Genomic DNA, 57216 nt, shown 5'->3' with positions numbered 1-57216 from the left:
CCACCAACTGCGTGGCGCCGATGGCCAAGATCATGGACGAGAGCTTCGGCATCGAGCGCGGTCTGATGACCACGGTGCACGCCTACACCAACGACCAGCGCATCCTGGACTTCCCGCACAAGGATCTGCGCCGCGCGCGGGCCGCCGCGGAGAACATCATTCCGACCACCACCGGTGCCGCGAAGGCCACCGCGCTGGTCCTCCCGCACCTCAAGGGCCGGCTGGACGGCATCTCCATGCGGGTGCCGGTCCCCACCGGTTCGGTCATCGACCTGGTGCTCGACCTCAAGCGCGAGACCACCAAGGACGAGGTCAACGCCGCCTTCAAGAAGGCCGCCGACGGCCAGCTGCAGGGCATCGTCGACTACACCGAGGACCAGATCGTCTCCTCGGACATCGTCAACCAGCCGCCGTCCTGCACCTTCGACGCCTCGCTCACCATGGTCGACGGCAACCAGGCCAAGATCATCGGTTGGTACGACAACGAGTGGGGCTACTCCAACCGGCTGGTCGACCTCACCAGCTACGTCGGCTCCCAGCTCTGAACCCGGGCGGACCGAGGTGACGGACAGGGCTCGTGCGCTGTGCACGAGCCCTGTCCCATGCCTCGTGCGCAGTGCACTCCCGGGGCCGGTGCCCCGGGCCCACGACAGGAGCCATCCATGAAGACGATCGACGAACTCGTCGGCGAGGGCGTGTCCGGCAAGCGGGTCTTCGTCCGCGCCGACCTCAATGTCCCGCTCGACGGCGACACCATCACCGACGACGGCCGGATCCGGGCCGCCGTCCCCACGATCCGGAAGCTCACCGAGAGCGGTGCGCGCGTGGTCGTGGCCTCCCACCTGGGACGCCCCAAGGGCGCCCCGGATCCGCAGTTCTCGCTGGCGCCGGTCGCCGCGCGGCTCGGTGAACTCCTCGGCACCCGGGTCGCCTTCGCGACCGACACGGTGGGGGACAGCGCGAAGGCCACCGTCGGCGGGACCGCCGACGGCGGGGTCACGCTGCTGGAGAACCTCCGCTTCAACCCCGGCGAGACGAGCAAGGACGACACCGAGCGGGGTGCCTTCGCCGACGAGCTGTCCGCGCTCGCGGACGCGTACGTGGGAGACGGCTTCGGCGCCGTGCACCGCAAGCACGCCTCCGTCTACGACCTGCCGGCCCGCCTCCCGCACGCCGCCGGGTATCTGATCGCCACCGAGGTGGGGGTGCTGCGGAAGCTCACCCAGGACGTGGAGCGGCCCTACGCCGTGGTCCTGGGCGGTGCCAAGGTCTCCGACAAGCTCGGCGTCATCGACCATCTGCTGGGCAAGGCCGACCGGCTGCTGATCGGCGGCGGAATGGCCTACACCTTCCTGAAGGCCCAGGGCCACGAGGTCGGCAGGTCGCTGCTTCAGGAGGACCAGATCCCGGCGGTCAAGGGCTATCTGGAGCGTGCCGAGGAGCTGGGCGTGGAGTTCGTGCTGCCGGTGGACGTGCTGGCGGCCGCGGAGTTCCCCGACCTGAAGACCAAGGCGCCGGCCGACCCGGAAGTGGTCGCGGCGGACGCCATCCCGGCCGGGCTGGAGGGGCTGGACATCGGCCCGGAGAGCCGTAAGCTCTACGCCGCGAAGCTCGCCGACGCAGCCACCGTCTTCTGGAACGGTCCGATGGGTGTCTTCGAGCACCCGGACTTCGCCGAGGGCACCAAGGCCGTCGCGCAGGGCCTGCTCGACTCCCCGGCCTTCACCGTCGTCGGCGGCGGTGACAGTGCCGCCGCGGTGCGTCAGCTCGGCTTCGACGAGAATGCGTTCGGACACATCTCGACCGGCGGCGGCGCCAGCCTCGAGTACCTCGAGGGCAAGACGCTTCCCGGCCTGGCCGCACTGGAGGACTGACGCCGTGGGCGTCGCACGCGCGGCTGCCGGGCCGCGGGCAACTACGAGACTGGCACCGCGCCGCGCGAGCGGAGAAGCGAACATGGAAGGAAGGGCATGACGACACCGCCCACCCGCACCCCGCTGATGGCGGGCAACTGGAAGATGAACCTCAACCACCTCGAGGCCATCGCCCATGTGCAGAAGCTCGCCTTCGCGCTGACGGACAAGGACTACGAGGCCGTGGACGTCGCGGTCCTGCCGCCCTTCACCGACCTGAGGTCGGTGCAGACGCTGGTCGACGGCGACAAGCTGCGCATCCGGTACGGTGCGCAGGACCTGTCCGCGCACGACTCCGGGGCCTACACGGGTGAGATCTCCGGCCCGATGCTGGCGAAGCTGAACTGCACTTTCGTCACCATCGGCCACTCGGAGCGCCGCCAGTACCACGGTGAGGACGAGCCGCTGGTCAACGCCAAGGTGAAGGCCGCGCTCAAGCACGGGCTGACCCCGATCGTCTGCGTCGGCGAGGAGCTGGCCGTCCGCGAGGCGGGCGACCACGTCGCCCACACCCTCGGCCAGCTCGACGGCGCCCTCCAGGACGTCCCGGCCGAGGCCGCGGCCGGACTGGTCATCGCCTACGAACCGGTCTGGGCCATCGGCACCGGCAAGGTCTGCGGCGAGGAGGACGCCCAGGAGGTCTGCGGCGCGATCCGCGGCCGGCTCGCGGAGCTGTACGACGACGACGGGGCGACGGCCCAGCGGGTGCGCATCCAGTACGGCGGCTCCGTCAAGGCCGGCAACGTCGCCAAGATCATGGCGCAGCCCGACATCGACGGCGCGCTGGTCGGCGGGGCCTCGCTGGACACGGACGAGTTCGTCAAGATCGTCCGCTTCCGCGACCAGTGATCCGTCCGCGGGCGACCCGCGGCGTGTGACGCCGGGCCGTCGCCCGTCGTAGTCTTGCGGGGACCGGACCTGCGCTCCGGTCCCCGCAAGCGTTCGTAACGTCAAGTGTCCAGCCACGATCCGAGAGAGTTGGTCCAGCCGTGGTCATGGGGTTCTCAATCGCCCTCATCGTCTTCAGCGCCCTGCTGTTGCTGCTGGTGCTGATGCACAAGGGCAAGGGAGGCGGCCTCTCCGACATGTTCGGTGGCGGTATGCAGTCCTCCGTCGGCGGCTCGTCGGTCGCCGAGCGCAACCTCGACCGGATCACGGTCGTCGTCGGCCTGGTGTGGTTCGCCCTCATCGTCGTGCTCGGCCTGCTGATGAAGTTCAACAACTGAGCCGCCGCACGCCGCGGCACCGCCCCGGCCCCCGGCCCGCGATTCCCAGATGCCGCCTGCACAACGGCTGACAGGGTGTCGTACCCCCTGCCTATCATGAGGGCCCGCGTCCGGTACCGACGCAGTAACTCCGGTCCCCGGGCGCGCGTTGGGCCCTACGTACACTAGGGCGCCCGCAGCGGAGCGCGCAGTGCCGACGCTCCGTGGCACCGTGAGGCAGGGAGTTACGACCGTGGCAAGTGGCAACGCGATCCGGGGCAGCCGGGTCGGAGCGGGCCCCATGGGAGAGGCCGAGCGGGGCGATTCCGCGCCCCGCCTTCGCATCCCCTTCTGGTGCTCCAACGGGCACGAGACCCAGCCGAGCTTCGCCAGCGACGCGCAGATCCCGGAGACCTGGGACTGCCCCCGCTGCGGCTTCCCCGCCGGGAAGGACCCGGACAACCCCCCGGACCCGCCGCGCACCGAGCCGTACAAGACCCACCTCGCCTATGTCCGGGAGCGGCGCAGCGACGCGGACGGCGAGGCCATCCTGGCCGAGGCGCTCGCCAAGCTCAGGGGCGAGGTCTGACGGACCCGCCCCGGTGACTCGGGGAGGGGCGCGGGTCCTGTGACACCGCGGAGGCCGCCGCCGGCCGGGCGCCGGACGGCCGGGCCGACGCCGCCATGACACCGAACGACGGACGGCTCGGCAACGCACCGAGGGGCGGTGCGTTGCCGAGCCGTCCATCGTCTAGGTTGGGGGCGGCGGGGTTCGTGGCGAGAGGAGCGGAATGGGCCGGTTTCGCTCGTCCCCGGAGCGCGCCGCGGGTACGGCTCCCCACACCGGAGTGCGGCGGCCGTCCCTCCCGCCGGGTGCCGCGGCGCGCGCCCCGCTCGCGGGAGGCGAACCCGCCCCCGGCCCCGGACACTTCGTGGCCGCCGCCACCTGCCGCCGTCCCCGGCGCGCCCGCTGCCGGGGCCCGCACGCCGACTGCGGCGGCCGCCGTCCGCACGCCGACGCGGAGCGCGGGGCCGCCCGGCCCGGCGAGTCCCGGCGGCCGCGCCGCCGCCGGCCGGAGCCCGGCGCGGGGTGCCCGCGGAGGCCGGGCGGCCGCCACCTCGGACAACCGAACATGCCGGCTCCCGGCGCATCGCGGGCTGCGTGGCGGCACGGGTCACTCCGCCGGTGAACCGGTTCCCCGCCGCGCCGCTCCGGCCGGAGCCCGATCCTTCCCCGCTCCTGACGGGCGGGACGACCCAGAGGAGATGCGATGAACGCTGAAGGCCGCACCCGACCCGATCAGCTGCCCGAGTGGCAGGAGCTGTCCCGGCACCGCGACGCGTTCCGGGGCACACACCTGCGGCAGCTCTTCGAGGACGATCCGGAGCGTGCCGAGCGGTACGCCGTACGTGTCGGCGACCTGTCCATCGACTACTCCAAGCACCTGGTCACCGACGAGACGCTGCGGCTGCTGCGGCAGCTCGCCGAGGCCGCGGGCGTGACGCGGCTGCGGGACGCGATGTTCGAGGGCGAGAAGATCAACGTCACCGAGGACCGCGCCGTGCTGCACACGGCGCTGCGCACCCCGGAGTCGGCCACCGTCCGGGTGGACGGCGAGAACGTGATGGGCAAGGTGCACCAAGTCCTCATCAAGATGGGCACCTTCGCCAACAAGATTCGCGAGGGCCACTGGCGCGGCCACACCGGCGAGCGGATCGAGAACGTCGTCAACATCGGCATCGGCGGCTCCGACCTCGGCCCCAAGATGGCCTACGAGGCGCTGCGCCCCTACACCCGCCGCGACATGACCTTCCGCTTCGTCTCCAACGTGGACGGCGCGGACCTGCACGAGGCCGTCCGGGACCTGGACCCGGCCCGGACGCTCTTCGTCGTCGCCTCCAAGACCTTCACCACCGTGGAGACCATCACCAACGCCGAGGCGGCCCGGGAGTGGCTGCTGGCCGGTCTCGGAGGCGACCGCTCCGCCGTCGCACAGCACTTCGTGGCCGTCTCCACGAACGCCGAGAAGGTCGCCGAGTTCGGCATCAACACCGACAACATGTTCGAGTTCTGGGACTGGGTCGGCGGCCGCTACTCCTACGACTCGGCCATCGGCCTCTCCCTCATGGCGGCAATCGGGCCGGAGTGCTTCGGCGACATGCTGGCGGGCTTCCACCTCATGGACGAGCACTTCCGCTCGGCGCCCCTGGAGGCCAACGCGCCGGTGCTGCTCGGCCTGCTGGGCATCTGGTACGGCAACTTCCACGACGCCCAGTCGCACGCCGTACTGCCCTACAGCCACTACCTCTCCCAGTTCACCGCCTATCTCCAGCAGTTGGACATGGAGTCCAACGGCAAGTCGACCACCCGCGGTGGCCGGCCCGTCGACTGGCAGACCGGACCCGTGGTGTGGGGCACGCCCGGCACCAACGGCCAGCACGCCTATTACCAGCTCCTGCACCAGGGCACCAAGATGATCCCCGCCGACCTGCTGGGCTTCGCCGAGCCGGTGGCCGAGCTCGGCGGCCTGCGCGGCCAGCACGATCTGCTGATGGCGAACCTCTTCGCGCAGGGCCAGGCGCTGGCCTTCGGCAAGACAGCGGACGAGGTGCGCGCCGAAGGCGTGCCCGAGCACCAGGTCCCGCACCGCACGTTCCCCGGAAACCGGCCCACGACCACCGTTCTGGCCACCGCGCTGACCCCGTCCGTGCTCGGCCAGCTGATCGCGCTCTACGAGCACAAGGTCTTCGTCCAGGGCGCGATCTGGGACATCGACTCCTTCGACCAGTGGGGCGTCGAACTCGGCAAGGCGCTCGCCAAGCGCCTCGAACCCGCCCTGACCGAAGGTGCGCAGGTGCCGGGCCTGGACGCCTCCACCTCCGCGCTGGTCGCCCGCTACCGGTCGCTGCGGGGCCGCACCCCCTGAGCCGCGCGCCAGGGAGCGGCGCCGCAGTATGACGCCGCGGTGGAAGGCCCGGACACGCCGCAGGGGCCCGCCTCCGGGAGGCGGGCCCCTGCGGCGTCGGCGCGGCTAGGCCCCCGTCGCCGGGAGGCCGGCGGCCGCCGCCTCGTCCAGCAGCCACAGCGTCCGCGAGCGCCCGGACGCCGCGGCGGCCGGCGCCTGGAGCGGCCCGGGTTCCGCGGCGAGGGCGAGGGCGACCGCGTCGGCCTTGTCGTCGCCGGCCGCGAGCAGCCACACCTCCTCCGCCGAGCGGATCGCGGGCAGCGTCAGCGACAACCGGGTGGGCGGCGGCTTGGGTGCCCCGTGCACGCCCACGACGGTGCGCTCGGTCTCCCGCAGCGCGGGGTGCTCCGGGAAGAGCGAGGCGACGTGCGTGTCGGGCCCGACGCCCAGCAGCAGGACGTCGAACACCGGGACCCGCGCGGTCGGGTCGGCGCCCGCCGCGGCCGCGAGCTCGGTCGCGTACGCCTCTGCCGCCGCTTCGGCGTCGCCCGCGTACCGGCTGTCGGAGGGCGGCATCACATGCACCCGCGCCGGGTCCAGCGGCACCGCGTCCAGCAGTGCCTCCCGGGCCTGGGTGTGGTTGCGGTCCGGATGCCCCTCGGGCAGGAAGCGCTCGTCTCCCCACCACACGTCCAGCCGGGACCAGTCCAGCCGGGCGCGTGCCTCGGGCGAGTCGGCGAGTGCGGCCAGCAGCGCGTTGCCGTTCCGGCCCCCGGTCAGCACCACCGACGCGGTCCCGTGCGCGGCCTGCGCGTCGGCCAGCCGGCCGGCCAGCCGCGCGGCCGTCGACCGGGCCAGTTCGTCCTTGCCGGTGTGCACGACCACTTCGCGGGCGCCCGTCATGACTCCGCCTTCCCCGCGGACCGGGACGGGGCCGGCTGCGCCGCGGCGCTCCCGCGCTTGGCGCCGGCCGCCTTCCGGGCGCTCTTCCCCGCGGTGGCCGCGGAGCCCGCGGCGGCCGGCTTCGCCCGGGTCTCGGCCGGTGCGGGAGCCGGCGCGGAGGGGGTGGGATGCGCCGGGTCCGGGCCGGAGATCCGGTTGACGCCGAAGTGGATGGCTTCGGCGTATGCCTCGTCCGGGTCGAGCCGGCGCAGTTCCTCGGCGAGCAGCTCGGCCGTGCTGCGCCGCTGGAGGGCGACGTGCCGGTCGGGCTGGCCGGGGACGGCGAGCTCGGCGAGTGCGCCGTTGGCGCGGTCGAGGCAGATCTGGCCCTCGCCCGTCTCCAGCTGCACGCCCGTGATGCCGGGGCCCTCGGAGATCCGGCGCTCGACCGGGATCCGCAGCCGTTCGGCGAGCCAGAGGGCGAGCAGTTCGCTGGAGGGGTTGTACTCCTCGCCCTCGACGACGGCCGACTTGATGGTGAGCTGCTTCTGGTCCACCGAGGCGGCGAGCATGCTGCGCCAGGGGGTGATGCGGGTCCAGGACAGGTCGGTGTCGCCCGGCGCGTAGGTGCTGGCGCGCAGGCTGAGCGCGCCGACCGGGTCCTCGGTCGCGGCGGCGTCGGTGATGCGCCGCTGGGCCAGCTTGCCCAGCGGGTCCTCGGACGGGTTCTCGGGCGCGTCCTCGGGCCACCACACGACGACCGGGGCGTCCGGCAGCAGCAGCGGCAGCACCACGCTGTGGGCGTGCGAGGCCAGTTCGCCGTGCAGCCGCAGAATGATCGTTTCTCCGGAGCCCGCCTCGCGCGCGTCGCCGCCGACCCGGACCTCCGCGTCGAGCCGGTGCTGCGCCCGGTCGCGCGGGGAGCGGCCGGGGCGGCGGACGACGACGAGGATCCGCGAGGGGTGCTCCTTGGAGGCGCCGCTGGCAGCCTTGAGCGCGTCGTAGTGGTTCCCCTCGTCGGTGACGATGACGAGGGTCAGCACCATGCCCATGGCGGGCGAGCCGAGGGAGCGGCGCGCCTTGACCAGTTCGGCGTTGATGCGGCTGGACGTGGTGTCCGTCAGATCGATGTTCATGGCCGCCGCCAAATCCGTCCGTCGCGTGCGAGCATCTCGTCGGCGGCCTGGGGTCCCCAGGTGCCGGCGGGATACTGCTCGGGCTTGCCGTGTTTGTCCCAGTACTCCTCGACGGGGTCGAGGATCTCCCAGGAGCGTTCGACCTCCTGGTGCCGGGGGAAGAGGTTCGCGTCGCCCAGCAGGACGTCCAGGATGAGGCGTTCGTATGCCTCCGGGCTGGACTCGGTGAAGGACTCGCCGTAGGCGAAGTCCATGGTCACGTCCCGGATCTCCATCTGGGTGCCGGGCACCTTGGAGCCGAAGCGGATGGTCACGCCCTCGTCCGGCTGGACGCGGATGACCAGCGCGTTCTGGCCCAGTTCCTGGGTGTCGGTGGCGTCGAAGGGGGAGTGCGGGGCCCGCTGGAACATCACCGCGATCTCGGTGACGCGGCGGCCCAGGCGCTTGCCGGTGCGCAGATAGAACGGCACCCCGGCCCAGCGCCGGTTGTCGATCTCCAGCTTGATCGCCGCGTAGGTGTCGGTCTTCGAGTGCGGGTCGATCCCGTCCTCGTCGAGATAGCCGGGCACTTTCTCGCCGCCCTGCCAGCCCGCCGCGTACTGGCCGCGCACGGTGTGCTTGCCCAGGTCCTTCGGCAGCCGCACCGAGTTGAGCACCTTCAGCTTCTCGGTCAGCAGCGCCTTGGCGTCGAAGGAGGTGGGCTCCTCCATGGCGGTCAGGGCGAGCAGTTGCAGCAGGTGGTTCTGGATGACGTCCCGGGCCGAACCGATGCCGTCGTAGTAGCCGGCCCGGCCCCCGATCCCGATGTCCTCGGCCATCGTGATCTGCACATGGTCGACGTAGCTGCGGTTCCACAGCGGTTCGAACAGCGTGTTGGCGAAGCGCAGGGCCAGGATGTTCTGGACCGTCTCCTTGCCGAGATAGTGGTCGATCCGGAAGACCTCGCTGGCCCGGAAGACCTCGTGGATGACGGCGTTCAGCTCCTGCGCCGACTTCAGGTCGTGGCCGAAGGGCTTCTCGATGACGGCGCGCCGCCAGGAGTCGGGGCCGGCGTCCGAGAGGCCGTGCTTCTTGAGCTGGGAGACCACGGTGGGGAAGAACTTGGGCGGTACCGAGAGGTAGAAGGCGAAGTTGCCGCCGGTGCCCCGGGACTTGTCCAGCTCGTCGATCGTGGTCCGGAGGGTCTCGAACGCCTGGTCGTCGTGGAACTCGCCGGGGACGAACCGCATGCCCTGGGCCAGCTGCTGCCAGACCTCCTCCCGGAACGGGGTGCGGGAGTGCTCCTTGACGGCGTCGTGCACGACCTGCGCGAAGTCCTCGTCCTCCCAGTCGCGCCGGGCGAAACCGACGAGGGAGAAGCCCGGTGGGAGAAGCCCGCGGTTGGCGAGGTCGTACACCGCAGGCATCAGCTTTTTCCGTGACAAATCACCCGTGACGCCGAAGATGACCAGGCCCGACGGCCCCGCGATGCGCGGGAGCCGTCGGTCCTGAGCGTCACGCAGCGGGTTGGCTGTGCCGCTCGCGCTGCTCAATTCGGTTACGCCTCCTTCGGGGCCAGGCGCTGGAGCTCGGCTTCGGTGGACTCGAGCAGGTCGTTCCAGGAGTCCGCGAACTTCTGGACGCCCTCGTCCTCCAGGACCGCCACGACATCGTCGTAGGAGATGCCGAGCTTCGCGATGCCGTCGAGCACCGCCCGGGCCTCCTCGTAGGTGCCGCGGACCGCGTCGCCGCCGATCTCGCCGTGGTCGCCCACGGCCTGCAGGGTCGCCTCCGGCATGGTGTTGACGGTGTTCGGCGCGACCAGCTCGGTGACGTACAGCGTGTCCGGCAGCTCGGGGTCCTTCACGCCGGTCGACGCCCACAGCGGACGCTGCTGGTTGGCACCGGCCTTCTCCAGCGCCTGCCAGCGGTCGGAGGCGACGACCTCCTCGTACGCCTGGTAGGCCAGTCGCGCGTTGGCGATGGCCGCCTTGCTCTTCAGCGCCGCGGCCTCGTCCGTTCCCAGCGCCGCCAGCCGCTTGTCGACCTCGGTGTCCACGCGGGAGACGAAGAAGGAGGCCACGGAGTGGATCTGGGACAGGTCGATGCCCAGCGCCTTGGCCTTCTCCAGGCCCGCCATGTAGGCGTCCATGACCGCGCGGTAGCGCTCCAGCGAGAAGATCAGCGTGACGTTGACGCTGATGCCCTTGCCGATGGTCTCGGTGATGGCCGGGAGGCCGGCCTCGGTGGCCGGGATCTTGATGAACGTGTTCGGACGGTCCACCAGCCAGGCGAGCTGCCGGGCCTCGGCGATGGTGGCCCGGGTGTTGTGCGCCAGGCGCGGGTCGACCTCGATGGAGACCCGGCCGTCCTTGCCGCCGGTCGCCTCGTGGACCGGGCGGAGGATGTCGGCGGCGTCGCGGACGTCCGCAGTGGTGATCATCCGGACGGCCTCGTCGACCGAGACGCGGCGGGCGGCCAGGTCGGAGACCTGCTGCTGGTAGCCGTCGCCCGCCGAGATCGCCTTCTGGAAGATGGTCGGGTTGGTCGTCACACCGACCACATGCTGCTCGTCCTTCAGCTCGCCGAGGTTGCCCGACGTGATGCGCTTGCGCGACAGGTCGTCCAGCCAGATCGCGACGCCTTCGTCGGAGAGGCGCTTCAGTGCGTCTGTCATGGGATTCGCATCTCCTGTGCTTGTTGGCTTCTTGTGGTGCCGGGCCGCCGGGGCACCTCCCGGGCCGGAGCCGGGGAGGTGCCCCGCACGGTCAGCGTGCGGCCGCCTGCAGCGACTCCTTCGCCGCCAGGTGCACGGCCTCGGCGGTGAGGCCGAACTCCCGGAAGAGGACCTTGCCGTCCGCCGAGGCCCCGAAGTGCTCCAGCGACACGATCCGCCCGGCCTCGCCCACGTACCGGTGCCAGGTCAGGCCCACGCCCGCCTCGACGGCGACCCGCGCCTTGATGTCCGGGGGCAGCACGCTGTCCCGGTAGGACTGCTCCTGCTCCTCGAACCACTCCAGGCACGGCATCGAGACGACCCTGGTGGGCACCCCCTGCTCCTGGAGCCGCTCGCGCGCCTCGACGGCGAGCTGCACCTCCGAGCCGGTGCCGATCAGGACCACCTGCGGGTGGCCGCCCTCGGCCTCGAAGAGCACGTACCCGCCCTTGGCCGCGGCCGGGTCGGCCTCGTAGGTCGGTACGCCCTGCCGGGTGAGGGCCAGGCCGTGCGGCGCCGGCTTGCTGGTGTGGCGGCGCATGATCTCCGCCCACACCGCGGAGGTCTCGTTGGCGTCCGCCGGACGGACGACGTTGAGACCGGGGATGGCCCGCAGTGCCGCCAGGTGCTCGACCGGCTGGTGCGTCGGGCCGTCCTCGCCCAGACCGATGGAGTCGTGCGTCCACACGTAGGTGACCGGCGCCTTCAGCAGCGCGGCCAGCCGGACGGCGGGACGCATGTAGTCGGAGAAGACCAGGAACGTACCGCCGTAGATCCGGGTGTTCCCGTGCAGCGCGATGCCGTTCATCGTCGAACCCATCGCGTGCTCGCGGATGCCCCAGTGCACCGTACGCCCGTACGGGTCGGCGCCCGGCAGCGGGCCGCCCTCCGGCAGGAAGGAGGTGTCGGCGAACGTGGTGTTGTTCGACCCCGCCAGGTCGGCGGAGCCGCCCCACAGCTCGGGGACGACCGGGCCCAGCGCCTTGAGCACGCTGCCGGACGCCTTGCGGGTGGCCACCGACTCACCGGCGGGGAAGACGGGCAGCGCCTTCTCCCAGCCCTCCGGCAGCCGGCCCTCGCGGATCCGGTCGAACTCGGCGGCCCGCTGCGGGTTGGCGGTGCGCCAGGCGGCCATCCGCTTGTCCCACTCGGCCTGCATCGCGCGCCCGCGGTCGCTGGCCTCGCGGACGTGCGCGAGGACCTCGTCGGAGATGGCGAAGTGCTGGTCCGGGTCGAAGCCCAGAACCCGCTTGGTGGCCGCGACCTCCTCCTCGCCGAGCGCGGAGCCGTGCGCCGCCGCGGTGTTCTGCGCGTCGGGGGCCGGCCAGGCGATGATGGAGCGCATCGCGATGAAGGAAGGCCGCTCGGTCTCGGCCCGCGCCGCCTCCAGCGCCGCGTGCAGCGCCCTGGGATCAAGGTCCCCGTTCTCCTGCTGCTCCACCCGCTGCACGTGCCAGCCGTAGGCCTCGTACCGCTGCAGGGTGTCCTCGGAGAAGGCGGTCGCCGTGTCGCCCTCGATGGAGATGTGGTTGTCGTCCCACATGACGATCAGATTGCCGAGCCGCTGGTGGCCGGCGAGCGAGGACGCCTCGGCCGACACGCCCTCTTCCAGGTCGCCGTCGCTGGCGATGACCCAGACCGTGTGGTCGAAGGGGGAGTCGCCCCCGGCCGCCTCCGGGTCGAAGAGCCCCCGCTCGTAGCGGGCCGCCATCGCCATGCCGACCGCGTTGGCGACGCCCTGGCCCAGCGGGCCGGTCGTCGTCTCGACGCCCGCCGTGTGCCCGTGCTCGGGGTGCCCGGGGGTGCGGCTGCCCCAGGTGCGGAACGCCTTGAGGTCGTCCAGCTCCAGGCCGTATCCGGCCAGGAAGAGCTGGATGTACTGGGTCAGGCTGGAGTGGCCCGCGGAGAGGACGAAGCGGTCCCGGCCCGTCCAGTCCGGATCGGTCGGGTCGTGGCGCATCAGCTTCTGGTAGAGCAGGTACGCGACGGGCGCCAGGCTCATGGCCGTACCGGGATGGCCGTTACCGACCTTCTGCACGGCATCCATGGCCAGGACTCGAACCGTGTCCACGGCCTGCTGGTCCAGGTCGGTCCACTCAAAGTCTGTGGTGGTCGGCTTGGTGCTCACCCTGCGTCAGGGCTCCTCTCCACATGTTCGATGGCCGGTGTCTGTGCGCTCACCGGGCGGTGTCGAGCGTACCTCTGCCGGGACGTGCGACTTTTCGACAGTTCACTCTGTGGTCGTCACGGGTGGTCCCCCTCGCCGACGGCCGGGAGCCGGGCCCGGACAGCCGGCCGTCCTCCCGGTCCGCGGCGAGCGACGCCGGAACACCACTCCCAGGCTGACGTCTGTTCCCCCGATCCGCCCGTCGGACACGACCCGGTTGCCGCGGAAGCCGGGTCCGCCGGCGGGAGGCGGGCCCCTCCCGATCCGCCCGGAGAGATGCGGCCCGGCGGGAGCCGTCCGCCCCGCGGTGCCCGCCCGGCCGCCCGCCGCCGGGCCCGCGCGGACGCGCGGGCCCGGGCTCCGGAGCGGTGCCCGGGCCCCGGGGCCAACACGGTGACCCCCCATGACCGGCGAGGTATCGCCAACGTCTAAAGTGGCGTGGTACGCGCGAGCTTGACCCGGGCCTGCACCTTTCTTCTGTGCGCCGGTGCGGGCTCGCTGATTCCTTATGACGCGATCAGGGGTGTCCGTGACGGCCGTCGAATCCCGTCCTGCGGGGGCGCTGGAGCCCAGCGGTCACCGGCCGACCGGTGCCCGCGTCAAGGCGTTCATCGAGCTGACCAAGCCGCGGATCATCGAGCTGCTCCTCATGACCACCATCCCGGTCATGTTCCTCGCGGCCCAGGGTGTCCCCGACCTCTGGCTCGTGGTGATCACCTGCCTGGGCGGCTATCTGTCGGCCGGCGGCGCCAACGCGCTCAACATGTACATCGACCGGGACATCGACGCGCTGATGCACCGCACCGAGCGGCGCCCCCTCGTCACCGGCATGGTCAGCCCGCGCGAGTGCCTGGCGTTCGGCATCAGCCTGGCGGTGGTCTCCACCCTGATGTTCGGGCTGCTGGTCAACTGGCTCTCCGCCGCGCTGTCGTTGGGTGCGCTGCTCTTCTACGTCGTCGTCTACACGATGCTCCTCAAGCGGCGCACCTCGCAGAACATCGTGTGGGGCGGTATCGCCGGCTGCCTGCCGGTCTTCATCGGCTGGTCGGCGGTGACCAACGAGCTGAGCTGGGCCGCCGTCATTCTCTTCCTGGTGATGTTCTTCTGGACCCCGCCGCACTACTGGCCGCTGTCCATGAAGGTCACAGAGGACTACAAACGGGTCGGCGTGCCGATGCTCCCGGCCGTGGCGGGCAATGTCGTGGTGGCCAACCAGATCGTCGTCTACAGCTGGGTGATGGTCGTCGTCTCCCTGCTGCTGTGGCCCCTCGGCTACGTCGGCTGGTTCTACCCGCTCGTCGCGGTGCTGGCCGGCGGACTGTGGCTCTGGGAGGCCCACGCGCTGCGGGCCCGCGCCCGGGCCGGGCTGACCGGCTCCAAGCTCAAGGAGATGCGGCTCTTCCACTGGTCGATCACCTACGTCTCGCTGGTCTTCGCAGCGGTCGCCATCGACCCCTTCCTGCGCTGAGCGCCGCGCCTCTTCCCGCACCGAGCGCCGCGCGAACCCCGGCTCCACGAACGAGCCGCCCCCCGGCTGCGCTCCGCGCACCACGACGCACACAGGACCGGTCCCTCCCGGCGACGGGAGGGACCGGTCCTCGGCGTGTCGGCCCAGGCGGGGTACCGCTGCTAGCGGCCGCCGGGTGCGCCCAGTTGGATACCGGCCATGCGCTCCCACTCATAGGGCCCGGTGCGCATGTGCTCGGCCATCTCTCCGTCGAAGCCCTCCCGCAAGGTGACGCCCTCGGCCCGCACGGCCTCCTCGGCGGCCTCCTTGGAGGGGGCCATCAGGTCGCCCCAGGTGCCGTCCGCACCGACCAGGGAGATTCGGAAGCCGACCTGTCCCACGTAGGCGATCTGCGCCTCGGCGCTCCCGCCGTGCCGCTGCGCGAACGCGCCGGTCTGCTTGGCGAGGCGGGCCGCCCGCTTGCTGCTCTCTGCTGCCATGCCCCCGATGCTACCCGCGAGTAGTCGAGGCGGCGAGAGGTACCCGGGTGCGGGTCAGCGGCTCGGGGCCGGGGCCGGTTCCGGTACGGCGGCACTCGGCGCCCTGCTCAGGGAAGCACCGTCAGGGGCGGGGGCGGCGTCCCCGGCAGCCGCCGGGAGACCGCGCTCCCGGCTGGAGAGCACCACCCGCAGCACTCCGATCCACACCAGCGTCGAGCCCAGCAGATGCAGCCCGACCAGGACCTCGGGCAGGTCCGTCGCGTACTGCACATACCCGAGGGCGCCCTGCGCCAGCAGCACCAGGATCAGGTTCCGCACCGTCCTCCGGGGCCCGGCCGGCGCGTCCATCAGGCGCAGCCCGAGGGCGAGGACGAGGGCCAGCAGCACCACGATCCAGGCGAACGCGGCGTGGGTGCGGGTGGCCAGCTCCACGGCGACCGGCATCCGGTCCACCTCGCTGCTGTCACCCGCGTGCGGCCCCGCTCCGGTGACCACGGTGCCCGCGACGACCAGGCAGGCCGTGAAGCCGAGCAGTACCCGGGTGAGCCTGCGCGCCGGCCTGCCCACCAGCGGCCGGGGCGGCGCGTCGCCCTCCCGCGCGCGCAGCCAGGTGAGGGTGGTGACGGTCAGCAGCGCGGTCGCGGCCAGGAAGTGCCCGGCGACGACGAAGGGGTTCAGCTTCACCCACACGGTGATGCCGCCCACCACCCCGTTGCCCACCACGACCCAGAACTGCGCCCAGGCGAGCCGGCTCAGGCCCCTGCGGGCGGGTTTCGCCGCCCGTACGGCGATGATGGTCCAGCCGACCGCGGCCGAGACCACCCAGGTCATCATGCGGTTGCCGAACTCGATGGCCCCGTGCACCCCCATGGCGGAGGTGGCCGTGAGGCTGTCGTCGCTGCACTTGGGCCAGGTGTCGCAGCCCAGGCCCGAGCCGGTCAGCCGCACCGCGCCGCCGGTCACCACGATGACGATGCTCATCAGCAGCGCGGCCAGCGCGGCCCTCTCCACGGTGCGGGGAGAGGGGGTCCAGCGCGCGGCGATGTACGCGACGGGGTTACGTACGAGTTCGAGCAGTTTCGGCACGAAGCCATGGTAGAGGGCCGCTTGTGCGCGCATTCACGAGGGGCGCCCGGGGGAGGTCACTCCCACTTGAAGAACCGCGCGGCGGCGCCGAGGCCCAGTACCGCCCAGACCGCCAGCACCCCCAGATCGCCCCAGGGCATCCCGGTCCCGTGCCGGAGCACCTCGCGCAGCCCGTCGGAGAGGGCGGAGATGGGCAGCAGCCGCAGCACGCCCTGCGCGGCGTCCGGGAACCTCTCCAGCGGGACCACGACCCCGCCGCCCACCAGCAGCAGGATGAACACCAGATTGGCCGCCGCCAGCGTGGCCTCCGCCCGCAGGGTGCCGGCCATCAGCAGTCCGAGTCCGGAGAAGGCCGCCGTGCCCAGCAGCAGGAGGAGCAGCACCGCGGCAGGGTTGCCGTGCGGCGACCAGCCCAGCGCCAGCGCCACCACGCTCAGCAGCAGCACCTGCAGCGCCTCGATCACCAGCACCGAGCAGGTCTTCGCGGTCATCAGCCCCCACCGCGGCAGCGGCGAGGCGCCCAGCCGCTTGAGGACGCCGTAGCGGCGCTCGAATCCGGTGGCGATGGCCTGCCCGGTGAAGGCGGTGGAGAGCACCGCCAGCGCCAGGATGCCGGGCGCCAGGAAGTCGACCCGTGAGCCGCGGCCGGTGTCGACGATGTCGACGGCGCCGAAGAGCACCAGCAGCAGCGTCGGGATGACGACGGTCAGCAGCAGCTGCTCGCCGTTGCGCAGCTGGGTACGGGTCTCCAGCCACGCCTGCGCCCGCACCATGCGCGGCAGCGGCGCGGCTCCCGGCGCGGGCGCGTACCTGCCGCCGGCGGTACCGGTCCCGTTCACGAGCGCAGCTCCTTCCCCGTCAGTTCCAGGAAGACGTCCTCCAGTGTTCTGCGCTCCACCGAGATCCGGTCGGGCAGGACGCCGTTCTGCGCGCACCAGGACGTCACGGTGGCCAGGAGCTGCGGGTCGACCGTGCCGGTGAGCCGGTAGCTGCCGGGGCTGAGCTCGGCCGCGCCGGTCTGTGGTGGCAGCGCCTTGAGCAGCGACTTCAGGTCGAGCCCCGGGCGTCCGGTGAAGCGCAGGGTGTTCTCCGCGCCGCCCCGGCACAGCTCCGCGGGGGAGCCGTGGGCGATGACCCTGCCGCCGTCGACGATGGCGACGTCGTCGGACAGCTCCTCTGCTTCGTCCATGGCGTGGGTGGTCAGCAGCACCGTCACTCCGTCGGCGCGCAGCTCGCGCACCAGGTCCCAGGTGGCGTGCCGGGCCTGCGGGTCGAGCCCGGCGGTCGGCTCGTCCAGGAAGACCAGCTCGGGGCGGCCCACCAGGGCCAGCGCCAGACCGAGCCGCTGCTGCTGGCCGCCGGAGAGCCTGCGGTAGGGAGTGCGGCCGCAGCCGCCCAGGCCGAGGCGTTCGATCAGCGCGGGCACCTCCAGCGGGCGCGCGTGCAGTGCCGCCATGTGGCGGAGCGTCTCCTCGGCTCTGGCCGTGGGGTAGATCCCGCCGCTCTGGAGCATCACCCCGATCCGGGGCCGCAGCTCGGCACCCTGTGCGATCGGGTCGAGGCCGAGCACCCGCACGGTGCCGGAGTCCGGCCGGCGGTAGCCCTCGCAGGTCTCGACGGTGGTGGTCTTACCCGCTCCGTTGGGGCCGAGGAACGCGGTGACGGTGCCCCGCGCGACGGTCAGGTCGAGCCCGTCGACGGCGGTCCTGCTGCCGTACCGCTTCACCAGCCCGGCGACCTCCACAGCCGCTGAACTTCGCATGCAGGGCAGTCTAGGGAGCGGGCCGCGGCGCTCCTGCGGCGGGCTGCGACGGACGCGGGCCCGCCGGTTAGGTCAGCCTTACGTGATGTACTCCATCGGGGCTGGTCAGAGCTGTCGCTTGCCCGGGTCGGCGGAATTAAGCAACAATGACGTTGTGAAAAAGAGGGACGAGGCTCGGGAGCACCGACCGATGGCCGCACAGGCCACCGGTGGAGCCCCCTCGGGTCCCTCGGCGCAGGATGAACAGCACGGCACGCGGAACAAGGTCGCGCGCTCCGTCCTGGATCACGGCCCCTCCACCGCGGCCGAGCTGGCGTTGCGGCTGGAGCTGACCCAGGCGGCCGTCCGCCGTCATCTGGACGCGCTCGTGGCCGAGGGCGTCGTGGAGCCCCGCGACAAGCGGGTCTACGGCTCGCGCGGCCGGGGCCGCCCCGCCAAGGTCTTCGCCCTGACCGACTGCGGACGGGACGCCTTCGACCAGGCGTACGACGAGCTCGCCGCCGACGCCCTGCGCTGGATCGCCCGGACCGCCGGGGACGGCGAGGTCGGGGAGGCCGCGGTCGCGGCCTTCGCACGCGCCCGGGTGGAGGCGCAGGCGGAGAAGTACCAGGAGGCCCTGGAGCGGGTCGCGCCCGAGCACCGGGTGCGGGCCCTGGCGCAGGCGCTGACCGCGGACGGGTACGCTGCCACCGCGCGTGACGCGCCCGCGCAGGTCGGCGAGCAGCTCTGCCAGCACCACTGCCCGGTGGCCCACACGGCCGAGCAGTTCCCCCAGCTGTGCGAGGCGGAGACGGAGGTCTTCTCCCGGCTGCTGGGCACGCACGTCCAGCGGCTGGCGACCATCGCGCACGGCGACGGTGTGTGCACGACGTTCATCCCCAGGACACATCCGCACCCCGAGACCGCCGCGGCCGCGCCCCCGGCAGCCAGGAACCCCGCACGACCACCGAAGACCAGCAACGCCACCAACGTGAACGACGCCGGGAGGAACCCCGCATGACTGCTCCTACGGAGACTGCTCACCCTGAGCTCGAGGGGCTGGGCAAGTACGAGTACGGCTGGGCCGACTCCGACGCCGCGGGCGCAACCGCGAAGCGCGGCCTCTCCCAGGATGTCGTCCGCGACATCTCGGAGAAGAAGAACGAGCCCGAGTGGATGCTCAAGCTGCGCCTCAAGGGGCACAAGCTCTTCGAGAAGAAGCCGATGCCCAACTGGGGCTCGGACCTGTCGGGCATCGACTTCGACAACATCAAGTACTTCGTGCGGTCCACCGAGAAGCAGGCGCAGTCCTGGGAGGACCTGCCCGAGGACATCAAGAACACCTACGACAAGCTCGGCATCCCGGAGGCGGAGAAGCAGCGCCTGGTCGCCGGTGTCGCGGCCCAGTACGAGTCGGAGGTCGTCTACCACCAGATCCGCGAGGACCTGGAGAAGCAAGGCGTCCTCTTCCTGGACACGGACACGGCGCTGCGCGAGCACCCCGAGCTGTTCCAGGAGCACTTCGGCACCGTCATCCCGGCCGGCGACAACAAGTTCGCCGCGCTGAACACGGCGGTGTGGTCGGGCGGCTCCTTCATCTACGTGCCGCCGGGCGTGCACGTCGACATCCCGCTCCAGGCCTACTTCCGGATCAACACCGAGAACATGGGCCAGTTCGAGCGGACGCTGATCATCGTCGACGAGGACGCCTACGTGCACTACGTCGAGGGCTGCACGGCGCCGATCTACGACTCGGACTCGCTGCACTCGGCCGTCGTCGAGATCATCGTCAAGAAGGGCGGCCGCTGCCGCTACACGACCATCCAGAACTGGTCGAACAACGTCTACAACCTGGTCACCAAGCGCGCCGTGGCCTACGAGGGCGCGACCATGGAGTGGGTGGACGGCAACCTCGGCTCCAAGGTGACGATGAAGTACCCGGCGGTCTACCTCATGGGTGAGCACGCCAAGGGCGAGACGCTGTCCGTCGCCTTCGCGGGCGAGGGCCAGCACCAGGACGCGGGCGCCAAGATGGTCCACATGGCTCCCCGCACCTCCTCGAACATCGTCTCGAAGTCGGTGGCCCGCAGCGGCGGCCGGACCTCCTACCGGGGTCTCATCGAGATCGGTGAGGGTGCCGAGGGCTCCAAGTCCAACGTGCTGTGCGACGCGCTGCTGGTGGACACCGTCTCGCGCTCCGACACCTACCCCTACGTCGACGTCCGCGAGGACGACGTGACGATGGGCCACGAGGCGACCGTCTCCAAGGTCAGCGACGACCAGCTCTTCTACTTGATGAGCCGCGGTCTGTCCGAGGACGAGGCCATGGCGATGATCGTGCGCGGCTTCGTCGAGCCGATCGCCAAGGAGCTGCCCATGGAGTACGCGCTGGAGCTGAACCGGCTGATCGAGCTGCAGATGGAAGGAGCGGTCGGCTGACGCCGTCCGCCCCCGTTCCGAGTCATCCGTGACCCCTTCTCCGACCAGGTGAGCGAGCCGAAGGGGGCGCCGGTGCCGAAAGGGAGAACGCGCGCGGGTCCCGGATGACGAGGGAGCGAGCACGATCGAACGCCGGCACCGGGTCCGAGCCCCCGGAGGCAGGCGCACACAAAGAGGCAGAAAGCGAGCAACACGACAGCCATGGCTGAGGCCCAGAACATCCCCGTCGGTTCCAACACCACGGGATCCATCGCGGTGGCCGCAGAGTCCACCACCGCCACCAGGATGAGCGCCCCGCCGTCCTTCGACGTGGCGGACTTCCCGGTGCCGCACGGCCGCGAGGAGGAGTGGCGCTTCACTCCTCTGGACCGGCTGAAGGGCCTGCACGACGGTACGGCGCAGGCGACCGGCTCGGTCAAGACCGAGGTGTCCGCGCCCGACGGGGTCACCGTCGAGAAGGTGTCGCGGGACGACGCGCGCGTCGGCCGCGCCGGCAAGCCGGTGGACCGGGTGGCGGCGCAGGCGTTCTCCGCGTTCGAGAAGGCCAGTGTCATCTCGGTGCCCAAGGACGCGGTGCTGACCGAGCCGGTGCGGGTCTCCCTGCACGGCGAGGGCGGCGTGACCTACGGCCACACCGTCTTCGACGTCGGCGCCTTCGCGGAGGCCGTCATCGTCATCGACCACACCGGTGACGCGGTGCGCTCGGCCAACGTCGAGTTCGTGCTCGGTGACGGTGCCAAGGTGACCGTCGTCTCCGTGCAGGACTGGGACGACACCGCCGTGCACTGCTCGCAGCACAACGCGCTGGTGGGCCGGGACGCGACCTTCAAATCGGTCGTGGTCACCTTCGGCGGCGATCTGGTGCGGCTCAACCCCCGGGTCAGCTACGGCGGCCCGGGAGCCGAGGCCGAGCTGTACGGTCTGTACTTCACCGACGCCGGGCAGCACCAGGAGCACCGGCTGCTCGTCGACCACGACACCCCCAACTGCCGCAGCAACGTCGCCTACAAGGGCGCGCTCCAGGGCGACGACGCGCACGCGGTGTGGATCGGTGACGTGCTCATCCAGGCGGCGGCCACCGGCACCGACACCTACGAGCTGAACCGCAACCTGGTGCTCACGGACGGTTCGCGTGTCGACTCGGTGCCCAACCTGGAGATCGAGACCGGCGAGATCGTCGGCGCCGGGCACGCCTCGGCGACCGGCCGCTTCGAGGACGAGCAGCTCTTCTATCTGATGGCGCGCGGCATCTCGGAGCGCGAGGCGCGCCGGCTGGTGGTGCGCGGCTTCTTCGCCGAGCTCGTCCAGCAGGTCGGCATTCCGGACGTGGAGGAGCGCCTCATCGCCCGGATCGAGGCGGAGCTGGAGGCGTCGGTCTCATGAGCGAGAGCTTCGTCAGGGCCGCCTCGCTGGGCGACCTGGAGGAGGACACCCCGATGCGGGTGGAGCTGGACGGCGTTCCGGTCTCCCTCGTGCGCACCGAGGGTGAGGTGTTCGCCGTCAACGACATCTGCTCGCACGCCAATGTGTCGCTCTCGGAGGGCGACGTGGAGGACTGCACCATCGAGTGCTGGCTGCACGGCTCCCGCTTCGACCTGCGCACCGGCAAGCCCTCCGGGCTGCCCGCCACCCGCCCCGTCCCCGTGTACCCCGTCAAGATCGAAGGAGACGGCCCCGATGCGGCAGTGCTCGTCTCCGTCACACAGGAGTCCTGAAGTCCCCATGGCAACGCTTGAGATCAACGACCTGCACGTCTCCGTCGAAACCGAGGGCGGCCCCAACGAGATCCTGCGCGGTGTCGACCTGACCGTGAAGCAGGGCGAGACGCACGCGATCATGGGGCCGAACGGCTCCGGCAAGTCCACGCTGGCCTACTCGCTGGCGGGACACCCGAAGTACACCGTCACCAGCGGCTCCGTGAAGCTCGACGGCGAGGACGTCCTGGAGATGTCCGTCGACGAGCGCGCCCGCGCGGGTGTCTTCCTCGCCATGCAGTACCCGGTCGAGGTCCCGGGTGTCTCCGTCTCCAACTTCCTGCGCACCTCCGCCACCGCCGTCCGCGGCGAGGCCCCCAAGCTGCGTACCTGGGTCAAGGAGGTCAAGGAGGCCATGGAGCGCCTCTCGATCGACCCGAAGTTCGCCGAGCGCAACGTCAACGAGGGCTTCTCCGGCGGTGAGAAGAAGCGGCACGAGATCCTGCAGCTGGAGCTGCTGAAGCCGAAGATCGCGATCCTGGACGAGACCGACTCCGGCCTCGACGTGGACGCGCTGCGCGTCGTGTCCGAGGGCGTCAACCGGGTCCGGGAGACCGGTGAGGTGGGCACCCTGCTGATCACGCACTACACCCGCATCCTGCGCTACATCAAGCCCGACCACGTGCATGTCTTCGCCAACGGGCGGATCGCCGAGTCCGGCGGTGCCGAGCTGGCCGACAAGCTGGAGGAAGAGGGCTACGAGGAGTACGTGAAGGGTGGTGCCACTGCGTGACACAGCTCCCGGGTCTGCTGGACACCGAGGCGATCCGTAAGGACTTCCCGATCCTGGACCGCCTGGTGCACGACGGGCAGAAGATCGTCTACCTGGACAACGCCGCCACCTCGCAGAAGCCGACGCAGGTGCTCGACGCCCTCGCCGACTACTACGAGAAGCACAACGCCAACGTCCACCGCGGCGTGCATGTGCTGGCTGAGGAGGCCACGGCGCTGTACGAGGGCGCGCGCGACAAGGTCGCCGCGTTCATCAACGCGCCCAGCCGCGACGAGGTGATCTTCACCAAGAACGCCTCGGAGTCGCTCAACCTGGTGGCCAACATGCTCGGCTGGGCCGACGAGCCCTACCGCGTCGAGCGGGACACCGAGATCGTCATCACGGAGATGGAGCACCACTCCAACATCGTTCCGTGGCAGCTGCTCTCGCAGCGCACCGGCGCGAAGCTGAAGTGGTTCGGTCTCACCGACGAGGGCCGGCTGGACATGGCCGGGGTCGAGGAGCTGATCACGGAGCGCACCAAGGTGGTCGCGCTCACGCTCGTCTCCAACATCATGGGCACCTTCAACCCCGTCGAAGAGATCGTGCGACGGGCGCAGGAGGTCGGTGCGCTGGTCGTGGTGGACGCCTCGCAGGCGGCCCCGCACATGGTGCTGGACGTGCAGGCGCTCCAGGCCGACTTCGTGGCCTTCACCGGCCACAAGATGTGCGGCCCCACCGGCATCGGGGTGCTGTGGGGGCGCCAGGAGCTGCTCAACGACCTGCCGCCGTTCCTCGGCGGCGGGGAGATGATCGAGACCGTCACGATGCACTCGTCGACGTACGCTCCGGCGCCGCACAAGTTCGAGGCGGGCACCCCGCCGATCGCGCAGGCGGTCGGGCTCGGTGCCGCCGTCGACTACCTCAGCGCGATCGGTATGGACCGGATCCATCAGCACGAGCAGGCACTGACGGAGTACGCGGTGCGCAAGCTCCAGGAGATCCCGGACCTGCGGATCATCGGCCCCGCCACGGCCGAGGACCGCGGTGCCACGATCTCCTTCACGCTGGGCGACATTCATCCGCACGATGTCGGCCAGGTGCTGGACGAACAGGGCATCGCGGTGCGGGTGGGCCATCACTGCGCCCGCCCGGTCTGCCTGCGGTACGGAATTCCTGCCACCACGCGAGCGTCGTTCTATCTGTACTCCACGCCCGCCGAGGTGGACGCCCTGGCGGACGGGCTGGAACACGTACGGAATTTCTTCGCTTAGGGGCTGTCGGTGAAGCTGGACTCGATGTACCAGGAAGTCATCCTGGACCACTACAAGCATCCGCACGGGCGCGGGCTGCGCGACGGCGATGCCGAGGTGCACCACGTCAACCCGACGTGCGGTGACGAGATCACCTTGCGTGTGCGGTACGACGGCGACACCATCGAGGATGTGTCGTACGAGGGCCAGGGCTGTTCCATCAGCCAGGCCAGCGCCTCGGTGTTGAACGAGCTGCTGGTCGGCAAGGAACTGCCCGAGGCCCGCAGGATCCAGGAGACGTTCCTGGAGCTGATGCAGTCCAAGGGTCAGCTCGAGCCGGACGACAGCATGGAGGACCTGCTGGAGGACGCCGTGGCGTTCGCCGGGGTCTCGAAGTACCCGGCGCGGGTGAAGTGCGCGCTGCTGAGCTGGATGGCGTGGAAGGACGCGACATCGAAGGCCTTCAGCGGGGCGGACGCGAGCGCGCAGGAGCCGGGGGAAGCCGACTCGGCCAAGGAGAAGACGGCATGACCGAGATGACCACCAAGCCCGCGAGCGAGGAAGAGGTCCGCGAGGCGCTCATGGACGTCGTCGACCCGGAGCTGGGTATCGACGTCGTCAACCTCGGCCTGATCTACGGGATCCACGTCGACGACGCGAACATCGCCACCATCGACATGACGCTCACCTCGGCGGCCTGCCCGCTGACCGACGTCATCGAGGACCAGGCGCAGTCCGCGACGGAGGGCATCGTCAACGAGCTCAAGATCAACTGGGTCTGGATGCCCCCGTGGGGCCCCGACAAGATCACCGACGACGGGCGTGAGCAGCTCAGGGCGCTGGGCTTCAACGTCTGAGCGCTCCGGCAGCTGTTCCGCGTACGGCCGCGCACCCTCGGGGTGCGCGGCCGTTCGCATGGCCGGAACCTTCCTGTGTACGACCGTACGCAACGTTGTGTACGCTCGTACGCATGACATATGTGACGCTGGCGGCGGCGATCCTCGCGGAGGTACTGGGGACGACCGCGATGAAGTACAGCGAGGGCTTCAGCAGACTGGTGCCCTCGCTGCTGACGGCGGCCGGCTATCTGGTGGCGATCGTGCTCCTCGCGCATACCCTCAAGAGCATGTCCGTGGGGACCGCCTACGCCATCTGGTCCGGTGCGGGGACGGCGGCGATCGCGCTGATCGGCATGGTGTTCATCGGTGAGTCCGTCACCGCCGCGAAGATCCTCGGCCTGCTGCTGGTGATATGCGGAGTCGTGGTGCTCAACCTGGGAGGCGCGCACTGATGGGACGGCGATACGACCCCGAGCGGCGCCAGCGGATCATCGACGCCGCGATCCGGCTGGTGGAGCTGAAGGGCATCTCGGCACTCAGCCACCGCTCGGTCGCGGCCGAAGCGGACGTGCCGCTCGGCTCCACCACCTACCACTTCGGGAGTCTGGACGATCTCCTCGTCGCGGCGCTCCAGCAGGTCACCTGCGGGCCGCAGTCCGAGATCGAGACCTGGGACCGGGAACTGTCCGGCCAGGAATCCCTGCTGGACGTGATGACGCGCATCCTGGAGGAATACGCCTCGGGAGCGCACGGACGCATCCGGCTGGAGTACGAGCTCTACCTCGCCGCCCTGCGCCGCCCTCCGCTCCAGCCGGTCGCGGCGGCCTGGATCGACGACTGGGTCGAGGTCGTCGGCCGGCACACCGCGGACCCGGCCACGGCCCGGGCGCTGGCGGCGCTGATCGACGGACTGCTGCTGCAGATCCTGCTCACCGACCGCCCCTTCGACCGGACGGAGGTCCGCTCGGCGCTCGCCCGGGTGCTCGGCGACCCGGGCCCGGCCGCGGACGGTGACCGCCCTTAGCCCCGACCGGCCCGTGGACCGGTTCGTCATCGACCGCCGGATCCGGATAGCGTTCGAGGTATGACCGACGCACCCACTACCCGCACCACCGGCGCCGTCGCAGCCGGCCTCGCCACCGTCGCCGACGGCACGGTCCTGGACACCTGGTTCCCCAGCCCGGAGCTCGTCGCGGAGCCCGGCCCGGCGGGCAGCGAGCGGCTGAGCGCCGAGCGCGCCGCCGAGCTGCTCGGCGACGCCGCACCGCAGGCACTCGGGGAGGACCCGCGCCGCGGCGTCGAGATCGTCGCCGTCCGCACGGTCATCTCCTCCCTGGACGACAAGCCGCTGGACGCGCACGACGTGTATCTGCGCCTGCACCTGCTCAGCCACCGCCTGGTACGCCCGCACGGCCTCAGCCTCGAAGGGCAGTTCGCGCACCTGGCCAATGTCGCCTGGACCAACCTGGGTCCGGTGCCGGTGGACAAGGTCGAGGAGGCCCGGCTCGCCGCCCGTGCCTCCGGCGCGCACCTGGCGGTGACCAGCGTGGACAAGTTCCCGCGGATGACCGACTACGTGGTCCCCAAGGGCGTCCGGATCGGCGACGCCGACCGGGTCCGGCTGGGCGCGCACCTCGCCGAGGGCACCACCGTCATGCACGAGGGCTTCTGCAACTTCAACGCCGGCACCCTGGGCACCTCGATGGTCGAGGGCCGGATCAGCGCGGGCGTCGTCCTCGGCGACGGCACCGACCTGGGCGGCGGCGCCTCGATCATGGGCACCCTCTCCGGCGGCGGCAAGCAGGTCGTCTCCATCGGCGAGCGCTGCCTGATCGGTGCCGAAGCGGGCATCGGGATCTCGCTCGGCGACGACTCGGTCGTCGAGGCCGGCCTCTACGTCACGGCTGGTACCCGTGTCACCCTCCCGGACGGGAAGATCGTCAAGGCGCTGGAGCTGTCCGGCGCCGACAACCTGCTCTTCCGCCGCAACTCGGTCACCGGAGCCGTCGAGGCCCTGCAGCGCAGCGGCTCGTGGGGCGGCCTGAACGAGGCGCTGCACAGCCACAACTGAGCGGCCCCCGCGCCGCCACGCCACCGCTGGAGCGGGGCGCGGCGGCGCGGCGTCACAACTGCGCAACCGATCGGGAGGGCGGCGGGCGCACCCGTCCCGTCCCCGGGCCCGCAGGCCGTAGGCTTGCCATATGCATGATCTTGGGGCCGGGCTGCGGTACTTGGGGCGGGGACAGCGGTGGGTGCTCACCCACGGGCGGTGGTTCGGGTTCGGGCTGCTGCCCGCGCTGATCACGTTCGTCCTCTACGCGGCGGCCCTCGTCGCGCTCGGCTTCTACGCCGGCGACCTCGCCGCCTGGGCCACGCCCTTCGCCGATGACTGGGATGCCACCGGCCGCGCCCTGACCCGCGGTGTCTTCGCGGTCATGCTGTGGTGCGCCGTGCTGATGCTGGCCGTGGTGACGTTCGCGGCGGTCACCCTGCTGATCGGCGACCCCTTCTACGAGAAGCTCTCCGAACGGGTCGAGGAGAGCGAGGGCGGACTGCCCGAGCAGGTCGTCGACCAGCCGCTGTGGCGGGAGCTGTGGACCTCGCTGTGCGACAGCGCCTACGTGCTCTTCCGGACGCTGCTGTTCACGGTCCCGCTCTTCTTCCTCGGCTTCGTCCCGGTGCTCGGGCAGAGCGTCGTCCCGGCACTCGGCTTCTGCGTCGCGGGATTCCTCCTCACCCTGGAACTCGCCTCGGTCGCGCTGCAACGCCGGGGCGTCCCGGTACGGGAGCGGCTGGCGATGCTGCGCCGCCGCAAGGCCCTCGCGCTGGGCTTCGGAGTGCCGCTGGCGCTGGCCTTCCTGGTGCCGCTGCTCGCCGTCCCGCTGATGCCGGGTGCCGTCGCGGGCGCGACCCTGCTGGTGCGGGACCTGACCGGAACCCGGCCCGGCCCCGGCGCACCCGGAGCGGCGCCGGGTGCCGGAGGGGCACCGTCCCACGGCCCGGCCGGCCGTCCGGGCCCGGTCCCCGGAGCGCCGGGCTCGCCCCACGGCACCCTTCCGGCACCGCCCCACGGCGCCCCGGGGGCACCGCCCCACGGTTCGCCCGGAGCGCCCCCGTACGGTGGACAGCCCGCTGTTCCGCCGGCGTACGGGCCCCGAGGCGGCAAGCCGCCGCGGCGGGCCTGACCGTCCCGCCGGTGAGCGGCGGGACGGGGACGCCGGGCGCGCCGCCCCCGCAGCGGGCCGGGGCGGGGCGGCTTCGCCGCGCCGGCTCAGCGGCGCGTGATCCGGACCACCGACGGATCGTGGTCGCTGATCTGGTCGGCGAACTCCGCGTTGATGTGGACGATGTCGTACTCGGGCCGCCCGGCGCCCGGGCTGGTCAGCAGATGGTCCAGGGTCTGGGAGTTGCCGTTGTAGACGTAGCCGTAGCGCTCGTCGCGGGGCAGCCGGTCGAGCGGGCTGGTCAGCGCGTGGCCCGAGCGCAGTGTGCGCAGGGCGGGGGAGAAGGGGGAGTCGTTGAAGTCGCCGCCCGCCACGACGACGGCTTTCGGGTCGACGTCCCGGAGCGTGCGCACGAAGCCGTTGACGGCCTCGGCCTGTGCGACGCGCTGCTGTTCCGAGTGCCGGGCGGGCGGCTGGATGCGGCCCTCCATCGGCTGGTCGCCACCCTTGGAGCTGAAGTGGTTGGCGACCACGAAGACCGTGCGGCCCCGGAAGCGGAACTCACCCGCCAGCGGCTTGCGGCTGTCCTCCCAGGCGGCGTCCCGCGGTGCGATCCGGCCGGGTGAGGCGGACAGCGCGGGCTCGCCCTCCCGCTCCAGGACCCGCACCGGGGTCGTGGCGTCGCCGCCGGGCCGGTCGGTGAAGGAGACCCGGGCGGGGTTGTAGAGGAAGGCCACGCGGATGTTGCCGCCGGGCTGGCCGCCGTCCGCCTTGTCCTCCGGGTCGATCTGCCGCCACGCGTAGGAGGGTCCGCCCGCCTTCCGGATGGCCTCGGTCAGCTTCGTGAGCGTCCGGTCCGCGCCGACCGTGCCGTCGTCCCGCGGTCCCGAGTCGTCCTGCACCTCCTCGACGGTGACGATGTCGGGGGAGGAGAGGTTGGTGACCAGGCCCTCGGCCAGCCGCTCGAACTTGGCGGGCTCGGAGGCGGGGGAGAGGTTCTCGACGTTGTACGTCGCCACCGCCAGTTCGTTCCGGCGCTGCCTGCGGGTCCGCTCGCGCTCCAGGCCGTTGTCCCGGTGTTCGCCCAGTGCGGTGGCGCGCAGCGTGTAGCCGCCGTACTGCTCGTAGTCCAGCGGGCCTTCGGTGGTGCCGCGCAGCGTGTCGCCGACGTCGGCCTCCGGGAAGGGGTGCGTGTCGAGGGGGAGCAGCGAGGAGACCTTCAGCCGGGCGCCGTTGCGGTCCTCGTAGGAGCCGTAGAGGGTGCCGCCGCGCGGAGTCGGGTGCTGGGCCGGGTCGGTGGTCACCCACAGGTCGTGGTAGCGGCTGGTGGGACCGGTGACCCGCACGCCGCGCACGGAGACGCGCATGCCCTCCAGCGATTCGTAGTGGTCCAGCGCGTAACGGCGCGGGCGCAGCGGCCGGTTCTCGATACTGCCTCCCCCGAATCCTCCGGATCCGGGGGGACCCCCATCCGCGTCCGGCGCGTACGCCTCCGGTACCGACTGCGCGGTGAGCCGGACGGCCCTCGGCAGCCTTCCGTGCGGGCGGTGGCCGGTGGTCCGCCAGGTGGCACCGCTCAGTTCGGTGACCGACTGGTTGCCCGCCTCCTTGCCGCCCGGGTAGTACTCCTGCACCTTCCCGGTCACCCGCAGCGCGTCGCCGGTCTCGACCCCGGGGCTGGCTCCTCCGGTGTGGACGTAGATCCCCTCGCTGGTGGCCCGGTCGCGGTCGGGGTGCGGGTCCTGCAGCCAGAAGCCGCGCGCCGCACCGAAGTCGCGGACCCCGGTGACGACACCGGGTACCCCGGTGACCTCCCGGCCCGCGAACGGGGAGAGCCGGGTACGGCCCTGGATGTCGTGGATGCGCGGAGCGTGCGCGGAGCCGACGCCGGGCGCGTCGGCGGCCCCGGCGGACGAGGGCAGTACGAGCAGCCCGCAGCAGGCGGCGGCGACGGCGGCCGGTGCGGCCCGGAGCCGCCGGAGCGGTGTCCGGGGCCGGGGCGCGGAGCGGGGCGGCAGGAAGGGCGAGCGGAACGGCACCTGGGCCTCCGGGTGTAGGGGGAGCGCGTACGGCGGTACACGGGCATTCTCTACGCGCGTAAAGCATGGCGGGCCGACGTCGGTTGTCAAGGTCGTGACAGTTCGGCCCACTCCTTCGCCGCATCCCTTCGGGCTGGAGGAACGTCGGACCGCGGTGCACGCCGGCAGGTGATCCTGGTCCCTGTGCCGGGGATGTCGATGCCGGCGGCCGGCTCAGCCGGGCCGGGGTGGCGTTCCACGGGTCCGCCGCGCGCGAGCCGGGTGACCGGTCGGGGGAGCCCGGCCGGCCGTGCTGCTCGGTCCCGGCGCGTCCGGTCGGCCGCCTCGGACGGTCGGCGACCCGGGCAGCCGACTCGCACGGTGTCGGCTGCGACGGCTCCGCGCCCCCCCGGGGGCCGGATGTGGCGGCGGTTGATTTCTCGAACGCGCCGGTGAGGGGGCAGCTGCCGCCAAGTCGGTTGCAGGATCGGCACGCTGAGCGTGAATCACCCTGGAAATGTATCGCAAACTTATATAAGCTCGTGCTTGATCGCGTGCCGGAGCCTCGTCCGGGCACACGGCCTGCAGTGCACCTCGGCGCAACGGCGCGTCAAAGACTTCTAGAGCGCTAGGTGAGGAACAACGCCCATGACTGTGCGAATCGGCATCAACGGTTTCGGACGCATCGGTCGCAACGTCTTCCGTGCGGCGGCTGCGCGGGGCTCGGAGCTGGAGGTCGTCGCTGTCAACGACCTCGGTGACGTGCCCACGATGGCCCACCTGCTCGCTTACGACTCGATCCTGGGCCGCTTCCCCGAGGAGGTCACCGCCGAGTCGGGCGCCATCCGCGTGGGGGACCGGACGGTCAAGGTGCTCGCCGAGCGCGACCCGGGCAACCTGCCCTGGGGCGACCTCGGAGTGGACATCGTGATCGAGTCCACCGGCATCTTCACCGACGCCGCGAAGGCGCGTTCACATGTTGAAGGCGGCGCGAAGAAGGTCCTCATCGCCGCGCCGGCCAAGGACGAGGACATCACGGTGGTCCTGGGGGTCAACGACGGTGACTACGACCCCGAGCGGCACACCATCATCTCCAACGCCTCCTGCACCACCAACTGCCTGGGTGTGCTGGCCAAGGTGCTGCACGACGCCGTCGGCATCGACAGCGGCATGATGACCACGGCGCACGCCTACACACAGGACCAGAACCTTCAGGACGCCCCGCACAAGGACCTGCGCCGGGCCCGGGCCGCGGCCATGAACATCGTGCCCACCTCCAGCGGCGCCGCCAAGGCCATCGGCCTCGTCCTCCCGGAACTCGCCGGCCGGATGGACGCCTTCGCGCTGCGGGTGCCCGTGCCGACCGGCTCGGTCACCGACCTCACGGTCACCACCCGCCGCGGTACCACGGTGGACGAGGTGAAGGAGGCGTACGCGGCAGCGGCCTCGGGACCGTACAAGGGTGTGCTGTCCTACGCGGACGCGCCGTTGGTCAGCAGCGACATCGTGGGCGACCCGGCCTCCTGTGTGTTCGACGCCGGACTCACCCGGGTGTCCGGCCCGCAGGTCAAGGTCGTCGGCTGGTACGACAACGAGTGGGGCTACTCGAACCGCCTCATCGACCTGGCACTGCTCGTCGGATCGTCCCTGTAGTTACCAGCCCGACCCGGCACCCGCACCACCCGCACGTCAGCAATGATCGTCCGCCGGACCGGCGGCCGACATCTCCGCGCGCCCGTCGACCGGTGCGCGGCGCACCCGACGTCACCGATGCCGTCGGCGTGCCCGGATGTCCGACGAAGCCATGCCTGACTCATGAGGACGGGGGACATGGAGGAACTGCCGACACTACCGTTCGACAATCCGTCCGTGCTCGGTGTCGCGCCCCGGATGCGCGCGCTGCAGCACGAGGGGCCGATCACCCCGGTGCGGGCGGCCGGTGAGGACGCCTGGCTGGTCACCCGCTACGACGAGGTCCGGGCGCTGCTCGCCGACCGCCGGCTCGGTCTCAGCAACCCCTACCCGGCGCGGCAGGCCAAGACCACGGCCCGGAGCACCATGATGGCGCTGATGGCCGGGGACGACTACGAGACCGAGGCCGCCGACCATCCGCAGATGCGTGAGCTGCTCGTCCCCCGGTTCTCCACCCGCCGGATGCGCATGATGAAGTCCCGGATCGAGCAGCACGTGGACGAACTGCTCGACGAACTGGCCGCCGGCCCCCGGCCCGCCGACCTGCACCGTGCGCTGTCGTTTCCGCTGCCGACCATGGTGGTCTGCGACCTGCTCGGAGTGCCGTGGGCCGACCGGGAGCGGTTCGGCCAGTGGGCAAGAGGCACCTTCGACCAGAGCGACGACGGCCGGCACTCGGCGCACACCTTCCAGCAGGTCGTCGACTACACGACGGAACTGGTGGCGCGGAAGCGCACCGAGCCGGGCGACGACATCCTGTCCGAGCTGATCGCGGCCAAGGACGGTTCGCTGTCCGACGAGTACATCGCCCAGTTGGGCAACGCCGTGCTGCTCTTCGGCTACGAGACCACCATCGTCCGTATCGACCTGGGCACGCTGCTGATGCTGCGCAATCCGGAGCAGCGCGCCCTGCTGGCCGAGAAGCCCGAACTCGCCCCGGGCGCGGTCGAGGAGATCCTGCGCCTGGCCGTGGGCGGCAAGGGGTCCAACGCGCTCGTACCCCGCTACGCGCACAGCGACATCGCCGTCGGCGACACGGTGATCCGGACCGGGGAGGCAGTGCTGCTGGCCATCGGCGCGGCCAACATCGACGGCCACGCGTACCCCGACCCCGACCTGATGGACATCACCAGGGACAGGCCCAGACCGCATCTGTCGTTCGGGCACGGCACCCGGCACTGCATCGGCCGTGTGCTGGCCCGGATCGAGCTGACCGCGGTGTTCGAGCGGCTGTTCCGCAGACTGCCCGATCTGCGGCTCGCGGTACCCGAGGAGGAACTGCGCTGGCAGGAGCACCGGATCACCGGCGGGTTCGATGAAATCCCCGTTACCTTCTGACCGGCACCGCCCGAGCGACCGCACGGCCGTCCACCGTTCCGGGTCCGGACCGCGCAGACCGGGCCGGGGCCGCTCCCGCTCCGGAGCGGCGCCTCGCCGGCCGCGCGGACAGCGGCGCTCCGGTACCACCGGGCCGCTCCGCGCGTCGGGCGCCGGCGCCCGCGTGGCCCGGCACACACCCACTCCCGCTCACGGGGCCGTCCCCGCGGCCGGGCCGGCCTCGGACCCCTGGATGTCAGCACCGGCCGTTCCGGCGGTCGCCTCTCGTCGCCTCCGCCTCATCCGGCGCCCTCGAAGACGCCGGTCTGTTCGGAAGTTCAATGCTCCTTCCCCCATCACGAGGACAAGGAACCATGACGGACACATTCAGCGACTACGTCGACTGCACACCCCTTCTCGACGACCATCAGGCCCTCGAGCGGTTCTACGACGAGCACGGCTACGTCTGTCTGCGCGGCGCGCTGGACCCTGAACTCGTGCGGACCGCCGCCGAGCAGATGCTCGAGGGGCTGATCGCACTCGGCCACGCCGCACCCGGCACCACGCTCGAGAACCTCGCCATCGACTCCTTCGAGGCGGTCGACGAGGTCGCCATGCACGACTACGTCAAGTACGACGACCTGTGGAACCACCCCTCGACCGTCAAGGTCTGGGAGAAGGTCTTCGGGGAGCCCGTCTTCGTCTTCGAGTCCACGACGATCCGCTACTACCCGTCCGCCGCGGGTTCCGAGGAGCCGAGCTTCCTGACGCCGCTGCACCAGGACGGCTTCTACATAGGCCCGAACAAGGACTTCCGCACCGCCTGGATACCGCTGCTCCCGACGAGCCGGGACACCGGCGGCGTCGCCCTCGCCGACGGCAGCCACAAGAAGGGCCCCCGCGAGCACGTCGTCACCGAGAACTTCCGCCGGTTCGGCCACCCCGTGCGCGGTGTCCCGGCGGAGGAGTTCGGCGGGGACGAGCAGTTGCTGTTCTCCTCCATGGAGCCGGGCGACGTGCTCCTGTTCCACGCCTTCATGTGCCACAAGTCCATCCCGAACGTCTCGGCGAACCCGGCCCGCATGCGGATGTCGATGGACACCCGCGTCCAGCCCGCCTCCTCGCACCGCGGGTTCAACGCGCTGACGCCTTGGCCGGAGTCCGCGAAGGACGCCTCCAAGGGAATCTTCTCCAAGATCACCGGTACTCCCACCGCCGTCGAGTGACGTCGGCCCCGCACCCTCTCCCACCGTCCCCCACGCACCCCCGGGCAGGCAGCACATGACGCATCGCGAGGGACTCTCCCCGCCGAAGGACCCCGGGGCGACGCCGGCGTCCTCCGGCGGTCCGGAACCGGCCGCCGCGGGGCTCGGCGGTGTCGCCCTCGTGGTGGTCCTCATCGGGTACGCCCTGTCCATCGTGGACGCCTCCATCGTCAATGTGGCGCTGGACCCGATCGGTGAGGATCTCCACGGCGGCCCGGCAGCGCTGGAGCTGGTGGTGTCCGGGTACGGCCTCACCTACGCCCTCGGCCTGGTGCTGGGCGGACGGCTGGGCGACGCCTTCGGGAGGCGGGAACTCTATGCGTACGGGCTGGCGGCGTTCACCGTCACCTCGGCGCTGTGCGGACTCGCGCCGACCATCGAGTTCCTCGTCACGGCCCGGCTGCTCCAAGGGGCCGCCGCCGCCATGCTCGTACCGCAGGTGCTGGCGACGATCCAGGCTGTCAGCCAGGGCCGCGAGCGCGCCCGCGCGATCGCCATGTACGGCGTGACCGCGGCCCTGGGCATGGTCGTCGGGCAGATCCTGGGCGGTCTGCTGGTCTCGCTGGACGTGGCCGGGATCGGCTGGCGGTCGGTCTTCCTGATCAATGTGCCGGTCGGGGTGGCCGCACTGCTGGCGATCCGGCGGATCCCCGCGACCAGGGCCGGGACCAGGCCCGGGTTCGACCCGCTGGGCACCCTGCTGTTCGGTGCGACCATGGTCTGCGTCCTGGCCGTGGTCGTGGCGGGGCCCGACCTGGGCTGGCCGCTGTGGCTGTGGGCGCTGCTCGTGCTCGCCGCGGCGGGGCTGTCGGCGCTGGTGCGGGTCGAGCGCGGACTGGAGGCGCGGGGCGGCTCACCGTTGCTGTCCCCGTCGGTGCTGTCCCATCCGGGCACCCGCAGGGGGTTGGTGGCCGTGGTGCCGTTCCAGGCCGGCTTCGGTGCCTTCCTCTTCGTCTACGCGCTGATCGCTCAGGGACACTTCGGGTTCCACGGGCTGGCCTCCGGCGGGGGACTGGCGCCGTTCGCCGTGGCGTTCTTCGCGGTGGCCCGGTTCACCCCGAAGATCGTGGCGGCCCTGGGCGGCCGGATCGTCGCCCTGGGAGCCCTCGTCCAGGGCGCGGGTCTGGTGCTGCTGGCACTGGTGCTGGGGCTGGGCTGGCCGCATCCCTCCCTGACGCTCGTGCTCATCGGGATCGCCCTCTTCGGCGCCGGTGCGGCGCTGATCGGTCCCACGCTGTTCCGGATGATCCTCGCCGACGTGCCTCCCGCGCAGGCGGGCATGGGCAGCGGTGTGCTGGTGACCAGCCAGCAGATGGCGACCGCGCTGGGCACGACCGTCGGCGGAACCCTCTTCGTCTCCCTGGACGGCCCGTTCTCGACAGCGACGGCGGCCGTGCTCGTCCTCGCCCTGCTGACCTGCTTCGCGGCGACCGTCTTCGTGATCAGTCTGAAGCTCCCCGACCCCCGCTGACATCCTCCTTCCCGAACGGCGCCACCGGAACGGACCTTCTCGCGAGCAACAGCGCGCTGCCCTTCGCCGCACCCGCGCGCAGAGCGGAGAGAGAGCCCAGTGGACCTGCAGACCAGGACGGCCGTGGTGACCGGCGCCGCCAGCGGCATCGGCCTCGCCCTCGGCGCCCGCTTCACGCGGGCCGGCGTCAGCGTGCTCATGACGGACATCGACGAGGCGGTGCACCGCCGGGCAGCCGAACTCGCCGCACAGGGCGCCCAGGTCACGGCGGTGACGGCCGACCTGACCGATCCGCACGCCGTCGACCGGCTCGCGGAGACGGCGTTCGACCGGCTCGGCGGCATCGACGTGCTGTGCAACAACGCGGGGGTGCTCGGCCCCGTGGGGCAGCCGCTGTGGGAGGTTCCGCTGGAGCGGATGCGGCAGGTCTTCGAGGCCAACCACTGGGCGCACGTCCTGGTGGCCCGCGCCTTCGTCCCCCGGCTCCTGGAGCGCGGCCGCCCGGCCCATCTGATCCACACGGCGTCGATGTCCGCTTTCGTCGTCGGCGCCGGCAGCGCGGCCTACGCCGCCTCCAAACACGCCGACCTCGCGGTCGCCCGCAGTCTGCGGGCCGATCTGCGGGGCACCGGGATCCTGGTCTCGGTGCTGTGCCCCGGCCGGGTCGACACCCCCATGGTGCAGGGCCTGGCGGCCCCGCGCGGGGCCGGCGGTGACACGTCGGTCAGCGCCGAGGACGTCGCCTGGCTCGTCTGGGAAGCCCTCGGCACCGACCGGTTCTACCTGTTCAGCAACTCCGACGCCGCGCAGCGGCTGCGTGCCCAGTTCGACGAGGTGTGGCGTCATGTTCCCCTTCCGTCCCCTTCCCCCGAGGAGTAGCTGTGGCCCGCGCCGACAGCGACGACCGTAGCGACGAGACACCGGCCATCGACCTGGAAGCGGTGAGGGAGAAGTACCGGCAGGAACGCGACAAGCGCAGCGCCGGTCGCACGTACCAGTTCGCGCGCGGTGACTTCAGCCGCTATGCGCGCGACCCCTACACCGAGCGCAAGGAACGCGAGCCGCTCACCGACGAGGTGGACGTCGCCGTCGTCGGCGCGGGCATCGGCGGCCTGCTGACCGGCGCGCATCTGCGCAAGGAGACCGGCCTGGAGCGCATCCGGCTGATCGACGAGGCGGGCGATGTCGGCGGTACCTGGTACTGGAACCGCTTCCCCGGGGTCCGGTGCGACGTCGAGAGCTACATCTACATGCCGATACTCGAAGAGATCGGGACGATACCCACCGAGAAGTACTCCACCGGCCCCGAGATCTTCGCGCACCTCCAGCAGATCGCCCGCAGGTACGACCTCTACCGCGACGCCCTCTTCCAGACCACCGTCACCGAGCTGCGCTGGGACGAGGCCGCCGGGAAGTGGCTGGTGAGCACCGACCGCGGGGACGTCATCCGGGCCCGGTACGTGGCCATGTCGATCGGCCTGATGCACCGCCCGAAACTCCCCGGGCTGCCGGGTCTGGAGACGTTCGCCGGACACTCCTTCCACACCAGCCGCTGGGACTTCGACTACACCGGCGGCGACAGCACCGGCGGTCTGACCGGGCTGACGGACAAGACCGTCGGCGTCATCGGCACCGGCTCGACGACGGTCCAGATCGCCCCGCACCTCGCCGAGTGGGCCGAACAGCTCGTCGTCTTCCAGCGGACCCCGGCGGCGGTCGACGTCCGCGGCAACCGGCCCACCGAGCCGGACTGGGCGGACAGCCTCGAACCGGGCTGGCAGCAGCGCCGCATGGAGAACTTCCACGCGCTGACCTCCGGCATCCCGCAGGACGAGGACCTGGTCCAGGACCGCTGGACCCAGACCACGGCCAAGCTGGCCGCCGCGATCCTGCCCACCGGCGACACCGGGGGCGACCCGAAGGAGCGGGCGCTCGCGGCCGAACAGGCCGACTTCCGCAAGATGGAGGAACTGCGGGCCCGCATCGACAGCTTCGTCAGCGACCCGGCCACCGCCGCGGCCCTCAAGCCGTACTACCGCGTGTACTGCAAGCGGCCCTGTTTCCACGACAGCTACCTGCAGACCTTCAACCGGCCCAACGTGACCCTGGTCGACACCCAGGGGCAGGGCGTGGAGCGGCTCACCGCGGCCGGAGTGGTCGCCAACGGCCGGGAGTACCCGCTCGACTGCCTGGTCTTCGCCACCGGATACGAGCACGAGTTTGCCGTCCCGTACACCGACCGCGCCGGCTACGACATCGTCGGCCGCGACGGCCTGAGGCTGTCGCAGAAGTGGGCGAACGGCGCGCACACCCTGCACGGGTTGCAGGTGAACGGCTTCCCCAACTGCTTCATCCTGTCCAAGATCCAGGCCGGCCGGCACGTCAACATCGCCTACATGCTGGGCGAGCAGTCCCGGCACCTCGCGCACATCGTCAAGTGCGTGGAGGAGCGCGGCCACCGGGTCGTGGAGGCGTCCGGGACCGGCGAGAAGGAATGGGTCGAGGAGATCCTCCGGCTCGCCAGCAACGACATCGACTTCCTGGAGAACTGCACACCCGGTCTGTACAACAACGAGGGCGATCCGGGCGGGCTGCCGCTGCTCAACTCCAGTTACGGCGGCGGCTCCGTGGAGTTCGTGAACATCCTCCGGCGCTGGCGCGAGGCGGGTGACCTCGCCGGACTCGAACTGCGCTGACCATCCCACCGTTTCACGAAAGGCGGCAACGCCCATGGACGTCACGCCGATCCCCGGCGCCGCTCTCGGCGCCGTCGTGCACGGCTCCCCTGTCACCGGCGACCTCGGCAGCTCCCGGTGCGAGGAGATCTGGGCGGCGCTCGACGAGCATCTCGTACTCGTCTTCCGCGGCCACGAAACCCCCACCTACGAGGAGTTCCTGGCCTTCGGGAGCCGCTTCGGGTACATCCCGAAGACCGGCCTGACCAGCGGTGCCCACCCCGACCACAACGAGATCCTGATCGTCTCCAACCTGATGGAGGACGGCCGCAAGATCGGTGTCGGGGACGCCGCCTGGATGGCGTGGCACACCGACTACTCCTTCCGCCCCCGCGTCTCCCAGGTCGGCTTCCTGGAGGCCCTGGAGGTGCCGCCCTCCGGCGGCGGACAGACCCTCTTCACCGACATGTACGCCCTGTACGAGTCGCTGTCGCCCGAGGAGCGCCGGCGCCTGCACTCCTACCGGGTCCGGCACGGCCTGCGCACCGGGTACGAGGAGACCATCGAGGAAGAGCTGCAGGGCGAGGTGTCCCTCGGCGAGAGCGGCAGGCGGATCCAGCCCGAGGACGGCACCTCCACCGTCCATCCGCTGATCGCCCGCAATCCGCGGACCGGCCGCCAGTCGGTCTACGTCAGCACCCTGAACACCAAGCGGATCGTCGACCTCGCCCCCGACGAGAGCCGCAAGCTGCTCGACGAACTGCTCTCCCACGCGGGCAGGCCCGAGTACACCTACGCCCACACCTGGCAGCCGGGGGACATCGTCATGTGGGACCAGCTCGGCACCATCCACGCCAAGCAGCCCTTCGACCCGGCCGAGGGGCGCCTGATGCGTCAGGTCGTCAGCATCTTCGACGATCCGGCCGATCCCTGGCATGCGGAGGCCGCCGTATGAGCACCGCGCCCACGCGTCTCAGCCACAGCCGGGCCACCATCACACCGGCACTGCGCGCCGCCGTCGACCGGCTGGACCACCGCTCACGGCACCAGGCTGCCTATCACTTCGGATGGATCACCGCCGGCGGGGCGCCCACGAACGGCGACGCCGGCAAGGCCGTCCGGCCGGCGCTCGCACTGCTGTCCGCCGAGGCGGTCGGCGCCTCCCCGCAGGTCGCCCTGCCCGGCGCCGTCGCCGTGGAGCTGGTGCACAACTTCTCCCTGGTGCACGACGACCTGATGGACGGCGACGAGGAACGCCGCCACAAGCGCACCGTGTGGAAGCTGTGGGGCTCCTCCAGCGCGATCCTGACCGGTGACGCGATGCTGACGCTCGCCCAGGAGGTGCTGCTGGACGCGGGGACTCCGACGGCCGTGCCCGCCGCCCTGCTGCTGGCCCGCACCACCCGGCACCTCATCCGGGGGCAGGTCCAGGACCTGTCCTTCGAGCGGCGCCCGTACGTCTCGGTCGAGGAGTGCCTCGACATGGCCGCCGACAAGACCGGCGCGCTGCTGTCGGCGAGCTCCGCGATCGGCGCCGTCCTGGCCGGAGCACCGACGGCGACGGTGGACGCGCTGGCCCGCTACGGCGACGAGGTGGGCCGCGCTTTCCAGCTCACCGACGACGTCCTCGGCATCTGGGGCGACCCGGCCGTCACCGGCAAATCGGTCCACTCCGATCTGCGTGCCCGCAAGAAATCCCTGCCCGTCAGCTACGCGCTCCAGCAGGGCGGCACGCTCGGCGTCGAGCTGGCCACCTGGCTGTCCGCGCCCGGCGAGCCCGGCGAGGAGGAACTGCGGCGCGCGGCCGAACTGATCGACGGGGCCGGGGGCCGGGACTGGGCCCTGGCCGAGGCCGCCCGGCGGATGAAGCTGGCCGAGGACGCGCTGCTCGGCGTCGACCTGGACGCCGGTGCACGCGAGGAACTGCTCGCGCTCGGGCGCTTCGTCGTCGACCGGGACGGGTGAGGTCCCGGCCCGGACGTCCGTATCCGTACCGCCACCCCCGACATCCCTTTCCTGTTTCCCGCACGGCATCGAGCCCGTTCCCCCACGAGAAGGATTTCCCCATGCCGCAGGACATCGACATCCGAATACCCCTGCCGGGCCGGCAGAGCCCCGATCATGCCCGGGCCGAGGCGGAGCAGTTGGCGTGGCCGCGCTCGCTCGGTCTGATCAAGTCCGACATGGCGGCCGAACGCCATCTGCGGGGCAGCTACGCCGACCTGGCCTCCCGCTTCTACCCGCACGCCACCGGTACCGATCTCGACCTGGGCGTCGATCTGATGTCGTGGTTCTTCCTGTTCGACGACCTCTTCGACGGGCCGCGCGGCGAGGACCCCGAGCAGGCCGGGCAGCTGACCGGTGCGGTGGCGGCCGCGCTGGACGGTCCGCTGCCGGAGGAGGCGCCGCCGATCGCCCACGGCTTCGCCGACATCTGGCGGCGCACCCGCGAGGGCATGACCCCGGCCTGGTGCGCGCGCAGCGCCCGGCACTGGCGCAACTACTTCGACGGGTACATCGACGAGGCGGCGAGCCGCTTCTGGAACCGGCCGTGCGACTCGGCCGCGCAGTACCTGGGCATGCGGCGGCACACGATCGGCGTGCAGCCGACGGTGGACCTCGCGGAGCGCGCGGGCCGCTTCGAGGTGCCGCACCGGGTCTTCGACAGCACGCTGCTGTCCGCGATGCTCCAGGTCGCCGTCGACGTCAACCTGATGCTCAACGACATCGCCTCGCTGGAGAAGGAGGAGGCCCGCGGTGAGCAGAACAACCTCGTCCTGATCCTGCACCGGGAGCACGGCTGGTCCAGGAGCCGCAGCATCGCCCACCTCCAGGACGAGGTGCACGCCCGGCTGGAGCAGTTCCTGCTGCTCGAGTCCTGCCTGCCGCGGCTGGGCGAGATCTACCGGCTCGACCCGGACGAGCGGGAGGCGCTGGAGCGCTACCGCACGGACGCGATACGCCCGGTGATCCGCGGCTCCTACGACTGGCACCGCTCCTCGGGCCGTTACGACGCCGAGTTCGCACTCGCCGCCGGCTCCCGGGGCTACCTGGAGGAACTCGGCAGCACCGCCCGCTAGGTCGTGTCTTCGAAGCCCCGTCTGCCCGGCGGGCGGACGACGCTCCTTCGAAGACACTCCCCACTGCCCCCGCCCCCTCGCACCGCGCACCTCCGCCCGGCCGCCGTGGACAGCCGGCCTCCGGCCCGGACGGGCGAACAACCAACGGCCACACACGGGAAGTTGAGATTCGTATGACCGAGGAGAGCACCTTTTCAGCGGGAACGGCGCCCGGGGCCTTCCCCGTGGTGGGACACGCCCTCCAGATGATGCGGCACCCCGTGAACTTCATGACGTCGCTCTCGGCACACGGCGACCTGGTCGAGATCAAGATCGGCCCCACCAGGGCCTATGTACCGACCCACCCCGAGCTGCTGCGGCATGTCCTGACCAACGACCGCATCTTCGACAAGGGCGGCGTCTTCTACGACCGCGCCCGCGACATCGCCGGCAACGGCCTGGTCACCTGCCCGTTCGCCGACCACCGCCGGCAGCGCCGGCTGATGCAGTCCGCCTTCACCCGCGGCCAGCTCAAGCGCTACTCCGAGGCCATGCACGCCGAGATCGAGGCCACTGCCTCCCGGTGGCAGGACGGCATGGTCGTCGACGCCTTCCAGGAGATGTACGGCATGGCCCTGCGCACGGTCGGCCGCACCCTGTACTCCACACCCGTCAGTCCGGAGCTGGCGGCGCAGGTGGAACGTTCCTTCGATGTCGTGCTCAACGGCCTGTTCCGGCAGATGTTCCTGCCGGCCTCGGTCCGCCGCATGCCCCTGCCGTCCAACCGGCGCTACAAGAGCAACCTGGACTTCCTGCACGCGACCACCCAGCGGCTCATCGACGACTACCGTGCGGACGGGACCGAGCGCGACGACCTGCTCGCCGCCCTGCTCGCCTCCCGCGACGACGACGGCGGCCGGCTCGCGGACCGGGAGATCCACGACCAGGTCATCACCGTGATGGCGGCCGGCACCGAGACCGTCGCCGGTACCCTCACCTGGGTCTTCTACCTGCTCTCCCAGCACCCGGAGATCGAGGCCGCGCTGTACGAGGAGATGGACACCGTCCTGGAGGGGCGTGCCCCGCAGTGGGACGACCTGCCGAAGCTCTCCCTGACCGACCGGATCATCTCCGAGACGCTGCGCCTGCACCCGCCCGCCTGGCTGTTCACCCGGCTCACCGCCGCCCCGACCGAACTCGCCGGCCGCCGGCTGCCCACCGGCTCCACCGTCGTCTTCAGCCCCGCCGCGGTCGCCCAGTACGAGGACGCCTTCGACGATCCCGCGGCGTTCGACCCCGACCGCTGGCTCCCGGACCGCGTCGCGCCCGCCTCCCGGCATGCCTACGTGCCGTTCGGCACCGGCGCCCGCAAGTGCATCGGCGACCTCTACGCACGCACCGAGGCCGCCCTGGGGCTCGCCACCATCCTCGGCCGCTGGCGGGTCACCTGCGAGCCCGGCATGGACATCCGCCCGGTTCCGCTGGCCACCGTCTACCACCCGCGCCGACTGCGCCTGCGACTGGACGCGCGTACGCCGCGCCGGGCGGCCTCCGCCGTCCCCGCACCGGCCGGGGGTGATGCGACGTGAGTGCGGGGAACGTCGTCCTGGCCCAGCCGCGCGGCTTCTGCGCGGGGGTCCGGCGCGCCATCGGCATCGTCGAGCGGGCGCTGGACATGCACGGGCCGCCGGTGTACGTGCGCAAGGAGATCGTGCACAACCACCACATCGTCGCCGAGCTGGAGACGCGCGGCGCGGTCTTCGTCGACAGCGAGGAGGAGGTCCCGCACGGCGCGGTCTGTGTCTTCTCCGCGCACGGAGTCTCCCCCGGAGTGCGCGCCGCCGCCGCGGACCGGCAGCTCGACGTCATCGACGCCACCTGCCCGCTGGTCTCCAAGGTCCACCAGGAAGCGGTGCGCTTCGCCCGGGACGGCCGCACGATCCTCCTCGTCGGACACGAGGGCCACGAGGAGATCGAGGGCGTCCTCGGCGAGGCCCCCGACCGGATCGTCGTCGTCGAGACCGTGGACGACGTGCGACGCCTGGACCTGCCCGACGACGCCCCGGTCGCCGTGCTCACCCAGACCACCCTCTCGTTCGACGAGACCGGGCGCGTCGTCGAGGCCCTGCGCGCCCGCTTCACCGACCTGATCACCCCCGGCGACGACATCTGCTACGCCAGCCAGAACCGGCAGAACGCCGTCAAGGACCTGGCCCGCGACAACGACCTGGTCCTGATCGTCGGCTCGCGCAATTCCAGCAACTCGCTGCGCATGGTGGAGGTGGCCCGCGACCACGGCGCCGCCGCCCATCTGGTGCCCGATGCACAGCACCTGCAAGCGGCCTGGCTGGAGAACGTGTCCTCGGTCGGCATCAGTGCCGGGGCCAGCGCGCCGGAGATCCTCGTCGGCGGGCTCGTCACCCGGCTCGCCGCACTCGGATTCGACCAGGTCGAACTCCAGCGGGGCCGCGCCGAGGACGTCGTCTTCACGATGCCCGGCCGGCTCGCCGACCCGGTCACCGGCCGCGTCCCGCGGACACCGCTGGCCGACGAGCGCACGCCCGGGCCCGGCGGGGGATGAGCCCGCGGCCCCCAGCCAGCAGCCGTCACCCGGTCCGCCCGGACCGGCCGACCACCTTGGGGAACTGCCATGCCTGTCGCTCTCGGACTGCCCACGGTGCCGCCGAGGCCGGCTGGACGCCGTGCCAGCCGTCAGATCCAGGTGGGGGCCGTACCCGTGGGCGGCGACGCCCCGGTCTCGGTCCAGTCCATGACCACGACCCGCACCTCCGACATCGGCGCGACCCTCCAGCAGATCGCCGAACTGACCGCGTCCGGCTGCCAGATCGTCCGCGTCGCCTGTCCCACCCAGGACGACGCCGACGCGCTGCCCACGATCGCGCGCAAGTCCCGGATCCCCGTGATCGCGGACATCCACTTCCAGCCGAAGTACGTGTTCGCCGCCATCGAGGCCGGTTGCGCGGCCGTGCGCGTCAACCCGGGCAACATCAGACAGTTCGACGACAAGGTCCGCGAGATCGCGCGTGCCGCCGAGGACCACGGCACCCCCGTCCGGATCGGGGTCAACGCGGGGTCCCTCGACCGCCGTCTGCTGCAGAAGCACGGCAAGGCCACCCCGGAGGCGCTGGTCGAGAGCGCACTGTGGGAGGCCTCGCTGTTCGAGGAGCACGGCTTCCGGGACATCAAGATCTCCGTCAAGCACAACGACCCCGTCGTCATGGTCGAGGCGTACCGGCAGCTCGCGGCGGCGTGCGACTATCCGCTGCACCTCGGCGTGACGGAGGCGGGCCCGGCCTTCCAGGGCACGGTCAAGTCGGCTGTCGCGTTCGGCGCGCTGCTGTCCCAGGGCATCGGCGACACCCTCCGGGTGTCCTTGAGCGCGCCGCCCGCCGAGGAGGTGAAGGTCGGCCTCCAGATCCTGGAGTCCCTGAACCTCAAGCAGCGCGGACTGGAGATCGTGTCCTGCCCGTCCTGCGGGCGGGCCCAGGTCGATGTCTACAAGCTGGCCGACGAGGTCACGGCCGGGCTCGCGGACATGGACATTCCGCTGCGCGTGGCCGTCATGGGGTGCGTGGTGAACGGCCCGGGAGAGGCCAGGGAAGCGGACCTCGGCGTCGCCTCCGGCAACGGCAAGGGACAGATCTTCGTCCGGGGCGAGGTCGTCAGGACCGTACCCGAATCGAAGATCGTCGAGACGCTCATCGAGGAGGCGCACCGACTCGCGGAGCTGCTGCCGCAGGACTCCTCCGAGGACGCCCCCTCCGAGGTCGCCTCCTCCACCGGGCAGGGGAGCCTGGGCGGATGATCACCGGTTCGACGGCCTGCGCCTGGCTCCGGCGCCGCCAGGTCGTGGCCCACGGCGGCGGCCGGCCCGGGCGTCCGGCCGGACACCCGGGCCGGCCGACCGGACCCGGCCCGCTTCCGGGCCCCGTCGGACGGCCGTGACCTGGCCGGAGCGGTACGTCATCGGCGACCACACGCGGTGAGCAGCGGGCCCGGCTCCGCCGGGAACCGGCCACAGCCGAACAGGCGAACCACCGGTGCCAGGTCCGTCTCCGTCCTTGTTACGTGCCTGCTGCACGATTCGGGCACCCGCGGACAGAACCCTTCTATGCTGGGTCCCCGCACCGTCCGGCAACCTGTAGCACCTGTAGGAGATGAACCCGCACATGACCGGTGACGACCGTCCCACCCTGCCGCCCGTCCGGCTGCCCTCCGATGCCGAACTGGCGCGGGACGCACTGGCCGCACCGCTCCTGGCGCGCGCTGTGGAACTCACCCGCTGGGCGCGCGCCGGCGGTCCCGCGGGTGCGGGCATTCCGGTGGGTGCCGGAGGCGAACTGCTGGCCGAGCAGCTCAAGCAGGCCGCCGCACACCTGGGCCTGTCGGGAGACGAGGAGGCTCCCGCACTCGCCGCCGACGCCTGGAACTTCGCCGTGGACACCGGACTGCTGGCGGTCGAGGAATTCGAGGAGACCGAGGAGGCCGGGGGAGCCGGAGAGGGTGCGGAGGCCGCCGACGGGCCGGGCAGCGACGATCCGGTCGGCACGGCCGCGCCGGAGCCGGAGCTGGGCGGGCTGACCGGCGCCCCGGGCGCTTCCGCGCCCGCTCCCGAGGAGATCCTCGGGCTGTGGCGCAGCGGCCTGGAGACGGTGCTCGCGGACGCCGCGACACCCAGCTTCGAGGAACTGCTGGACGGTATCGAGGGCGCCGTCAGTCCGGACGGCGAGATCGACCCGAACACCATCGACCTCGACGCGCTGGACTGGAACCCGGAGGAGGAGGCCGAGGCCCTGGACAGCGCCCTGGGCAACCTCTACCTGCTCACGGCCACCGACCCTGCCGTCGCGGCCGGGTCGATGGTGCCGCTGCCGGTGCTGGCCGCCTCGATGACCGTGCCCGAGGGCATGGACGAGCCCACCGACGACGTGCTCGAAGAGGTCTCCAGCACGATGATGCGGTTGGACGAGCAGTTCCGGATGCTGGAGCCGACCGGGCTGGTCGTCCACCAGCCGGTGGACGAGGCCCTCACCCGCGAGGACGAGGGCGAAGAGCCCTACGACGCGGCGGAGTCGGGCGCCGAGCCGGACGAGGAGGACGTCTCCCGCTACGGCATGGTGCGGCTCACCCCGCTCGGCCTGTACGGGGTGCGCGAGAGGATGCGCGAGGCCGGTCTGGACGTTCCGGCGGTCGGCGACCTCGCGCACGCCGGAGCGGACGCGCTGCTGGCCGCGCTCCCGGTCTACACGGAGGAGAACGCGCGCAGCGAGATCCAGGGGTGGTTCGCCGCCCGGAACGCCGGCGGACCCACCGGCGGCGACGGCACGCCGGCGGCCGCGCGGGAACTGCTCGCGGCGGCACGCGGCGGCGACGAGGCCGCCCCCGTCCGGCGGCTCGCCTGCCAGCAGGCGCTCTCGCTCGCCGGGCCCGGGGCCGAGCCCGCGCTGCGCGAGGTGCTGGAGGACCGGCAGTTGGGCGGGCTCGCCCGGGTCTGGCTCGCCGAGCGTGGCGCCGGGGACGTGCCGCAGCCCGACGAGGAAATGGTCTTCTGGCTGACGATCGACACCATCGCAGCCCAGGTGGCGACCGCCGGTGAACCGGATGAACTGCGCGACCTGGTACGGGATCTGGTCGACCAGCACACCGGCTTCTTCGACAAGGCGTGGCGAGTCGAGCACCCGTCGACCGGGGACGTGCTGGAGACGATGGGGCGGGTGCACCCGGACAAGCGGATCGCCAAAGACGCCCGCAAGGCCGCGTTCAAGGCCCGCTCCCGCTGACCGCCCACGGATCCCGCCCGGTCGGGATCCGCTCCCACTCACCTCCACACAGGGCGGCCGGCCGTCCGTCCCTGCCTCCGCCGCGCGGGCGTTCCGTACCGACCACTGACGTGACCAGCCGCACCCACCGCCGGGGTGCCGTACGGGACCGCCCGGCGGTGCGGGCGCGGTCCGACCGCGGACGGTGTGTGAGGTGCGGCGAGTCCGGCAACCCGCTCCCGGGATCCGCTCCCGCAGTTCCGTACGATCGAGCAGATCGGGCCTTTTCGGCTATTCGGAGCAAAGGGTGTGAGCAACGACGTGACAGAGAGCCCCAAGCGGCAGTCCGGGGGCGCAGCGGCGGCCCGGCAGGTACCGCAGGCGGTGGCCGCGCTGCCCCAACAGGTACGCGACGAACTGGTCTCCAGACTGCGCCGCGCGGGCCGCCCGTTCACCAAGGACGATGTGCAGGTCGTCCAGGAACCCATGCTCAAGCGGGCGGTCAGCGCCTCCGCACTCGGCAACTGCATGGAGTGGTTCGACTTCGGCGTCTACAGCTATCTGGCCGCCACCATCGGAAAGGTCTTCTATCCGGGCGCCTCCGACGCGGCGCAACTCCTGGCCTCGTTCGCGACGTTCGCCGCGGCCTTCGTCGTCCGCCCGCTGGGCGGCCTCTTCTTCGGGCCGCTCGGCGACAAGCTGGGCCGGCAGAAGGTGCTCGCCGCGACCATGGTCCTGATGGCCTTCGGGACCTTCCTGATCGGGTTCATCCCCGACTACGGCACGATCGGCATCGCGGCCCCGATCCTGCTGCTCCTCGCGCGGATGCTGCAGGGGTTCTCCACGGGCGGCGAGTACGGCGGCGCCACCACCTTCATCGCGGAGTTCTCGCCCGACCGCAGGCGCGGATTCCTCGGCAGCTGGCTCGACTTCGGCACGTTCATCGGCTACGCCCTCGGCTCGGTCCTGGTCACCGTGCTCAACATCGCGCTGACCGACAGCCAGATGCTCTCCTGGGGCTGGCGCATCCCGTTCCTGATCGCCGGACCGCTGGGACTGATCGGCCTGTACATGCGGCTGAAGCTGGAGGAGTCCCCCGCCTTCCAGCAGCAGTTGGACGAGCACGACCAGGCCGTCGCCGAGCGCGAGCAGAAGCACGAGTTCCGCACCATCCTGCGCCGGTACTGGGAGCCGCTGCTGGTCTGCATCGGCCTGGTGCTGCTCTACAACGTCACCAACTACATGGTGACCGGCTATCTGCCGACCTATCAGACCGAGGTGCTGGGCCGGGACGGCACCACCTCCGATGTGCTGGTGCTGGTCGGCATGGTGTGGGTGGTGGTGCTCATCACCTTCGTCGGCCGGCTCAGCGACCGGATCGGGCGGCGCCCCGTCTACCGCTGGGCCGCCGTCGGCCAGATCGTGCTGGCCGTCCCCGCCTTCCTGCTGCTGCGCTCGGACGGCTGGCTGCTGCCCGGGCTCGGTGTGCTCGTCCTGGCCACCCTGCTGGCCGGGTTCGCCGCACCGTCGGCCGCCACGCTGCCCGCGCTCTTCCCCACGAGCGTGCGCTACGCCGCGATGGGGATCGGCTTCAACTTCTCGGTGGCCGCCTTCGGCGGAACCACCCCGCTGGTCACCGAGGGCCTGGTCAGCGCGACGGGCAGCAACCTGGTGCCCGGCTGCTATCTGGTGGTCAGCGGCCTCGTCGGCCTGCTCGCCGTGCGCTTCATGCCGGAGACCGCGGGGGTGCCGCTGCACGGCTCGCAGCCGATGGTCAGCACGGAGCAGGAGGCCAAGGAACTGATCTCCGCCAGCCGCGACCTCCGGGCCCTGCAACTGCGGACGGCGGAAGGGGTTGCCGGTCCCGGATAGCCGGGACCGGGCCGGACGGTCACTCCGCGCCGGGCTCCGTCGCCCGGGCGTCGCCCGGCCGGCGGTCCCGGAAGGCCGCCGCCAGAACGGCGGCGGTGCCGAGCGCCGAGGGCAGCAGGGCGAGCAGCAGCGTCCCGGTGCGCGGCTCGCCCTCGGCCGGCGGTTCGACGGCCCACATCAGGCTGCAGGCCACGGCGACGGTCACCCCGAGGCAGCAGCCGAGGAAGAGTTGCGCCCGGGCCAGGCCCAGCGCACCCTGTGCCGTCTGCGGCCGGTTGACCAGACTCGACGTCCGCCGCCCCGGCGGCAGGTCGCGGACCGGGGTGATGCGCAGGGTGGCGAAGGCCGTCCCGGTCAGCAGCGCGAGCGCGCCCGCGTGGACGAGGACGGGGAGGAAGACGGCGCCCACCGATTTGTCCGCGTACCGGTCCACGCCGTCGCTGCCGAAGTGCTGCGGCACCTGCTGCGGAAGCCGGGGATAGACCACGATCCCCCACACCAGGAGCCCCACCACCAGCAGCACTCCGGGCACCAGCCACCCCCACGGGAACGCGGCACCGCCGCGCACGTCCCCGCTCCGGCCCGCTCGCTGTCGCGGTCCCTCTGTTCCCGGCACGCCCCGCCCTCCCGTCGTCCCTCCCCGTCAGCCCCCGCCTGCCCCGCGGAGCGCGATCTCATTCCGCCGCGCGCCCCCATACCAGGTGGTTGCCGCCCTGCCACTCGATGACCGATTCGTCGTACAGATCGACCGTGGCGATGTCCAGACCGGCGCGGGCGAGGAACTCGATCAGATCGGTCAGGCCGTGGGCGGTGCCCAGCGTCTCGCCGTGCACACTGACGCGGCGACCGCCGCCGGGCGCGGGCGGATGGACGACGACGAACGCACTCATGCCTCCAGGCTGCGCCCGCGGCCGCCGCGATGCACCTCGGAACGCGGGGCGCCGCGCCGACCGCGGTGGCGCTGCCGATCCGCCCGACGGAGCCGGAGGCTCCGTCCCGGCGCGGCCTCAGTGCCCTGCCGGCCCGGCCGCCCCACCGGCCCCCGGCCCGGGGAGCGCCTCCCGGAGGGCCAGCTCGGCCAGGGCGCGCGCAGTGCCGACCGGGTCGTCCACGAGTTCCAGGCCGCGCATGACCACGGCGCCCTCGTGCAGCACGGCCAGCCGGTCGGCCAGCCGCCCCGGCTCCCGCGCACCGGCCGCGACCGCGAGCTCGCGGAGATAGCCGTGCATCCAGTGCTTCTGCTCGGTGATCACACGGCGCCCCGGGTGCGCGGGGTCGGGCAGCTCCGCCGCGGCGTTGACGAAGCCGCAGCCACGTGGATTGTGCTGCCTCGTCCACTCCGCGAGCGCGTCGAAGGTGGCCAGCAGCTGCGCGGAGGCCCCGGTGTCCGCGGCGTGCGCCGCCACCCACGAGGTCAGCCAGGAGCGCCAGCGCCGGTCCCGCTCGCGCAGATACGCGGCGATCAGCGCGTCCTTGCCACCGAACCGGTCGTAGAGGGTCTTCTTGGTGGTGCCGGCCTCCTTGGCGATCAGATCGACGCCGACGGCCGTGATGCCGCGCTCGTAGAAGAGGGCGCTCGCCGCGTCCAGAATCCGCCGGGCGCCGGGCGTCAGCTCCTCCGGGGCCGCCGGCCGCGCCGCCGCCGATTCCGTTGTCCCCGTCCCCACTGCTCGCAGCTCCCTCCGTCGACGCCCCGCCGTGTCCTGCCTTGCCCGCACGGCGGTAAACAGGTCTGTCTATGTCACTGTACTCCGGGGAGGACGGGGTGAGCGGCCGTGCGCCGGCGTCGCATGCTGTCTCGCTCCGGGTCCCGTCGCCTCCTGCCGCAGTGCAGCGCAGCCGGCCGGACCCGGGCGGCCCTCGCCCGCCTGACTCGCGGGGCGCGGCCCGGGGGCGGGTACACCTCGGTCACTGCAAAGGAACCGCAAAGCCCGGCCGGTCGTTACCCCGGCATGACGGCAATGACTCCCGGCTCCAACCTTCCGCTGACCGCGCAGCGCGTCGCGGTGGAGGTAACCGCACCCAGCAAGCTCGACGTCTCGGCACTGCTGCTGAGCCCGGAGGGCAAGGTCCGCTCGGACGAGGACTTCGTCTTCTACAACCAGCCGACCGCTCCCGGCGTGACCCACACCGGCGGCGCCACCGACACCATCACCGTCGAGACCGGCGCGGTGCCCGCCGGGATCGACAAGGTCACCGTCCTCGCGAGTCCGGACGCCCCCGGCGCCACCTTCGCGGGTACCGAGCCCACCGCCACCGTCCGGGACGCGGCCACCGGCGCCGTGCTGGCCACTTTCACCCCACCGCAGCTCGGGGCCGAGACGGCGCTGCTGGTGGTGGAGGTCTACCGCAGGAACGGTGCCTGGAAGGTGCGCGCCGTCGGCCAGGGGTACGCCAACGGGCTGGGCGGAATCGCCTCGGACTTCGGCGTCCAGGTGGAGGAGCCCGCCGCCCCGCCCGCGGCCGCCCCCGCGGCACCCGCCGCCCCGCCGGTCGCCGCTCCCGCCCCGCCCGCGGCGGCACCCGCCCCCGCTGCCCCGGCAGCTCCTGCCGGGACGGGGAAGATCAACCTGGACAAGGGGCGGGTGAGCCTGCAGAAGAACCAGACGGTGTCGCTGGTCAAGGGAGGCAGGCCGCTGCTCACCTCGGTGCGGATGGGGCTCGGCTGGGAGCCGGTCTTCCGTGCCGGGAGGCGGGCGAAGGAGATCGACCTCGACGCCTCGGTCATCGCCTACGACGCCAACCGCAAGAAGGTCGACGCCTGTTACTTCGGCAAGCTGGCCATTCTGGGCGGTGTCATCCAGCACTCCGGCGACAACCTCACGGGCGAGGGCGACGGGGACGACGAGGTGATCACCGTCCACCTCGGCGACATCCCACCCCAGGTGACGGGGCTGGTCTTCACCGTCAACTCCTTCTCCGGTCAGAAGTTCACGGACGTCGCCAAGGCGTACTGCCGGCTGCTCGACGGCGGTGGCGGGGAGTTGGTCCGGTTCGACCTGACCCAGTCCGAGCCGCGGACGGGTGTCCTGATGGCGAAGTTCATCCGCCAGTTCTCCGGCGAGTGGGAGATGACGGCGCTGGGCGAGTACGTCGACTCGCGCACGGTACGCGGCATGGTGAAGCCCGGCGCCGCCGCGCTGTAGCACCACCGTGCCGCGCCGCGTCCGGCCGGGAGTGCGGAGTCGGGAGCGGGGCGGGCCCGTGGAGTGCGAGCTCCGGCGGCCCGCCGCGGCCCGCGCCGCAGTGAGCTCCGCCGCGGCGTGGGGCGGCCCGATCGGGCGTGGTGCGGGCGGCACGGCCGCACGGCGGGGTCCGGCCCTGCCGGCCGGCTCGCCGGGACCGGGTCAGAAGTCGAAGACGGGACCCGTCGCCTGATGCATCACGCAGGCGTTCGGGAACGTCTTCTTCCAGTTCACGGCCTGTCCCCGGTGGCTGCCGCGGGCGGTGACGGTCACCGGGTCGTACTGCATGGTGCACCGGCCGCTGCCGACGGGCAGCGCGTCGAGATCGCCGTGTGCCGCGTCCAGGGCCGCGCAGGTCTCCACGGCCCTGGGGTGGTGTCCGTGCGGCGTCGGCTCGCAGTGCAGCACGACGCCCCGGATCCAGGTGTCGCCGGAGCCGGAGATGCTCAGGAAGACGCCCTGGTCACCGCCGTCGGAGCCAGGTCCGGTGCGCGGGCTGCCGGGCGTGGAGCCGGCGGGGCCGCTCGCGGTGTCGGCGGCGGGGGCCGGCTGCGAGGTCAGCAGGGGTACCGCCAGCGCGGCCGCGGCCACGGCGGTACGGACGAGATACCGGGCGGAGGTTCGAGTACTCACGGCCTTCTAACGAGACCGGCCGCGGGGAGGATACGGGGCCGCAGCTCCCGGGCGGCGGCCACCGGGCGGGCTCCCCGCGTGCCGGTGCGGCACGCGGGGAGCCGCACTCAGGACTGCGGACGGCGGCCGTGGTTGGCCGCGTTGCCGCGGCGGGCCTTCTTCTTGCGCCGACGCTTGGACGACATGGCGTCTCCTTTCACACGAGGGATGTATACCTCCGCGTTTCTACCACCCACCCGCTTCCGGTTCCGAACCACCCGGACCCCGGGAGCCCGGAAGGCGTCTGCCGGCAGGCCGTCCGTGCCCCCTGTGCGGGAGCGGGCGCCGGCCCGCACGGTGCCGCGGCCGTCAGCGGCGGTCGCGGGAGTGGCCGAAGAGCAGCCGGTAGACGATCAGCAGCACGAGAGCCCCGGCGACGGCGGCGATCCAGAGGCTGGGATCCACCACGTTGTTGGCTATCGGACGGTCCAGGAAGGTGGCGGAGAGCCAGCCCCCGATGAACGCCCCGGCGACACCGATGAGCACGGTGCCCACGAGGCCGCCCGGATCGCGGCCGGGCAGCAGGATCTTGGCCACCGTGCCCGCGACCAGGCCGAGGACGATCCAGCTCAGCACGCCCGAGTGCGTGAGGTCGGAGAGCAGGTCCGAACCCGTGTCCTGTGCGTCGGCGAGCTGGGTGAGCGGTGTGGCGAGCATCTCAGGGGCCTCCCCGTGGCTGGTCGGTTGCTGATCCATCATGCCTGCCCCGCCCGTCGCCGCGTCCGCCCCCGGCCGGCCCCCCGTGCGGCGCGACTCAGCGCGGCCACCTCGGCGGACGGGTGCAGAACTCGCCTCCCAGATGTGCCTGATCGGGGTCCCGGGTGTCCAATTCCCCGTAGCGTGCGAGGAGTTCCTCGGCATAGAGCTCCGAGTCGTCGCGCGGCGCGTAGCCCAGGGCGCGGGCCGGGGCGAGGTCCCACCAGATCCGGGTGTTGGCGGAGGAGCCGTGGACGACCGTGTGGCCGACGTCCGGCGCGGTCAGCGCCGCGTGCAGGAGCCGGGCGCAGTCGCCGAAGCTGAGCCAGGTCGACAACTCCCGTACGGAGGTCGGTGCCGCCTGGCAGGAGCCGATCCGGATGGAGACGGTCTCGATGCCGTGCCGGTCCCGGTAGAGCTGCGCCAGGTCCTCGCCGAAGGATTTGGAGAGGCCGTAGAAGGTGTCGGGGCGGTGCGGGGTGTGCGGCGGGATCAGTGCCGCGCCGTCCGCCGGGACGGGGGTGAAGCCGACCGCGTGGTTTGAGGAGGCGAAGACGACGCGGCGCACGCCCTCGGCGCGGGCGGCTTCGTAGAGTGCGTACGTGCCCCGGATGTTGGCGGCGAGGATCTTCTCGAACGTGGACTCCAAGGAGATCCCCGCCAGGTGCACGATCGCCTCCACGCCCCGGACCGCGGTGCGCAGCGCGTCGGTGTCCGCGGCCCCCAGGTCCAGTACGTGCGCGTCGGGTGCGTCCTCGACCGGGCGCATGTCCAGCAGCCGCAGGGTCCAGCCGTAACCGGGCAGCAGCTCCCGCATCCGGGTGCCGAGGCCCCCGGCGGCGCCGGTCAGCAGCACGGTGCGGGGCGCGGACCCGGCCGCGGGACTCTCGGGCACGTGCGGTCTCCATCCGGTCGTCCGGCGGCGCTTCGGCTCCGGGCGCCGATGCGGGCGCGCCTGGGCGGCCACCAGGGGGAAGGCGACGCTACGAAGGGCCGCACCGCCCGTCAAGACGCCGCCCCGCCGCTGTTGCGGTCCGGCGCGCCCCCCCCGGGGCCGCGCGGACCGGGTCACCGCAGAGCCGCCTCCATCATCCTCCGGGCGACGGGGGCCGCCAGCCCGTTGCCGCTGACCTCGGCGCGGGCCGCGTCCGAGTCCTCCACGAGCACGGCCACCGCGACCTTCCGGCCGGAGTCCGTCTCGCCGAAGGAGGTGAACCAGGCGTAAGGCGTACCGCTGTTGTCGACCCCGTGCTGGGCCGTGCCGGTCTTGCCGCCCACCGTGACGCCGTCGATCTTCGCATTGCTGCCGGTGCCCTTCTCCACCACCGTGCCCATCGCCGATCTGAGTTGCCCGGCGGTGCGTTCGCTCATCACCCGGTGGGTGTCCGGGTCCTCGTAGGACCGGAGCGTGTGCCCGCTGCCGTCCTGCACCCGGGAGACCATGTGCGGGTCGACGAGCTCGCCGCCCTGCGCCACGGCCTGCGAGACCATCGCCATCTGCAGCGGGGTCGCGGTGACCTCGAACTGCCCGATCCCGGAGAGACCCGTCTGCGCCGCGTCCGTCCGGGCGGGGAAGTTGCTCCGCGCCGCGCGGACCGGCACATCCCGCTTCGCGTCGTCGAAGCCGAACCTCTCGGCCTGTTCCCGCAGCTTCGCGGCGCCCAGATCGGTAGCGAGCGCGGCGAAGACGTTGTTGCAGGAGTAGCGCAGCGCCGTCCGCAGGGAGGCGTCCTCGCAGGGGGCCGCGGCGTTCTCGTTCTTCAGCACCGTCGAGGTGCCCTCCAGGGTGTAGGGGTCGGGACTGTCGGTCCGCTCGTCCACCGACGAGTAGAGCCCGTTCTCCAGCGCGGCGGCGGCCACCACCAGCTTGAACGTCGAGCCCGGCGGCACGGCCTGGCGCAGCGCGCGGTTCAGGGTCGGCCGGTCGTCGGCCCGGTCGGTGCCGCTGCGGGCGGTCAGCTTCCGCCACGCCGCTGCGTCCTCCGGGGTGCTGCCGCTGACCGACGACGGGTCGAACGACGGGGTGCTGACAGCGCCCAGGATCTCGCCGCTGTCCGGGTCGATCGCCACCGCGCCGCCCTTCTTGCCGCCCAGCGCCCGGTACCCGGCCCGCTGCACGTCCGGGTCGATGGTGGTGAGCACGTTGCCCGGCCGGGCGCGCTCGCCGGTCAGCAGCTCCAGCGGGTCCTTGAGCCGGTCGTCGGTGCCGTCGAGCACGTCCCGGTAGATGCCCTCGAGCTGGGTCGTACCGCGCACCTGCGAGGCGAAACCGGTGACCGGCGCGTAGAGCGGTCCGTCGGTGTACGTCCGCCGGTAGCGCAGGTCGCCGCCGTCCCCGGCGCGCTCGGAGCCGGTGACCGGCTCGCCGCCCACATAGATGTCGCCGAACGGATGCGCGTACCGCTCGATGGCGTTCCGCCGGTTGTCCTCGTTGTCCGCGAGGGCTTGGCCGTCCACCGTCTGCAGCCAGGTCAGCCGCATCAGCAGCGCCATCACCAGCAGCAGCGTGACGGTGCCCGCACGCCTGATCGTCCTGTTCATCTCTGCACGGGAACGCACTCCGGGACGGTGCGGGTTCCGACCGAGGCGGACTTCTCAGGACATTCTCATCTCTCCGCCCGGGGTGCCTCTCCGCCCGGAGTGACCACACCGTGCTCGGAGGCCAGGACGACCGCGTGGGTGCGGTCCCGCGCCCCGAGCTTGGCCGGCACCCCGGCCACGTGCGTCTTGACGGTGGCGGCCGACCGCGAGCCGCACGGCGATCTCCGCGTTGGTCAGCCCCCGGGCCGTCAGCCCGAGCACGACGGCCTCGCGTGCGGTCAGCCGCGCGGTGAGCGCCGCCGTCCGGCCCCGGTGGGCGTGGTGGGCCGCCAGCCCGCGGGCGGCGACGGGGAAGAGCAGCGACTCGCCGCGCGCGACCAGCCGGATCCCGGCCACCAGGTCCTCGGCGGTCGTCCGTTTGAGCAGAAAGCCGTGTGCCCCGGCGCGCAGTGCGTCGTACACGTGGCTGTCGTTCTCGGAGGGTCAGGACCAGGATCCGCGGCGCCCCCCCGCCCAGGGTCCGCACCAGCTGCTCGGTGGCGCGGATCCCGTCGACCCGCGGCATTCGCACATCCATCAGCACCACGTCGGGGCCCCACCAGGACGGGTAGTGCCGCCGCCACGGCCGCCGCGAACAGGTGTGTGCTCCGCGGGCCGCCGGACCGCCCGCCGCGCACCCGCCGGTGCAGCGGGGAGCGCAGCAGTGCGCCCCAGCGGTCGCGCGCATGGCAGGCGAACAGCCTTCCCAGGGCGAGCGCCTGGACCACGAAGCCGGAGTGGACGACTGTCCGCACCCAGCTCTCCAGAGTCGCGTCGGCCCCGTCGGTGTCACTGCCGCCGGTGCCGCCGTCGTGCAGCGGGCTGCCTTCCGGGATGCCGGTTCGGCCGCCAGCCAGCCAGCCAGCTCAGCTTCAGTGTCAGACAGGGCAGGCAGGCGGACACAGCGGCGGTGGCGAGGACGGGTCTGGTGTGCGTCATGGCCGCCACGATTCCGGGTACGGCGCCGGCCGGGCATCCGTCCGGGCGGCGGGGGGGGGGCCCCCCCCCCGGGGGGGGCGCCGCCGGGGCGGGGGGGGGGGGGCGCGCGGGGGGGGGGGGCGGGGGGCGGCCGCGCCGCGGGGCGCGGGTGGGGCG

At 71.9% G+C, this 57216-nt stretch carries 52 protein-coding genes and 1 pseudogene (1 of these 53 running past the window's edge); 34 read left to right on the top strand and 19 right to left on the bottom strand.

The annotated features are described in order from the left end of the window. From gap (ACFYMO_RS07000) to pgi, 6 genes are all read left to right on the top strand, one after another. Window positions 1-545, top strand: partial view of a type I glyceraldehyde-3-phosphate dehydrogenase gene (gene gap, locus ACFYMO_RS07000; protein ID WP_388544793.1) — the 3' portion only. Its footprint begins 460 nt before the window's first position; the window shows 545 of its 1005 coding nt (coding positions 461-1005); its start codon lies beyond the left edge, outside the window; it ends in the stop codon at window positions 543-545. A 117-nt stretch (window positions 546-662) separates the two neighbouring features. Further along, a complete protein-coding gene (locus ACFYMO_RS06995) occupies window positions 663-1874 on the top strand; it encodes a phosphoglycerate kinase (protein WP_366774207.1) in 1212 nt (403 codons plus the stop codon). A gap of 96 nt (window positions 1875-1970) precedes the next feature. Continuing rightward, a complete protein-coding gene (tpiA, locus tag ACFYMO_RS06990; RefSeq protein ID WP_019358356.1) occupies window positions 1971-2762 on the top strand; it encodes a triose-phosphate isomerase in 792 nt (263 codons plus the stop codon). A 146-nt stretch (window positions 2763-2908) separates the two neighbouring features. After that, on the top strand, window positions 2909-3139 hold the full coding sequence (gene secG / locus ACFYMO_RS06985) for a preprotein translocase subunit SecG (protein WP_074998704.1): 231 nt from the start codon (window positions 2909-2911) through the stop codon (window positions 3137-3139). A gap of 232 nt (window positions 3140-3371) precedes the next feature. Further along, complete coding sequence (locus tag ACFYMO_RS06980) at window positions 3372-3707, top strand: RNA polymerase-binding protein RbpA (RefSeq protein WP_078565500.1); 336 nt, start codon at window positions 3372-3374, stop codon at window positions 3705-3707. 682 nt (window positions 3708-4389) lie between these two features. Next, window positions 4390-6045, top strand: coding sequence for a glucose-6-phosphate isomerase (pgi, locus tag ACFYMO_RS06975; protein WP_366774206.1), 1656 nt, complete (start codon window positions 4390-4392; stop codon window positions 6043-6045). Between the two features lie 105 nt (window positions 6046-6150). Here the strand turns inward: pgi and pgl are convergent, their stop codons facing one another. From pgl to tkt, 5 genes are all read right to left on the bottom strand, one after another. Further along, on the bottom strand, window positions 6151-6927 hold the full coding sequence (pgl, locus tag ACFYMO_RS06970; RefSeq protein ID WP_366774205.1) for a 6-phosphogluconolactonase: 777 nt from the start codon (window positions 6925-6927) through the stop codon (window positions 6151-6153). Next, a complete protein-coding gene (gene opcA, locus ACFYMO_RS06965) occupies window positions 6924-8042 on the bottom strand; it encodes a glucose-6-phosphate dehydrogenase assembly protein OpcA (protein ID WP_366774204.1) in 1119 nt (372 codons plus the stop codon). The genes pgl and opcA overlap by 4 nt, the downstream gene beginning before the upstream one ends. Continuing rightward, on the bottom strand, window positions 8039-9574 hold the full coding sequence (zwf, locus tag ACFYMO_RS06960) for a glucose-6-phosphate dehydrogenase (protein WP_360296879.1): 1536 nt from the start codon (window positions 9572-9574) through the stop codon (window positions 8039-8041). The genes opcA and zwf overlap by 4 nt, the downstream gene beginning before the upstream one ends. 5 nt (window positions 9575-9579) lie before the next feature. Then, entirely contained in the window at window positions 9580-10698 is a 1119-nt protein-coding gene (tal, locus tag ACFYMO_RS06955; RefSeq protein WP_366774203.1) for a transaldolase, read from the bottom strand. Between the two features lie 91 nt (window positions 10699-10789). Then, complete coding sequence (gene tkt / locus ACFYMO_RS06950; protein WP_366774202.1) at window positions 10790-12865, bottom strand: transketolase; 2076 nt, start codon at window positions 12863-12865, stop codon at window positions 10790-10792. Window positions 12866-13427: 562 nt separating this feature from the next. Here tkt and ACFYMO_RS06945 point away from each other — a divergent pair. Further along, window positions 13428-14372: a heme o synthase gene (locus ACFYMO_RS06945; protein ID WP_366774201.1), complete on the top strand. Its 945-nt coding sequence runs from the start codon at window positions 13428-13430 to the stop codon at window positions 14370-14372. Window positions 14373-14533: 161 nt separating this feature from the next. Here the strand turns inward: ACFYMO_RS06945 and ACFYMO_RS06940 are convergent, their stop codons facing one another. From ACFYMO_RS06940 to ACFYMO_RS06925, 4 genes are all read right to left on the bottom strand, one after another. Then, a complete protein-coding gene (locus ACFYMO_RS06940; protein WP_366774200.1) occupies window positions 14534-14851 on the bottom strand; it encodes a hypothetical protein in 318 nt (105 codons plus the stop codon). A gap of 54 nt (window positions 14852-14905) precedes the next feature. Beyond that, window positions 14906-15970, bottom strand: coding sequence for a COX15/CtaA family protein (locus ACFYMO_RS06935; RefSeq protein ID WP_366774199.1), 1065 nt, complete (start codon window positions 15968-15970; stop codon window positions 14906-14908). A gap of 23 nt (window positions 15971-15993) precedes the next feature. After that, window positions 15994-16710: an ABC transporter permease gene (locus ACFYMO_RS06930; protein WP_366774234.1), complete on the bottom strand. Its 717-nt coding sequence runs from the start codon at window positions 16708-16710 to the stop codon at window positions 15994-15996. 62 nt (window positions 16711-16772) lie between these two features. After that, a complete protein-coding gene (locus ACFYMO_RS06925; RefSeq protein ID WP_366774198.1) occupies window positions 16773-17699 on the bottom strand; it encodes an ABC transporter ATP-binding protein in 927 nt (308 codons plus the stop codon). A 190-nt stretch (window positions 17700-17889) separates the two neighbouring features. Between ACFYMO_RS06925 and ACFYMO_RS06920 the strand changes: the two genes are divergently transcribed. The 12 genes from ACFYMO_RS06920 (at window position 17890) to ACFYMO_RS06865 (ending at window position 27860) form a co-directional block, all read left to right on the top strand. Next, a complete protein-coding gene (locus tag ACFYMO_RS06920; protein ID WP_366774197.1) occupies window positions 17890-18699 on the top strand; it encodes an ArsR family transcriptional regulator in 810 nt (269 codons plus the stop codon). After that, window positions 18696-20117 (top strand): Fe-S cluster assembly protein SufB, encoded by a 1422-nt coding sequence (gene sufB, locus ACFYMO_RS06915; RefSeq protein ID WP_388544781.1) that lies wholly within the window; start codon window positions 18696-18698, stop codon window positions 20115-20117. The genes ACFYMO_RS06920 and sufB overlap by 4 nt, the downstream gene beginning before the upstream one ends. A 201-nt stretch (window positions 20118-20318) precedes the next feature. Continuing rightward, entirely contained in the window at window positions 20319-21500 is a 1182-nt protein-coding gene (sufD, locus tag ACFYMO_RS06910; RefSeq protein WP_366774195.1) for a Fe-S cluster assembly protein SufD, read from the top strand. Further along, a complete protein-coding gene (locus ACFYMO_RS06905) occupies window positions 21497-21832 on the top strand; it encodes a non-heme iron oxygenase ferredoxin subunit (RefSeq protein WP_366774194.1) in 336 nt (111 codons plus the stop codon). Before sufD ends, ACFYMO_RS06905 begins: the two co-directional genes overlap by 4 nt. Before the next feature lie 7 nt (window positions 21833-21839). Further along, a complete protein-coding gene (sufC, locus tag ACFYMO_RS06900; protein WP_366774193.1) occupies window positions 21840-22604 on the top strand; it encodes a Fe-S cluster assembly ATPase SufC in 765 nt (254 codons plus the stop codon). Next, the gene (locus tag ACFYMO_RS06895) at window positions 22601-23857 is read left to right on the top strand and encodes a cysteine desulfurase (RefSeq protein ID WP_366774192.1); all 1257 of its coding nucleotides are present in this window, start codon (window positions 22601-22603) and stop codon (window positions 23855-23857) included. The genes sufC and ACFYMO_RS06895 overlap by 4 nt, the downstream gene beginning before the upstream one ends. A gap of 9 nt (window positions 23858-23866) precedes the next feature. Then, window positions 23867-24367 (top strand): Fe-S cluster assembly sulfur transfer protein SufU, encoded by a 501-nt coding sequence (gene sufU / locus ACFYMO_RS06890; RefSeq protein ID WP_276474694.1) that lies wholly within the window; start codon window positions 23867-23869, stop codon window positions 24365-24367. After that, a complete protein-coding gene (locus tag ACFYMO_RS06885) occupies window positions 24364-24693 on the top strand; it encodes a metal-sulfur cluster assembly factor (protein ID WP_027759495.1) in 330 nt (109 codons plus the stop codon). The genes sufU and ACFYMO_RS06885 overlap by 4 nt, the downstream gene beginning before the upstream one ends. 113 nt (window positions 24694-24806) lie before the next feature. After that, window positions 24807-25127 carry a DMT family transporter gene (locus tag ACFYMO_RS06880; protein WP_388544776.1) on the top strand — a complete coding sequence of 107 codons (321 nt, stop codon included), beginning with the start codon at window positions 24807-24809 and terminating at the stop codon, window positions 25125-25127. Continuing rightward, complete coding sequence (locus tag ACFYMO_RS06875) at window positions 25127-25699, top strand: TetR family transcriptional regulator (protein WP_366774190.1); 573 nt, start codon at window positions 25127-25129, stop codon at window positions 25697-25699. Before ACFYMO_RS06880 ends, ACFYMO_RS06875 begins: the two co-directional genes overlap by 1 nt. Before the next feature lie 60 nt (window positions 25700-25759). Beyond that, window positions 25760-26746: a 2,3,4,5-tetrahydropyridine-2,6-dicarboxylate N-succinyltransferase gene (gene dapD, locus ACFYMO_RS06870; protein ID WP_366774189.1), complete on the top strand. Its 987-nt coding sequence runs from the start codon at window positions 25760-25762 to the stop codon at window positions 26744-26746. 130 nt (window positions 26747-26876) lie between these two features. Continuing rightward, on the top strand, window positions 26877-27860 hold the full coding sequence (locus ACFYMO_RS06865; protein ID WP_388544772.1) for an EI24 domain-containing protein: 984 nt from the start codon (window positions 26877-26879) through the stop codon (window positions 27858-27860). An 86-nt stretch (window positions 27861-27946) separates the two neighbouring features. Here the strand turns inward: ACFYMO_RS06865 and ACFYMO_RS06860 are convergent, their stop codons facing one another. Next, window positions 27947-29878, bottom strand: a complete 1932-nt coding sequence (locus ACFYMO_RS06860) for an endonuclease/exonuclease/phosphatase family protein (protein WP_388544769.1) — start codon at window positions 29876-29878, stop codon at window positions 27947-27949. 627 nt (window positions 29879-30505) lie between these two features. Between ACFYMO_RS06860 and gap (ACFYMO_RS06855) the strand changes: the two genes are divergently transcribed. The 14 genes from gap (ACFYMO_RS06855) (at window position 30506) to ACFYMO_RS06790 (ending at window position 48988) form a co-directional block, all read left to right on the top strand. Beyond that, a complete protein-coding gene (gap, locus tag ACFYMO_RS06855) occupies window positions 30506-31510 on the top strand; it encodes a type I glyceraldehyde-3-phosphate dehydrogenase (protein WP_366774662.1) in 1005 nt (334 codons plus the stop codon). 162 nt (window positions 31511-31672) lie between these two features. Next, window positions 31673-32887 carry a pentalenolactone synthase gene (gene penM / locus ACFYMO_RS06850; RefSeq protein WP_388544764.1) on the top strand — a complete coding sequence of 405 codons (1215 nt, stop codon included), beginning with the start codon at window positions 31673-31675 and terminating at the stop codon, window positions 32885-32887. 353 nt (window positions 32888-33240) lie between these two features. Further along, window positions 33241-34092, top strand: coding sequence for a 1-deoxypentalenic acid 11-beta-hydroxylase (gene ptlH, locus ACFYMO_RS06845; RefSeq protein ID WP_366774664.1), 852 nt, complete (start codon window positions 33241-33243; stop codon window positions 34090-34092). 55 nt (window positions 34093-34147) lie between these two features. Beyond that, window positions 34148-35602, top strand: coding sequence for an MFS transporter (locus tag ACFYMO_RS06840; RefSeq protein WP_388544761.1), 1455 nt, complete (start codon window positions 34148-34150; stop codon window positions 35600-35602). A gap of 99 nt (window positions 35603-35701) precedes the next feature. Continuing rightward, a complete protein-coding gene (gene ptlF / locus ACFYMO_RS06835; protein ID WP_366774666.1) occupies window positions 35702-36481 on the top strand; it encodes a 1-deoxy-11-beta-hydroxypentalenate dehydrogenase in 780 nt (259 codons plus the stop codon). 2 nt (window positions 36482-36483) lie between these two features. Then, complete coding sequence (ptlE, locus tag ACFYMO_RS06830) at window positions 36484-38298, top strand: neopentalenolactone/pentalenolactone D synthase (RefSeq protein WP_366774667.1); 1815 nt, start codon at window positions 36484-36486, stop codon at window positions 38296-38298. 34 nt (window positions 38299-38332) lie between these two features. Further along, window positions 38333-39232, top strand: a complete 900-nt coding sequence (gene ptlD / locus ACFYMO_RS06825; RefSeq protein ID WP_366774668.1) for a neopentalenolactone/pentalenolactone F synthase — start codon at window positions 38333-38335, stop codon at window positions 39230-39232. After that, window positions 39229-40242: a polyprenyl synthetase family protein gene (locus ACFYMO_RS06820; protein ID WP_366774669.1), complete on the top strand. Its 1014-nt coding sequence runs from the start codon at window positions 39229-39231 to the stop codon at window positions 40240-40242. Before ptlD ends, ACFYMO_RS06820 begins: the two co-directional genes overlap by 4 nt. Window positions 40243-40343: 101 nt before the next feature. Further along, window positions 40344-41357: a pentalenene synthase gene (ptlA, locus tag ACFYMO_RS06815; protein ID WP_366774670.1), complete on the top strand. Its 1014-nt coding sequence runs from the start codon at window positions 40344-40346 to the stop codon at window positions 41355-41357. A 173-nt stretch (window positions 41358-41530) separates the two neighbouring features. Next, window positions 41531-42925: a pentalenene oxygenase gene (gene ptlI / locus ACFYMO_RS06810; RefSeq protein WP_366774671.1), complete on the top strand. Its 1395-nt coding sequence runs from the start codon at window positions 41531-41533 to the stop codon at window positions 42923-42925. Further along, on the top strand, window positions 42922-43917 hold the full coding sequence (gene ispH / locus ACFYMO_RS06805; RefSeq protein WP_366774672.1) for a 4-hydroxy-3-methylbut-2-enyl diphosphate reductase: 996 nt from the start codon (window positions 42922-42924) through the stop codon (window positions 43915-43917). Before ptlI ends, ispH begins: the two co-directional genes overlap by 4 nt. Before the next feature lie 69 nt (window positions 43918-43986). Beyond that, window positions 43987-45162, top strand: coding sequence for a flavodoxin-dependent (E)-4-hydroxy-3-methylbut-2-enyl-diphosphate synthase (gene ispG / locus ACFYMO_RS06800; RefSeq protein ID WP_366774673.1), 1176 nt, complete (start codon window positions 43987-43989; stop codon window positions 45160-45162). A 364-nt stretch (window positions 45163-45526) separates the two neighbouring features. Continuing rightward, window positions 45527-47137, top strand: a complete 1611-nt coding sequence (locus ACFYMO_RS06795) for a hypothetical protein (RefSeq protein ID WP_366774675.1) — start codon at window positions 45527-45529, stop codon at window positions 47135-47137. Window positions 47138-47425: 288 nt separating this feature from the next. Continuing rightward, window positions 47426-48988, top strand: coding sequence for an MFS transporter (locus ACFYMO_RS06790; protein WP_366774676.1), 1563 nt, complete (start codon window positions 47426-47428; stop codon window positions 48986-48988). A gap of 19 nt (window positions 48989-49007) precedes the next feature. Here ACFYMO_RS06790 and ACFYMO_RS06785 read toward each other — a convergent pair whose 3' ends face one another. The 3 genes from ACFYMO_RS06785 to ACFYMO_RS06775 all read right to left on the bottom strand — a co-directional run bounded on the left by ACFYMO_RS06785 (window position 49008) and on the right by ACFYMO_RS06775 (window position 50655). Next, complete coding sequence (locus ACFYMO_RS06785; protein ID WP_366774677.1) at window positions 49008-49556, bottom strand: DUF1648 domain-containing protein; 549 nt, start codon at window positions 49554-49556, stop codon at window positions 49008-49010. 106 nt (window positions 49557-49662) lie between these two features. Next, window positions 49663-49878, bottom strand: coding sequence for a hypothetical protein (locus tag ACFYMO_RS06780; protein ID WP_366774678.1), 216 nt, complete (start codon window positions 49876-49878; stop codon window positions 49663-49665). A gap of 117 nt (window positions 49879-49995) precedes the next feature. Then, window positions 49996-50655, bottom strand: coding sequence for a TetR/AcrR family transcriptional regulator (locus ACFYMO_RS06775; protein ID WP_388544752.1), 660 nt, complete (start codon window positions 50653-50655; stop codon window positions 49996-49998). A 294-nt stretch (window positions 50656-50949) separates the two neighbouring features. On the opposite strand from ACFYMO_RS06775, the gene ACFYMO_RS06770 reads away from it, so the two are divergent. Next, window positions 50950-52134 (top strand): TerD family protein, encoded by a 1185-nt coding sequence (locus ACFYMO_RS06770; RefSeq protein WP_366774686.1) that lies wholly within the window; start codon window positions 50950-50952, stop codon window positions 52132-52134. 201 nt (window positions 52135-52335) lie between these two features. On the opposite strand, the gene ACFYMO_RS06765 is transcribed toward ACFYMO_RS06770, so the two are convergent. The 6 genes and pseudogenes from ACFYMO_RS06765 to ACFYMO_RS06740 all read right to left on the bottom strand — a co-directional run bounded on the left by ACFYMO_RS06765 (window position 52336) and on the right by ACFYMO_RS06740 (window position 56809). Beyond that, a complete protein-coding gene (locus ACFYMO_RS06765; RefSeq protein ID WP_366774680.1) occupies window positions 52336-52806 on the bottom strand; it encodes an SSI family serine proteinase inhibitor in 471 nt (156 codons plus the stop codon). 107 nt (window positions 52807-52913) lie between these two features. Continuing rightward, window positions 52914-53006, bottom strand: coding sequence for a 50S ribosomal protein L37 (locus tag ACFYMO_RS06760; RefSeq protein WP_388544748.1), 93 nt, complete (start codon window positions 53004-53006; stop codon window positions 52914-52916). A 148-nt stretch (window positions 53007-53154) separates the two neighbouring features. Continuing rightward, window positions 53155-53502, bottom strand: coding sequence for a GlsB/YeaQ/YmgE family stress response membrane protein (locus tag ACFYMO_RS06755; protein ID WP_366774682.1), 348 nt, complete (start codon window positions 53500-53502; stop codon window positions 53155-53157). A 97-nt stretch (window positions 53503-53599) separates the two neighbouring features. Continuing rightward, on the bottom strand, window positions 53600-54436 hold the full coding sequence (locus ACFYMO_RS06750) for an NAD-dependent epimerase/dehydratase family protein (RefSeq protein ID WP_388544746.1): 837 nt from the start codon (window positions 54434-54436) through the stop codon (window positions 53600-53602). A gap of 173 nt (window positions 54437-54609) precedes the next feature. Next, entirely contained in the window at window positions 54610-56082 is a 1473-nt protein-coding gene (locus ACFYMO_RS06745; RefSeq protein WP_366774684.1) for a penicillin-binding transpeptidase domain-containing protein, read from the bottom strand. A gap of 65 nt (window positions 56083-56147) precedes the next feature. Next, window positions 56148-56809 (bottom strand): annotated as a pseudogene (locus tag ACFYMO_RS06740) (response regulator). Window positions 56810-57216 lie beyond the last annotated feature (407 nt).

The organism is Streptomyces sp. NPDC007025 (assembly GCF_042869455.1).
Lineage (GTDB): Bacteria > Actinomycetota > Actinomycetes > Streptomycetales > Streptomycetaceae > Streptomyces.
The sequence above is the reverse complement of the archived record's forward strand: the minus strand, read 5'-3'. Positions and strand labels throughout refer to the sequence as shown.

Coding starts and splice junctions, on each gene's coding strand:
- penM (WP_388544764.1), top strand. CDS start 31,673: ATGAGGACGGGGGACATGGAGGAACTGCCGACACTACCGTTCGACAAT.
- ACFYMO_RS06935 (WP_366774199.1), bottom strand. CDS start 15,970: ATGCGCGCACAAGCGGCCCTCTACCATGGCTTCGTGCCGAAACTGCTC.
- ACFYMO_RS06865 (WP_388544772.1), top strand. CDS start 26,877: ATGCATGATCTTGGGGCCGGGCTGCGGTACTTGGGGCGGGGACAGCGG.
- sufC (WP_366774193.1), top strand. CDS start 21,840: ATGGCAACGCTTGAGATCAACGACCTGCACGTCTCCGTCGAAACCGAG.
- pgl (WP_366774205.1), bottom strand. CDS start 6,927: ATGACGGGCGCCCGCGAAGTGGTCGTGCACACCGGCAAGGACGAACTG.
- ACFYMO_RS06840 (WP_388544761.1), top strand. CDS start 34,148: ATGACGCATCGCGAGGGACTCTCCCCGCCGAAGGACCCCGGGGCGACG.
- gap (WP_366774662.1), top strand. CDS start 30,506: ATGACTGTGCGAATCGGCATCAACGGTTTCGGACGCATCGGTCGCAAC.
- sufD (WP_366774195.1), top strand. CDS start 20,319: ATGGCTGAGGCCCAGAACATCCCCGTCGGTTCCAACACCACGGGATCC.
- ACFYMO_RS06940 (WP_366774200.1), bottom strand. CDS start 14,851: ATGGCAGCAGAGAGCAGCAAGCGGGCGGCCCGCCTCGCCAAGCAGACC.
- ACFYMO_RS06795 (WP_366774675.1), top strand. CDS start 45,527: ATGACCGGTGACGACCGTCCCACCCTGCCGCCCGTCCGGCTGCCCTCC.
- ACFYMO_RS06820 (WP_366774669.1), top strand. CDS start 39,229: ATGAGCACCGCGCCCACGCGTCTCAGCCACAGCCGGGCCACCATCACA.
- sufB (WP_388544781.1), top strand. CDS start 18,696: ATGACTGCTCCTACGGAGACTGCTCACCCTGAGCTCGAGGGGCTGGGC.
- ACFYMO_RS06995 (WP_366774207.1), top strand. CDS start 663: ATGAAGACGATCGACGAACTCGTCGGCGAGGGCGTGTCCGGCAAGCGG.
- ACFYMO_RS06770 (WP_366774686.1), top strand. CDS start 50,950: ATGACTCCCGGCTCCAACCTTCCGCTGACCGCGCAGCGCGTCGCGGTG.
- ptlA (WP_366774670.1), top strand. CDS start 40,344: ATGCCGCAGGACATCGACATCCGAATACCCCTGCCGGGCCGGCAGAGC.
- secG (WP_074998704.1), top strand. CDS start 2,909: ATGGGGTTCTCAATCGCCCTCATCGTCTTCAGCGCCCTGCTGTTGCTG.
- opcA (WP_366774204.1), bottom strand. CDS start 8,042: ATGAACATCGATCTGACGGACACCACGTCCAGCCGCATCAACGCCGAA.
- ptlH (WP_366774664.1), top strand. CDS start 33,241: ATGACGGACACATTCAGCGACTACGTCGACTGCACACCCCTTCTCGAC.
- ACFYMO_RS06930 (WP_366774234.1), bottom strand. CDS start 16,710: ATGGTGCGGGCGCAGGCGTGGCTGGAGACCCGTACCCAGCTGCGCAAC.
- tal (WP_366774203.1), bottom strand. CDS start 10,698: ATGACAGACGCACTGAAGCGCCTCTCCGACGAAGGCGTCGCGATCTGG.
- ACFYMO_RS06755 (WP_366774682.1), bottom strand. CDS start 53,502: ATGCTCGCCACACCGCTCACCCAGCTCGCCGACGCACAGGACACGGGT.
- ACFYMO_RS06885 (WP_027759495.1), top strand. CDS start 24,364: ATGACCGAGATGACCACCAAGCCCGCGAGCGAGGAAGAGGTCCGCGAG.
- dapD (WP_366774189.1), top strand. CDS start 25,760: ATGACCGACGCACCCACTACCCGCACCACCGGCGCCGTCGCAGCCGGC.
- ACFYMO_RS06745 (WP_366774684.1), bottom strand. CDS start 56,082: ATGAACAGGACGATCAGGCGTGCGGGCACCGTCACGCTGCTGCTGGTG.
- ispG (WP_366774673.1), top strand. CDS start 43,987: ATGCCTGTCGCTCTCGGACTGCCCACGGTGCCGCCGAGGCCGGCTGGA.
- ACFYMO_RS06905 (WP_366774194.1), top strand. CDS start 21,497: ATGAGCGAGAGCTTCGTCAGGGCCGCCTCGCTGGGCGACCTGGAGGAG.
- ACFYMO_RS06780 (WP_366774678.1), bottom strand. CDS start 49,878: ATGAGTGCGTTCGTCGTCGTCCATCCGCCCGCGCCCGGCGGCGGTCGC.
- ACFYMO_RS06925 (WP_366774198.1), bottom strand. CDS start 17,699: ATGCGAAGTTCAGCGGCTGTGGAGGTCGCCGGGCTGGTGAAGCGGTAC.
- ACFYMO_RS06875 (WP_366774190.1), top strand. CDS start 25,127: ATGGGACGGCGATACGACCCCGAGCGGCGCCAGCGGATCATCGACGCC.
- tpiA (WP_019358356.1), top strand. CDS start 1,971: ATGACGACACCGCCCACCCGCACCCCGCTGATGGCGGGCAACTGGAAG.
- pgi (WP_366774206.1), top strand. CDS start 4,390: ATGAACGCTGAAGGCCGCACCCGACCCGATCAGCTGCCCGAGTGGCAG.
- ACFYMO_RS06880 (WP_388544776.1), top strand. CDS start 24,807: ATGACATATGTGACGCTGGCGGCGGCGATCCTCGCGGAGGTACTGGGG.
- ptlI (WP_366774671.1), top strand. CDS start 41,531: ATGACCGAGGAGAGCACCTTTTCAGCGGGAACGGCGCCCGGGGCCTTC.
- ACFYMO_RS06920 (WP_366774197.1), top strand. CDS start 17,890: ATGGCCGCACAGGCCACCGGTGGAGCCCCCTCGGGTCCCTCGGCGCAG.
- ptlD (WP_366774668.1), top strand. CDS start 38,333: ATGGACGTCACGCCGATCCCCGGCGCCGCTCTCGGCGCCGTCGTGCAC.